The following is a 57,671-nucleotide window of genomic DNA, read 5'->3' as shown; positions in this document are numbered from 1 at the left end:
GCAGGCAAAAAGAAAGAAAGAGGTACTGAGATCATCTTGCATATCAATAAAGATTCAGAGGAATTTCTAGAAGAACATAGAGTCAATGAAATATTGACCAAGTACTGTAAGTTCCTACCTGTACCTATCATTTTTGGTGAAACTGAAGAGACCATTAAAGAAGGTGAAGGAGATGATGCCAAAGAGAAAAAAGTTAATGTCCCAAAGGTAATCAACAATACAACTCCACTCTGGACAAAAGCTCCTACTGACTTGACGGACCAAGAATATAAGGATTTCTACAAAGAGCTTTATCCATTCAGTGAAGATCCATTATTCTGGATTCACCTAAATGTGGATTATCCTTTTAATTTGACAGGGATTTTGTACTTTCCAAAAATCAAAAATGATTTTGACATTCAGAAGAACAAGATTCAGCTGTACTCTCGTCAGGTATTTATCACTGATGAGGTTAAAGATGTTGTGCCAGAATTCCTGATGTTAATGCATGGAGTAATCGACTCTCCAGATATTCCATTGAACGTTTCAAGAAGTTATTTGCAAGCTGACAGTAATGTGAAGAAAATTAACAATCACATCACCAAGAAAGTAGCAGATAAACTGGCGGAATTATATAAAAATGATAGAAAATCATTTGAAGAGAAATGGGAAAGCATAGGACTTTTCGTGAAGTATGGAATGATGAGTGATGATAAATTCTACGACAAGGCTAAGAAATTCTGTTTACTCCAAAGCATAGAGCAGAACAAATATTTCACTTTAGATGAGTATAAAGAAAGCGTTGCTGGAAATCAGACAGATAAAGATGGAAATGTAACCATTCTATATGCCACCAATCCAGATAAGCAAGATGCTTACATCACATCCGCACAGAAAAAAGGCTATGATGTGGTGTTACTGGACAGCCCTATAGACAGTCATTTTATCAATCAGCTTGAGCAAAAATTGGAAAAAACCAACATGAAGCGAGTGGATGCCGATATAGTCGATAAATTGATTGATAAAGACGAAAAAGCAGAAAGTGTACTTTCAGATGATGAAAAGGAAAAGCTGAAAAAAGTATTTGAAGAAGCTATTAACAATTCGTCTATGACAGTTGCGGTGGAAGCCTTATCTCCTGACGAATTGCCCGTATCTCTAACTATGCCCGAATTTATGCGCAGAATGAAAGATATGCAGCAAACAGGCGGGGGAATGCCGTTCATGGGCGGAATGCCGGATCAGTACAATCTGACGATCAATGCTAATCATAAAATGGCTTCAAAAATCTTGAAAGCAGAAAGCGAAGATGCTCAAAAGAATATTGCTAAGCAAAATTATGATTTAGCGCTACTTTCACAAAACATGCTGAACGGCAAAGATTTAACCAACTTCATCAGCAGAAGTGTGGAAATGATGGAAAAGTGATTAATTAATAATTAGTAATTGGTTAATTAGTAATTATTAATTGTTAATTATTAATTAAAAATTTAGAGACAGCCCGAAATTTTCAATAACTTCGGGCTGTTTTCGTTTAGCACCATATGAAGAGATTCTTACTCATATCAATTATATTCATCAGTTTGCCGTTGGCATTACTTGCGCAAGAAGAAGAAATTCCTCAAGATACAGTGCCTACGCCATCAGACACCATTAAAAAAACCTTTCAATTTTTGGATGGTGCACCTGTTACTATCGATTTGAACACAGAAGAAGAGGAAGAAGATGATGATAAGGAAAAAAAGAAGGAAAAGAAAAAACGAAATTTCTATTACGACAAAAAAGTCAGAAAAAACTACACATTATCAGGCTATGGAAACAATGTAACTCGAGAGCTATTCAATTACCTTAAAAAAGAATATGTTGAGCCAGATCCTTATGTAAGAGATTTTTACTGGTATGATTTTCAACGAAAGGAAATAAGAAGCACTAAAAATGCAGATCCGAAATTTGCTGGGATTTTGCACGGTCCATATGAAAAGATGAAGGACGAGCAAGTAATTGAAAAAGGCATGTTTTGGAACGGACTCAAACATGGCCGATGGATGCGATACGATAATAACGGAATCCTTTTAGATAAACTCACCTACTTTAAAGGATGGCCAATAGATTCAAAAATCACCTATTATAATGAAGAGAAAAGAGAACATGTAAAAGAAGTAATCCCGATTGAGCATGGAGAGAAAGAAGGCACATATCTCTATTTTCATAAAAACGGGCAAATAGCAGTTCAAGGGGAATATCGATTTGACCAAAAAGTAGGACTTTGGGCTGAATACTATGACCAAAGGCGAAGGAGAAAAAAGACTATTCAATATGGAAGAGATCCGTTTGACAAAAATTTTGAACCTTACATTAATCAAGAATGGAACGCAAAGGGTGAATTAGTATATGATCGAGAGCAGTGGAATCGTAAGTTTGCATCCAAATGATCAAAAATTTGCTTTTAATAGGCTTGGGTGGTGGAATTGGAAGCATAGCTAGATATGCCACTTCTCAATTTGCCCAAAAATATCTAACCAATTTCCTACCTTACGGCACATTCATAGCCAATATCTTAGGCTCTTTGCTTATTGGTGTTTTGTTAGGCTATTTGATTGAGAACCCTTCTCAAAATTTTAAATTGTTATTGGTCACAGGCTTTTGTGGTGGCTATACCACATTTTCCACTTTTACTTATGAGAATTTCAACTATTTGCAAAATGGACAAATTGGGATGTTTTTGCTGTATGCATCGGGAAGTATTATGCTAGGTTTGATAGCTGTACTTGTAGGCTTTAGTTTAGTTAAATTATTTTGATGATAGACTACTTTACGCAATGAAAAAATCTTTTCCAAAGTCATAAACTTTGGAAAAGACTAAGTCAGTATCAATTAGAACTAGCACCCTTTTCTTCTCCTTCTTTCTCAGGTACAAGTTTTTTCAAGCGTTCTAGTTCCGTCTTTATCTCTTCATTTTCAGAGTTTAAAGAAACCGCCTTTTCATATTCTTTTATTGCTTCTGAGTAATTCTCCATTTCAGTCAATAATTCTGCATAAGTTTTATGAGTCCACCAATTTCCAGGATTATAATAAGTGTTGAATTGAAAAACCAACAATGCCTCTTTTTTTCGATCTGAAGTAGAAAGCACCCTTCCCAGTGTATTTAACTCAACATAACGACCTACTTTGTAATAAGCTGTTTGGTAAATATTTTGAATATCCTGATATACTTCATCCATAGTCATGCTGTCAAAAACCTGCAGCATATAATTGGCTCCGGCATAATTGGGCGCTGATGGATATCCTAAGGCTATTTGGGCTACATCCGTTAACAAATCGGTACTTGGCGATTCGACTATTCTAGCATATTCTTTTCCATTTTCTTTAAATATAAAAGTAGGTACACGATGAATATTTAATCCTTGCTCCTCGCGCTTTGGACCTTGTTTATAGTCATCTCCAGACCCATGTAAAGCAGTAAACTTTAATTGATCTCTACTTAAACCAAGCTGATCCCACAGCTTTACGAACTGTGGTACCCATTCTTGACTATCACCACACCAGGTGCCTAGATAAATTTCAACTTGATCATCTTTTAGGTTTTGAGCCCAATCATAATTCTTTCTTTCGGTTGTAAAACCCTCATAGCTTTCATTATACCAGCTAGAAAAGGTAGTGTCCTCTTTTAAATATTCAATTGGGAATTCTCCCCAGATATGCTTATCGCCTTCCTCAGTATTATAAAACTGAATTTCTTGGGCTTGGGAAGTATTAAATGCAATTAGTAGGGTAATTATTAAGGTAGATAGATTCTTCACAATTTTTTTAAGCTTGTTTCAAAAAGAATTTAAAAATACTAAAGTAATTATAATTAACTCTAATCGTGAATAATTATTGTGAGGAAATGATTTGAGTATTAATAAATGTGAGAAATGATAATTTGGGAACAAGCTTAAAAAGCCAGACTAGAATTGCTTTATCTTTTACTGAAAATAGCTTTCTAATGGTCTTTTCCTCAGATAGAGTTTACATTATTGCAAAATCGAAAAGCTGACTACTTACATTACCCTTACGTCTATATCCTTTGATAATCTTCATTAAAACCCATCTAATTCAGCTTTTAAATTTTCTGTGGCTTGTTGTTCATAATTATTGAGGAATTCTTCAGTTTTAAATATGCTAGGCATGTTAAGAAAGTGCTGAATCACTTTCTTCCTCCCCATTTTGTATAGAAAATCAGGATACATTGCATATTCCTTTCTGATTTTCATTATATATGCCTTATAGATTTCAGGTGAATCTCCTAAAATGGCAAGGTCAAAGTCCAAAAGGAAATTGGTGTCTTGGCTTGCATTCCTTTTATGTTCTTTAGTGGCCATGATTTGGTCTTTGCATACTAGTATCTTATCGCTTGGCACTCCAAGTTTGTTCAATCGATCAGTAGCAATCTCAGCACTTTTTTTCTCATTATCCTGTCTTTTAATATTGTGGAAAATATCATGATAGAAAATGGAAAACAAAATGCTGTCAAAATCTTTAATTTTATGCTTGTATCTGACTGCTTTGTTGATCATGAATTCCAAATGAGACAGATTGTGGTAATGCCGATTGCTTTTGGTGTAAGCCCTTTCAATCTCCTGCCATACTTCTTCTATCATTTCGAGCTTGTCGGTGTATGTTGAGGTTAGGGCTTGCCATGTGGATTTTAGATTTTTTGGATTTCTCAATAAGATAGATTTTTGTAAAACCAAACGTTTTTGAAAGGGGTTTGTGATATTAAACACATTTCATTAAATTGATATGTGGCAGTAAACCCTAATAAACCTCCCTAGATATTCTATGCCCCATGAATTCGGTGGTTAGTATTTATATCTAAAAACATAATTTCCATAACAAATATCATATCCTGGGTCAATGCCAAAATAGTAAGTTCTTTTTTCAACTAATTTGTTACCCACATAATCATTTTCTTCAATAATATTATCTCCATCTTTGACTTGAATTAATCTATTTTGTGAATCATAGCTGTATGTTTTTAAATACAATAATCCTCCCGATTTATTCTCCTTCTTTTCTTCAATTAATAAATCTCCTGAATATTTATAATAGGTGAAATGGTGTTTTTGTCCATTTTTGGTATAATCAATTTTAGATACAATCTTACCATTATTGTACTCGTATGTGTTAAATCCACCCCAATATTCCCACTCTTTTACTAATTGGTTGTTTTCATATTCTCTTGGAGCTTCACTTTCACTTTGATTTGTTATTTGACCATCAATATCATAGTAAATGAATTTGTATAAAATATTGATCAATAGGTTATTCTCATTATAAAGAAAATTCTTTTCTGTTTTTCTCAAGTCTGACATATATATTTCGGATACCATCTGATTATCTGAATTATACTCAAAAGTAGTATTGCTATGAATTTCTCCATTTTGAAATAAAGTTTCTTTTATAAGATTATTTTTTTCATACTCGTACTCTACTAATCTTAAAGTATCACCTATTGAAGCTTGACAGGAGACTATCATAAAAATTGGATTATCCGTTTCGGCAGGAATTAATAAATCACCATCTTTTGAACAAGATAAAGAAATCAAGAAAAGTGATGCTTTCATTAAAAAATTTCTCATTTCAATCTTATGTTTATTTACTGATTTGGGATTGGGTTGTTTGAGAAGGCACATCGCCTACAAATTTTCTTTAATATAATCATTTTCAGCTTTAGTACTATCTAGCCGATAGCCTATCCTTTGCGATAGTACCGTTTATTGATATTTTAATCTATTACCTCGATTCTTAATAAACTCACCTGTTTCTGTGTCAATCCCCAACAATTGAGTCCAAGAATTGTCTGTGTCCGGGACGAAGCTAGAGACAACATAATATATTTTGTTATCTAATGAAATTGGCACTGGTTGCATCCCGCCAATATAGTATTCAAATAGTGTATCAGTCACAACCCCATTTTTAAGTAAAAATATTCTGTGTTTGTATTGCTCGTCTGAAAAAGAAATCAAATTGAGTATATCTCCTTCATAGTAGAGTTTGAATGTCTTACCAATGTTCAAAGTCTCTACATCTAATTTCAAGTCCCTAATCAGAGTATTTTCAGTTTCTATGAATGAAGGTGACTTTTTGAGGTCTTTCAAATCGTATGACTTACTGATAGCTATTTTCCCTGCTAATTTTATTGGATGACTGTAACTAGCTACATATTTAGATTCTATCATAGCGTCCAAATATTCGATATTTTGAAGAGCAATGCTGTCCATTAATTCCTGCCTCTCATCAAATACATATATTGAATCTAATAATTCTACTTCTAAATGTCTTTTAGCAATATCATAAGGTACATTCGTCCTAGTCATTTCTTGACCTTCGTAAATAATCTCACCATGATTTTCAGCTATTAAATATGGAGTGTTATCAGTGAAGCCTTCTGCATAAAATAGGTCAATATAATAGTCTTCTGATTCATAAAAACTATTGATAATACCAACGTAAAGGGCGTTTTCTGCGATGTCTGAATCCTTTTTAATTAAGATGCTATCTGAATTAGTTTCTTCTGCAATTATTGAATCTTTTTTAATACTTTCTAATTGTCCTTCAGTTCTATTAGAGCTATCCTTATTATCGCATGAAGCAAAAAAAAGAAAAACGATTAAAAGTATGTATATTGATTTATTCATGGCTCTGAAATTGGTGCTAACGTTGGGAATATGGAGCGTTGGGCACTTCAAGGCTCCAAACTACCAATTCCCTACATATTTTATTACATGGAAGCATTGTCAGTTTTAGCATTATATGCTCAGTGACCTATATTTAGTGTTACACACTTTATTATTCATTTGGCACCTTGTACAGCTTTGGTTCGGTAATCCCTTTTTTTAACATGTTCTCTTTGTTCATCTCAAAGTGGCTAACAGTCATTCGGTTAAGATATTCCTCAATTGATTCTAGACCAACTTCTGCTCTTCTCTCATTTACATTAGCACTATCCTCTAAAGGTCGAGAGATTGCTTGTCCATATTCGTTGTAGCTTACCTGGGTTCCGTAAATAATTTTCTTTCCTAAGTTTTTGTTAACTCGGTCAGTTAGGTAGGCATAGTTTCTTTTACTTGCATTCCCCTTCTCCATTTTAATTCTCATGTCAGCTAAAACTTTTCCCTGAAAATCAGGATTATGGTCTGAATGCTGAACCATTAACCAAAAATTAAACGAGCCCTCCTCTCCAGCTAAGTCGAAGCCAACAAAGCCGAGTTTGTCAAAAATTTCTTTTAGGCGAATTTGATGAGTCGTGAAGACACTATCTTTAAAAGAATTCCATTCTTCATTTGTCATTTCCTTGTACTTCCCTTGCGGTATGTATGCAGCTATTTGGTCTATTTCAGCCATTTTTCTTAGTTCATCCTGAAGCTTTTGATTAAACTCAACTGGAGATTCGTTCTTTGTCTCTTCTTGTTTTCTGTCACAAGATTGAAACATTAGCAAGGTAATAAAAGCGATTAAAGTGATTCTTTTTGTTCTAGGTAGCATATGGATTAAGGGTTGATTAAGTTTTTGAAAATTCATTTTCTGTAAATATCTCTTTTTATTCCATTCTATTACCAGTTCATGTTCTTCATCCAGCTAGCTAGATGATTTGGTTGGCTTTAGAACGATATGGCTAAAAACTGTGGCGGATGTAAACCACATTAATAGCTACTTCAAATAAAGGTAATAAAAAGCGACAAATTTTCAATTAACTGCAAGCCCGCCATTGGTTTTAGCTGATGTTAGCATTTTTATATATTTTACTTTGTTGCATTTATCAGATTCATAATGAATTAGGAGCAGTTTGTTCACTGAAAATTTTTAAGGGAGCCCAAAGCTTTAGATTAAAGAGGGATTACTAATTTGGGAATTCCGATGTGCTTTACTAAAATTATTATTGCTGTAATAAGAAACTAAAGAGTATAATTGAAACCAAAGCTAAAATTGCTCTGATGAAGAGGAGTGAGCTAAGAGTAGTTACTAATTACTTATAAGCTTAAACTTCAATCCATTTTCTGTATCATCAAAGCCAACAATTCCATTATCCATATCATAATAAACTTTATCTATTTTTGCATCCTTATAAGGAGTAAAGTAGTCATTCGGATTTACTACTTTTACTTTTGAATATTGTATATCGTTAATTACCATTTCAGCTAAATTTTGAAAGGGAGATTCTTCCTCAAAACCGCTTCCAAGGCACCCTATTTCATCATAAAAAGGTAATGACAAGTCTGCGACTAAGCTTCCTTCAGCAGTTTTATTTATGTTGATTGATATAAAATTACAATCTTCATTATTCCCATTATCTAAAATTTCAAGCGAAATCCATAATTCATCATAGTAGTAACTTTCCTTTTGAGAGGTATTCACAATTAAGTCCCAACTGCTATTAAACTTCTTTTCAAGGTCATACCACTTTGGTCTTATCTTAACTGTATCATTTTGATTATTTATAAAAGTGAAGACTTTTCCAATTTCTTCGTATTGCTGTGGAATATACTGATAGTCAGAGCTGTTAAAACTTTGATAGGGATAGTCATCATTTTCCTGGCACGAAAAAAATAAAATAGATATCCCTAATATTAAAAATATACACTTCATATTCTATTGCGTCTATGAAAAAGTAAAAATTTTATGCTTTAACTCAATTTAAAAATTTTAAAGATTAAGTCATAGCCTCACGGCTTTTATCTTGCACTCTTCTAAATGAATGCTAACGACAGTATAAAACCCGGTTGTTTTACTGGTCTATGAAATACTGAAAGTAGTAATTTATGCTTTCCCCTCAAACTGATGCTCTTCATTAATTGCAAAAGCTTAGATTAATTAAGCACTAGACTTGAACAAAGCACTATCTTTAGTTGCCAGCTATGAAAAGTAAGCATAAATTACGGGCTATTTAGTAGTTAACTCACTACAAGGTGGTGAGCAAATGGGTTTTATATGATGTTATAAGGATTTTTTTCAGTCGAACTTTTTTGCTTTAAGAATAACTCCTACTTCTTTGTCTTCCAACTCATATTGATTCTTTAATTCTGTGGAATCAATTATTTTTAGGCGCTTCAAATTTTTACTGTCAAGCATTGACAGTTTACCTTCATAATCTTCTTTAAGGATTTCATCATTTAAAATATATTGAATCTCGCCTCTGTCGGTTTTTGCTAACATTATTTCATAGTCAGAAGAAAATTCACTTAAAAATTCTTCCGCTTTCGTGAGTGCGAAACTTTTTGTCCGAACAACAATCGCTCCATCTTCAGCTATTTCACCATATTTACTTACCGCTTCTTTTCCGTAGAAAGTTGTCAAGGTTGCTATAATTGATGGGTCATATTTACCCAAATCACTTTTGTCAACAGGTTTACCATCAATGATGAAGTACGGATCAGGGCCTAATTTTTCTACCACTTCTTGAGGTGTTGGCTTTGAAGTCTTACAACTTGGAAGAGCAATAAGTACTGCAAGCGTAATAAATAAAATTCTTTTTAACATACATGTGAGATTTACGATTCCTTATAACGGGCGCGTATAAAAATCCGTGCGCCCCCGATTTTTCAAAGTGTTAAAGTAGCAATTTTTCACTTACTGCCAATTGCCTGGTTTCTTTTTCTACTTTGGTAGCTACAGAAATAGTATGCTGATTGCCAAAAATTGCGGTCGTAAGGCAGATTGCTTATTCTGGCTACTTAAGCGCATGGTTTTTATATTGTGTTAGCAAGCCGTATTTAAAAATGTCTCCACGCTAAGGTACACCGCTTGCAGATAAACTGGCGATCCTATGATTGATGAAATCACTAAAACGCTGTCCGGCAGGCGGGTGATGAACCTCCCGCAAATTGAAACTAAGCGCTGATAGCTAAAAGTAAATCAGTTGTGATCAACGACACTAGCCCATTTTCTTCCCTTCAGTTACGAGGAAATCGAGCATGATTTGCATAGAATTGTGCTCTGTATGACTCGGGAGATTATAGAAACTACAAAGAAAAGGGCGTTTTAGGTAAAAGTAAAGTTTGCTGGCTAGGTGTACGGGTCGAAATCGTTACATCTAATTTTAGGTACAGTGATTGACTGGAGAGGATGGCTATGAAAAACATTTCTTGGGTAAAGCAGACATAATGCTTGCTAACGCCAACCTAAAATGCGTTTGCCACACCTCGCTGACGAAGTACTAAAGTAGCAAAGCCAAACCATAACTACAATTGCAAAGCAGTAAAAGGAGAGAAACACTTTGACTGGATTCTCTTTAAATGAAACTAAATGTTTGGCTTTGTGGCGATGTACCTCTTCACTTTGCTAAAAGCAGTAAGCAAATGCATTTTGAGGTAATGTTAGTGATCTTTTTAATTTCCTTACCAATATTCAATTGTTGCATTATGAATTTTTTCTTCCTTCGCAATAAAGTCATATTCTATTATCTTGCGTAGATAACCATCTCTTCTGTAAAAATGCGTTTCATTTATTAGCATGTATGTTGGAGAATCTAAGCGCTTAGAATAGGAGGCGGTTCGAAAATGTCCAGTTTCATTATAATTAAACCTTAAACTATCCCTGGTCGAATTAGAATAGTTTGTTATTGTCTCGTAAATTTTACGTTTTGATTTATCATAGGAAATGTCTTTTCGATTTATCAACTTATTAGTGCTGTCAATTTTTATGTAAACTTTAGCAGATAGCAACAGAGAATCTTTAAATGTTCGTTTTTCATAACCTAAAAATTCACCTTTAGAATTAAGTGTTGAGATCTTTAAGGGTTTACCAAAATCATTCCTGCTGTCAATTACATAGCGTGAGATTAATGTATCACCGTCTGAATAGATTCTTGTCTTGATTAATACATTATCAGCGTATTCATGGAATTTTTCAGTTTTGATATTAGGCTGTATTTCAGAGTATTCATATGCAACTTGATTGTTATTATACTGCTTAATTCCGAATCCATAATCTTGGGCATATACTGAACTATCATAAGTCAATTCACCAGCCGAATCATATACTTCTAATTTTTCAAATTTTGCAATAGTGGAATCTCTATCCTTATAAGTGATTGTCCACACTCTTTGCTTGATAGTCTCATTATCCTTGTATGAGCAAGCAACAATTACTATAACAATGTAAGGTAAGATTTTCTTCAATGAGACTGCTTTATGATCACTAACGCCTACATAAAACCTGTTTGCCTATGTAAGCTATGAAAAGCTAAACTAAGCAATTTATGCGGTTTCCACCAAGGCACAATGTTGATTAAAGTGATGCTGTCCCAATACAGCGAGTCCAGTGGGTCGGTAAAAAATGGTCCGCCCGATGATGGCAAGTAGTTGAGTTAACTGAATTACTATAAAAGCTGGCGAGCCCTACAATGTCCAGGCCCCCGTTGATGAAGTAGCCACAAAGTGAAAGCATAAATTGCTGGCTACTTACTACAGACTTTGCTACAGGGTGCTGAGCAAATAGGTTTTATGTTATGTTGTGCACAGTGATTTACTATTCTGCTATCTGCTGTCTGACCCAGTCCATCATGGCTGACTGCTTGAATTTATACCAGTCGTCCAGATAATTTAAGTACTGAATTTGATGCTTAAAATTCTGAAATGGTTTTGGCTGAGCTAATGTATCTACCAGCTTTTCAGATATTGTTGTGTCCTGTATTGAGTGCGCAAAATTAGCCATGACCTTATAACTGTCACGACTGTCCATTAGCTCAAATCTCATGAAATTATTACTATCTTTCTTGATGTATGAGATTATATCTTTCCATTTGTCGGGGTCAAAAAATGGAGAGTCAGGGTCTGTATGATGTTCTATTTGCCCTGTCTGCTTATGGAAATAGCAAATTTGTCCTGCATCTAGGAGGTCAGCTATTTCTGCTATATGTTTGTTGGATATCTTCACTTGCTCAGAGTAAGTGTAAAGGATGTGACTTTAACTTTTGTAAAGCATATCCCTTTAACTTAGTACGACATTGTGCACAACGCCAAGCTATAATGAGTGGGGCTTAGAAAACACTAAGCTTGCCATTTGCACACAGCCACAGCAATTAATAAATTTACACATTGTGGCTGACTTTCCAAGTGCTGCCAAAACTTTCCTGACTGATGAAACCCCATTCATTCATAGGTGATGTTAGCTTCTTTCATTTTTCTAAATATTTTTCAAAAAGCGGATGTGTCCTTATTACCTTTTGCCATTTTTCTTGGTTGTTAAGTTCTAAATTTTCTTTAAATTCTGGGTTTCCAATTGCAAAAAGACTATAGTCTAAAACTTCTATTTTTTTGCCTAAAAATTTGATGGAAGCGTTGTCCTCATCCTTAATATTTAACGATTCGTACGCATTTCCTATAATTTCCTTTAACTCTTCTTTCGAATATTGTTCTTCTAGTACTACAGTAAGAGTTTCAATTATGGATTGATTACTTGTTAAGCCATTGTCAAACATATAGGGCAAAAGCTGATTAATTGCTTTCTTAGTTTTTCCTTGTCCATGATAAAGTTTGGCATAAGATTCGGCTGTATATAGACGGCTTGCCATCATTTCATTACCTCCAAAGTGCTTATATTCATACTTTTTGTCAAATAGTTTAATGTATTTTTCTGCCTTCTCGAAGTCTTTAGCATTTAGATAAATTTCTGCTAAATGAGAAGCACTACGATGTTTATATAAAGTATATTGCTCCATAAGTCCTCCAGCTTCGTCTTTTTCAGTGAAATCGGATGCTAAAATTTCTTCGAAAACTAAGATAGCTTCATCGTCTCTGTCAAGGTCTCGAAGAATGTAGCCGATATTATATTTTGCTCTTGGAAATAAAGGAGATTTAGGATACTTTTCTGCAAATTGTTTAAATTTCACCAAGGCAGAATCATACTCTTCGTCATAGTAGATATCTAAGGCTTCATCAAACAATATTTGGTCAGGGCGCATATCCGTCTCTTGTCCAAAAATTGGCAGATATATAAAAATGGCTAATAGTGTGAATATAATTTTCATTGCTGAATTGAAGCTAACGCCACTGTATAAATTCGTGGCTGATTAAAAGTATAAAAATTTGCTTTATCTACCGAGGCAATCCGCAGGATTGGCTTGTTAATTTAACTTTTACCAATAAGGCAATCCTGCGGATTGACGGGCTTTCTACAAAGAGCTGGATGAACAATAACCTACTAACAGCCATGATTTATACAGGATGTTAGAGTGCGTATTATTCGATTCCTGAGTATTTTATAGTTCTTATACTGTCTAAATGGGTAAGCTCAAAATGGCCACCATCTTTGATTTCAATTCTAGATGTAATCGAGTCAATCTCATAGGTCGTACTATCAGAATAATAGTCAATGATTTCAGTAGTGTAAATTTTGGTTCTAAGATATTCTGTAGGTGAAATCGTTTTGGTATACATGTTTGTACTTCCTACAATTTCAGTGTCTCCAGCAGCTTCAAGCAATTCTCCCCAGTCGTCAGCAATAATTACTTTATCAGCAATATGAGAATCTTCATTTATGGTAAGCAAATGGATTCTATTCCAATGATCAGCATTAGTTCTAATTGCGACTACTTGAAAATCATTCACTTTTGGTTGAATTGAGTAAAGAGAAGCCGAATATAGTCTATCACCATCATTAACGAAAGGAACGTAACTGTCTGTCCACTTAAGCATGACAGAATCAAGTTGATATTTTTCGTCCAGCTTATCCCTTAATGTTAAAATGGTCTTGTTTTTAAACTGAGCATCTAAAGATGATTCTTTTGTCTCATTAAATGCATTTTCAGTTTGCTTATCCTCAGTCGCTGAATTATTGCATCCTGAAAGAATGAGTACTGCTAAAATTATTATTCTGGAAATTCCCATTTTGATTGGTGGTTGATGCACTCTAACACCACTGTATAAATTCGTGGCTGATTAAAAGTATAAAAATTTCAATTAACTACCGAGGCAATCCGAAGGATTGGCTTATTAAATTAATTTTTCACAAATAAGGCAATCCTGCGGATTGCCGGGCTTTCTACAAAGAGCCAAAGGAACAATAACTTACTAACAGCCATGATTTATGACAGGATGTTATGCTTATTTTTTACCACCAATTTTCTTTTTCTAATTCTCGCGCTCTTTTGGTTTTAGCTTCGCTAGGGTCTCCGTATTGATCAAGATAAGTCTGCCAGCCCTTATTAAGATATTCCTTACTTGGGAAAAACTCGCCAGCTCCATTATCAAGATCACCGCTATTAGGAATTCTGTAATCACCCCAATTGCAGATATATTCTTTCCCCGAATTGTAACTTATCCAGACTCCTTCAAATTGATTATTTGAAAATCCATCTGCTGCTAGCATCATACCATCATATTCAACCTTTTCTTCCTCATTCTGTAACCAGCTAGAAGTAAATTGTCCTTCGAATTTTCCAGAACCATTGTTTTTTGTGTCTTCAAAAAAGATATATTTACCAGTAATCTCTCCACGATTGAATTCTGGAAATTCGTGTCTTTTAAATTCAATAATTTTGTCAATAGCAAGTTTGCCTTGAAATACTGAAACATTGTCTTTGAGTTTTGTTTTTCCATATACGAAATATTCTAATGGATTTTCTTGGTCCTGAATTACAGAAATGAAATGCACAAAGACTCTTTGATAATTGCCACCAAAATATCCTATTGGCTCAACCCGATTGTATTTTTCCCTTCGATTGTCCGAATAAAACTCATCGCCTATAAATACAGGACTAAAGTCTAATTTTTTATATTCCACTGTTTTATCAATTGAATTATTAGTCGTCTGGGCAAAAGAAGATAAAGCCAAAAATAATAAAGGAAATAGAGCTAAAATTTTATTCATTGTATGAGTAATTAAGCATAACAAGTGAATATAGTCACCCCCTGGTGACTATATATACCTTATGTCAGGCAATCTAATAAATTAATAGTTAATAAGAAACCTTTAAAATTGACCTAAGACCAATATTAAAAGCTGTAATCGTAGATCAATACGTTTAATAAACGTTTAATTCTACACTTAAAATGAAAAATATTTTTAGGAAGAAATAGGTTAATCTAAAGTCCTTTTGCTCCAGATGGATTCGCAAAAACGAAATTCGACTGGGGATCAATATTATAATATCATCACCTCAAGATATACAACTTCCCGTAGCCCTTTGTAAAAGCCTTGTCTCCCGCTGTTGCTCTTTGCTCCATAAAAGCCCCGTCTTTTCTCACTAAAACTCTGTAGAGGTAAACTCCATTGGCTAATCTGTCTCCAAACTCATCTTTACCATCCCAAGCATAATCGGTGATATTATTTCCAATATGGATAGGTCCTATTTCATCTTGCAATATCTCCCTAACTACCCTTCCTGTCACGGTTAATATTTGAATTTTAATTTCTTGCGGTAGCTCTGTTCCTGTTAAAGTAAAAACGAAGCGTGTACTAGTGGAAAATGGGTTAGGGTATGGATAAAAATTGGTGATGGTAGAGGCGTTAACTACTTCAAAACGCACTTTGTAGGGTTCTTCCCCGGCCAAATTTTCACTGGCGTCAGTAGCATTGACGCTCAATTGATAATTACCATCTTCCAACCCATCGGGTTGGAAATTAACTGTAAAAGGATTCTCTTCGCTAGCTGGTAGCCATTCGATATTTGGATTTGAAAAATTGAGCCTTTCATCTATACATTCTTCACAATCACTTCTCAGTTGAATTTCAACTCCGGTAGTATCTGTTTTATTGATCAATGTATTTTCATCCTTTAGCTTAATCTGTATAAATGGTCTTGGCGACACTATGTCTCCATCCAATATTGTAATCCCATCGAAAGTAACTTCTACCAACGGAGGAAGTGAATCCTTTTTTACGTTGAATAAGCGATTGTAATTGAGAAGGTTATTACTAAATCGCTTTTCAGAAAATGGTCTGTCAAAATTCACATTCATAGCCAGGTCGTTTTCTCCTACTTTTCCCCGAGTATTGACAGAAATTGTAAAACTGGTATCAGATTTCGCCTGTAGAGCTGGTATTTGCTTATCCTCATTATAGAAAGTTCTTGATTCTCGATTGAAAACCTGCCTTCTAAATTCAATCGGTTCTTCAAACGGATTTGGTGTCACATTAAATAATTGAAAAGTTTTAGTAAACTCTTCTCCTTCCGCTAATTCGTGAACTTGACGAGCATTTTCCGCAGCAGGTATCAAGACCGCGTCCGGAACTTCCTGAAAAATCGTCTGCCAAGCCGAGAGTTTCGCTGGACTCAAATTATCGGAATCGGAAAGTGTTACTCTCATGCGTAATTGGGGAAAGCGGTTTGCATCCACTGAGGAAATATCTAAGGGTAGAATTGCATCAGAAAATAATAAGCTTTGAGTATTAACAGTATCGATCCCAAAAACATCTAAGCGAATGTTATCAGATGCTTCCAAATCAGCAAAAACTGCAGTAATGGAATTCCATGATTTTGCGGGTCCAATAATTCTAGACAGGATGGTGCCAGATTCAAAACGGGCTTGAATGAGATCCTCCAATAATAAAGTCTGCTCTTTGCTAGCTATTGAAGAGGATTGATCTGCAATAACTTCAGTACCGTTTCCAGCGCCAGCCCCCTTTCTTCCGAGCAAGATATAAGGCTCTCCATTTTGTAGATTATCAATGGCTGAAGCAGTAGCGCCTAAATCCAATAACTCAGCTCTATTATTAGCTCTTAAGACATTCCAACCAACACTATCATAACTACTTAACAGCACAAAATCTCCGGCTGGTAATTCGTCATAGTACTTTCTGAAATACTGATCCGGCTGATTTAATTGACTATTCCTAATTTGATTAATCACCTGAGGTCGAATTCCACAAGACAGAGGGTCCAAAACATCAAACCCCCCATTCGAAAGTATTACATAGGGGACTCCAGAAGATTTATCAAAAGCAACCAGATTAAGTGTATTAACAGCGCAAGGTCCTAGCTGACTACCGGATGTTGCATATTCATTACCATCAATTTTTATACTAAGGTTATCATTACTACTATTTCCTGGCGCCCTCATTTCCAGCGTTAATGTATTTTCTTCAAAGCTCCAACTACTATTTTCTATTGTTAATCCTTCAATACTATTTTGCAGGATTTGAGCTTCACTGCTTTGCTTCCAGCCGCTTGGTAAAGAAGAGTTATAGACAAAATCAGTAGTCGTCCATTCATCTAATTCTCCTACCTGTGGATTAGCAAATTTTGTTCTCCAGAAATATACTTGATCTTCTTGGTCTAACAATTCAACATCCCACTTTGCTATTACCCTGGCTGTGAGTCTTTCCGATTGTAAAAATGAACTACTAAAGTTTGATGTTGTGTCAATCTCGAACAGAAAATCTCTTTCAGGTGATTTTAAATCAATTGATTGGGCCGTTAATGTGATATTCTGCGAACTGATAAGGCCATCGTCATATGGATATAAGTTTAAGGTAGTACCTAAGGAAATAAAAAATTCGACTTGAGCATTATTATTATTTTTACTAATCTCAGCTATTTTACCAGCGGGGTCAATTATTACTTCAAATATATTTTGCCCAAAACTTTGGGGCCTGTCATTAATTACATTAACCTGCACAGTATCTTGATAGGATACGGACGAAACGTATTGAGTATCTTGTACAATTACATCTCCATCTGGAAGAGTTCTTTTTACTAAAATAGCTATTGAATCTTCGTTAGTAATTCCGTAATTCTTTATAATCACATCGATACCAAATTCAGGTGTCAGTGCATCAATTTCGTTTCCGTCCAAGGACACAACTTCTAATGACGCATCTGTAATTTCATAATCAGGGTTTTCAGCTGGAAATAATTTGTATGCAGGATCGCACATTAAATTCATTTGCTGGGCCTGTGATAAATAGAGCGGAGCAGGATTACTACCAAAAATGGACAAATACTGGTTAGTAATTTCTCTATGTACAATTCCAATAGGCTGGTTAATCAGGCTTGAATCATTATATGCTTTGGCGTAAAAAACGTCACTATATCTTTTTAATTCATTTGAAAATCCTAAATATGCATGAGCTAAAACACCAGTTGCACCTTTATTTGCTGTATTCACCCAGTCTTCTCCAAATGTATTGGCGTTTTTGGCTATTTGATAAAATGCACCTGCATCACAACCATTGATCAAAATAAAAGGGTACTTACCTTGATTATTATATCCTAAATTTTGATCAGAAACCCTTCCGATGTCAATGTCCGCTGTATTAGGACTAGAATGACCAAAGAAAGTGATTAAATTCAGACCTTGATTGACTTGATCTGCAACATTAATAAATTCCACAACCTGAGTTGTTTCTTTAGTAAGGTTCGAATAGTCACCACCTATGTATGGACTAGTTTCATAATTTGCAAAATCATTAATATAGTTAATAAATCTGTTGACTTCCGAGAAAGAAACTCCACCACTTAAATTAAGAAAATGCTTCCTTCTCAAATCATCAAATGGCCTAGATTCCATCTCCTTAATTTTGTCCAAATAATTGGCTACGATTTGACTATTATGAGCATTTAATCTTCCAAAAGAAATGGATGCTCTGTTATTTTCCGTTAGGTTAAATCCAAACAGATTATCAGAACCGGGAGATCCTGCCGTTGGCACAAACTCGTTGTACAAATTATCAGTGATATCACTTCTTCTATGATAATTATGAAACCAATTCATCCCTTTGCCGACCAAGAAAATCATTTCCGCTTTCGTATTTTGTACCAAATATTCTGTAAACTGATAAATAGCATTAGGAGAAATTTCCCCATGATTAAATTGATTATAAAGCCTTAAAATATCCACTGTCAAGGTATCATATCCTCCACCCTCACTTGAAGCTCGATATGCCGAATAGGCTCTGACAGGATCATTGTAGTCTCCACTTGCTTTCATTAACTCAGGGTGGCTTATGACTACATAATCAGGATTTATTTCACTGAAATCCCTAAAAGTTACTTTCTCTATTTTTGGAGTTATAAAATTCTGGTTTTGAAGATATATTTTGGTTTCACTAAATGTATTTTCAACTACTGTATTAATCTCAGCTCCAACCCTATTAGTCCGCAATAATTCAGGCGCATTAAAATCGTCTATTCTATAGAGACGGGCACTGCTATTAGTGCTAAAAAATCTTAGATATGAAGAGCCGGAAGGATTCGCATTTAAAGTAAACTGATTCCCGGATTCATTCTCAACATTAGTAGTTCTTTGATAATCAAGTTTTATGTAAGAGGCAGAAATTCTGTCGGCCCCTTCGGCTTGTGGATTCAGCTGAACAAGCATACTTCCATTACTGTTAATATCTGACCATTCTAAATCTGCAGTGAAAACTTCATACTCATAATTCTCAAAATTGACTGTTCCAACTGATCTCAAATTACTCTCTGTTGGCCCCACCAGCACCTCCGTTTGATGTGGTCTCATATTCCGTCCTTGAATGAGTACTTCCAAATTAGGGATGGAAGCGGATGTATTTGCTTGCCTGATATTGCTTACTGTAAAATTTGTAGCAGTAGTAAAAGCCGTTCCTGTCCAGCCCTCCCCTAAATCAAATGCGGACTTATAAATATCACTTTGAGGATCATAGCGCTGTCCTCTATCCCCTTGGTTTGTATACAGCTGAAGCTTGGATTGCTGAATAGATTCAACATCAGGTAAATTCTCAGAATTGTTAATGATATTTCGCTCTATCATCCTTTTTCCTGAGCTCCCGTCCGAACGCCATGTAAGAAAATAAGCAGTAGTATCTGAAAAAAGATTGTAATACTGATGAGGTTGATGATCTGGATTTTGATATAAAGGAGTATCAGAAATACCATCATTAGCTTTTCCTAAAAATTGAATGGCATCTCCCTGGTCAATCCTGCCATCACTTTGGCCACTAACTCTTATTGCAATTTCTTCTCCCCTATGGTACATTCTGATAGCTCGAGCATCAATAGTAGATAACGGTATTCCAACTTCTAATAAGTCATTGTAGTCGAGTTCAAAAGCTGCATTAGTACCTACTGAAATTTTGTAGTATGATTGATTGAAATTAATCCATGCCTGGGGACTTTGTGCCCAAGATAAATGGGAGAAAACAAAAAACGATATGAATAATAAAATGCTATTTTTTCGCATTCCAATTAAAAATCATGGTGAAAACGTGAGAATAAAGTGACTCAGAGCTATTCCCTAAATCTGTGAATGCATAATCAATCTGTAAAACCTTATATTTGAATCCTACACCAATATTAGCCTGACCATTCCATCTTTCCGTGCCATTAAAATTCTTTATTTTTTGCAGATTATTGCCTCCAAACCTCAGGAAAGCCATATTATCGTAACCTAATTCAATCCCAGCTCTTGGGTCAACTGAAAACTTCTCTTCGCTTATATAAGCATTTCGTTCACCATCAAAAGTCGCGTCAAAGTTAACTTCTGCCATAATGGAAAATTTATAGGGTAACTTTTGAGTATAAGCTGATCCTAAAACCAATCTTGGAACCGCCATTTCCGTGGTATTTTCAGGTATCTCATTATTAGTTTGAGTGTATATATCTTCTATAAGCGTTATATTGTGATACCAAGTCGTAAAAGTTCCAGTTACATCTCGGGCAACTAAACCAACATCTAAATTCTTCCATTTATAATGAGCACCTAGATCAAAACCAAAGCCCCATGCTTTAGCAAATTCTCCCACTGTTCGATGGATTACTTTCGCATTGGCTCCAAATGAAAGCCCGTCCAAGAACTTTAAATTTCGCGCATAAGAAAACTGAAAGGCATAATCCGCGGCAGAGAAAAATCGAATATTATCATAATTCAAGGCTCCATTGGCATCATATATAAAACGGGTATCGGGAATATCATCCACTCCGAAACGAATCAAAGAAAAGCCCATTTTGCTATCGTCGTCTATGGAAGTGGCAAAACCAATATAATCATAGGCGGCAATTCCGGCAAAATATTCCGCATGCATTAAATCCAAAGAATGGTCAGACTGCAGGCTGTTTAATTTGGCTGGATTCCAGTATCCTGCAGATGCCCCTTCAACAGACGCAACTGTTGCACCACCCATTGCGAAAGACCTTGCACCCACTCCTATAGCCAAAAACTCATTGGCATATTTAGGCTTAGAAATCTGTGCGGAAACTTCAAACGAGAGCACTGATAAAAGAAATATGTAAAGCAGTTTTTGCATCAATTCATTTAAATCCAATCAATTATCAAAATTAACAAATATCCTTTGAAATTTATGTCATTCCCCTTCTATTATAGTTCAAAAAAACTAAAAGGCCGTCTTTGTTTAGCTTGTACATTTATAAAAATCCGTCCGGTTTTACCAAACTGCAAATGTAAAATGATAATTCCTTTCACGATTAAATCAAGTAAAAACCTAGTCGCTTTCATCTCCTCCTAAGGTGAGGTATTTTCACTTATGCAAATACTACCTTCACTTATTCACCGTACAGATTGTTATTGGTGGAAACACCTGAAAATGCGCTAATTTATCCTGCCTTTGTCTTTTCAATACCTGGCAGGTTTGATTTCTGTGAAAAATCACTCAAAAGTTCATACTAGCTATCCTTTGCCATTTTTACTTAAATATATCATCATGGCTTTCGGTCGGTTTGCCACCGACCGAGGTAGATTCCATGGTGGCTGGCAAACCAACCATTTTGGAAATCTTTTTTAATTCTCCAATACAAGGGACCAGGTAAAATTAACGCACTACAACCATCTAACGAGCTGTTCACAATCGTACACTTCTTAGAGTAAATTGACCTCTATTGAACAAATTGAGCAACTTTGATAAATATCTACTTTGATACAACAAATTATTAAAAACAAAGCTAAGTCGATCCAAACGCACATTTCAAGCATAAACCTTAGATTTTCATCAAGCTAGAAAAGAAACTGGTACATATCTTGGCATAGCAATATCATAAATGGAATAAAACCCATGATTATACACTAATTAAAGGATAATTTTATGATAGCAGAAAAGATAAAAGCACAATTACGCACCGGGGTTCTGGAGTATTGTGTAATGCAGATTTTAAGGAGAGGTGAAGTTTATGCCTCAGATATCATCGATGAACTATTAGAAGAAGACCTCATCAAGGTAGAAGGCATTATTTACCCCTTATTGATGCGTTTGAAACATGAAAACTTAGTTCAGTATGAATGGACAGAAGCGCAAAATGGGCTGCCAAAAAAACACTATCAATTAACTGATAGCGGGCAGAATACCATCAAGGCATTGGATGAAACTTGGAGTGAGATTAACAAATCAGCCAGAAGGATCAAAAAAAAGACCGAGGAGCAATTGAAATCATCTAAAGAAGAAAACTAATTGGTAATTAATTTCTCATTACAATTAATCTAAAAAAATCTTAATTTTAAAGCAATGAAAAAGAATATAAGTATAAATATAGGAGGCATAATATTCCATATAGAGGAAGATGGCTTTGACAAGCTTAAAAACTATTTGGATGCCATCAATCGATACTTTTCTGATTTCAAGGACAGTCAGGAAATCATCAATGACATAGAAAATCGAATTGCAGAAATATTTTTGGCTAAACTTAAGGATGACAAGCAAGTCATTGATCTCGAAGATGTAAATGCCTTAATGGTCACTTTAGGTAGCATCGAAGATTTCCAAAAAGCAGAAGAAACAGATGAAGCTTTTGAGGAAAAAACCGAGGAGCACTATCAAAGTCAAGAACCTACTGGGACAAAAAGATTATACCGCGATACAAAACGATATATTTTTGGTGGAGTAGCTGCAGGTATTGCACATTATTTCAATATAGATGTATTGTGGATTAGATTGCTGTTTATTATTGGCTTTTTGGGATTAATCCCATTTCAGCCAGTTTCAGTATTTATTCTGATTGCCTATATAGTAATGTGGATTTTCTTACCAGCAAATCCTGAATTACAAGAAGACGAAAAAGTAAAAAAGCTCTATAGAAGCCAGGAAAATAAAGTTATCGGTGGTGTAGCCCGTGGTTTAGCTGCTTATTTCGGAACCGATGTAGCGGTTATTAGGATTTTGTTTGTATTATCACTTATTCCTGGAGGAGCTGGTTTGATCATCTATTTGGTACTTTGGTTTATTACGCCTTCTGCCAAAACGGTAACCGAGAAAATGCAAATGGAAGGTACTCCCATTACATTGAGTAATATTGAAAAGAATATTAAAAGTAGCTTAAAAGTTGAAAATGGGGAGGAATCAACACTTGTGAAAATACTATTATTCCCATTCCGCTTGATAGCGATTATTATTAATGGATTAGCAAAAGCTTTGGGTCCTGTTGTAAATTTTATAGTTGAAGCGGCCAGAGTAGTTTTAGGAATAATTTTGAGTTTGTTCGGTTTAGGACTAGGTGTGATAATTATAGTACTACTATTCGCCTCTCAAGGAATATGGTTTGAATCTTCAAATATCAACTTCTTTGACATCCCCAACGAATTGATAGCCAACACTTTTTCCATAGAATTAGTCATCGTCAGTTTCCTATTCTTGCTTATTCCTGCATTATTCATCATGGTTTCTGGAATTAGTGTGATGGCTCGTAAGTGGTTAATGAACAGAACTGTGGCATTTTCGCTTTTAGCAGTATGGTTTTTAAGTACGATAGCAGCGGCCATCATCATACCTACAACAGCTATGAATTTTAGAAATGATGGAGAAGTTTTTGAAACCTACGAATACAATTTAGAGGATAAAGTAGCTATTTTGAATTTGAAAGAAGTCGGTTTTGAAGATTATGATGTGACCAATCTCAAAATAAGAGGCTACGAAGGTGATAAGATAAAACTGGAGAAAAGATACAGAGCACAAGGCACTAGCAGAATAGATGCCGAAAAGAACGCTAAAATGGCTTACCACAATGTGGAATTAAAAAATGATAGTATTTTATGGTTTGATTCCAACATTCAATTCTTAGAAGACGCGGCCTTTAGAGCACAAAGCTTAAATATGATTTTGTATGTTCCTTATGGGCAAGAGTTTGAAATGCACAGGAAAATGCGCCATATCCTTCGAAATACCATCTACATTAATGGTTATAATGTAAGTCAAATTCATAATAACCGTTGGGTTTTCGAAGAAAATGAAGGATTGAATTGCTTGACTTGTTCAGATACAAAAACCAGAAGCAGGGCTTATAGCAGTACAGATTCAGATCAATTTTTTGCCACGCCCTTCGACTTTTCAAGTGACGCCTATGTGCGAACTTATGACATTGTTGATTTTAGTAAAGTTTCGGCAGCCACCGGAATATTTGTTGAAATCAAGCAAGGAAACGGCTATGATTTCCAAGTAGTAGCAGAAGATGAAGAAGATTTAGAGGAATTCAGATTCGAATTAAAAAATGAAAGATTAAAGGTCTATTTCAATAAAAAGGATTGGGATTGGGATATTTTCTCCGGTGATTCTTGGAATTGGAAAGGCAATATTCCCGAGGTAAAGTGTATCATTACAATGCCTGAATTAAAGGAGTTAGAATCATCTTCGGCCGCAACAGTACATATCTTAGGGTTTAAAGGGGACAAACTAGATTTGGATGTTAGTTCAGCGGCAAGAGTCTATGCTGAAATCGACTATGATCTGTCAAATTTAGAGGTCTCTAGTGCTTCAAAAGCTTACTTAAAAGGAAGCTTAAATTCAATGAACCTAGACATCAGTAGTGCAGCGAAGGTGGAAGCATTCGACCTTATCGTAAAAAACGCAGAAGTAGATGCATCAAGCGCTTCAAAAGTAGATATCCATGTCACCGATTATTTGGACGCCAATGCAAGTAGTGCTGCCAAGGTAATATATCAAGGTCGCCCTCGATTAGAAAGCAATAGTAGTAGCGGTGCAAAAGTTTCAGCTGATTAAATTTTAAACATAATTCATGCCTTGGCCTAGGGTCATGGCATGAATTCAATTTCCATTTTACCTAAGTCGCTTTCTGTAAATGGCTCTTCCCTTTCCTTCTCCTAAGGATAATAGATTATAAATATAATTGTCATAGACTCTAGATTTACTTAACTTAAAATCCCCTTTTAAATCGATTTTCTCAAAATGAAAGTTGTTTTCCTCCGATTTGATCTGATAAGAATCATTTCTAAATACTAAATACATTTTACTATTTACTGGATCGCCCCTGAGTAATGCCCCTCCATAATACGTGGATTTATTTTCACTGAAATCTGATAAATCCTTCTCAGCAAGCTGATGCCCACTGAAATCAAACACCAAAAACTTACTTTTAAAATTATCAATTAAAAATATCTTATCTTCAAATATTTCCAACTCAACTCTCTCTGCATTATATGAATAGGTCAAATAATCACTTTTCACTTTTGTCTTATAAAGCGTAGAAAGATTTTTCTCATCTAACCCCAATTGAATCTCTACTTTCTGATAACCATTTTCTTTATCCAAGCTTGCAAAACTGTAAATAGTATAAAAACCATAATGCCAATACTTTTGAAAAAATTCACCGTTACTCCTTTTCCTGAAGTTTTTCCATCTGCTCTTTTTCTTTATTCTTTCCTTTTCTGGTATTATTCTACACTCAAATTTGGGCATTGGTGCAAAAACCACATTTTCTTCATCTAAATATAATTTCGGAGTCAGGGGCATGTTTTCATTCCCTGAAATATTTTTAGTCTTTTCAATCAACCTCTCCTTATTTAAGAAATAAATTTTATAATCATATTCTTCTGTTGAAGCTATAACAAGATTCTCATCTTGGATTATGTAATCAAAAAAATTGATATCCTGATTTGAGTAGTATAGTTCCCATCCATTATTTCTAAAAAATTCTTTCCTTTCATCATCAATAAATGATAAATAAGCTTCTTGTGCATTTACACTAAATGAGTTTACAAGGAATAGGATGGCAATTACAATAATTTTCTTCATTTACCGGAAGTTCTCGATTAAAATTGATAGTTTGCTACCATTCCACAAAACAATAGGAAAATTTTAAATATCTATGGATGTAAGAGTAAAGTTTTTAGGTGGAGCCCAATCCGTTACAGGGTCAAAGTATTTATTAGAAATTGATGATTTTAAAGTATTAATAGATTGCGGACTTTTTCAAGGCCTCAAAGCGCTAAGGTTAAGAAACTGGGAGGATTTCCCCATTGATGTAAAAGAAATTGATGCCATTGTACTTACACATGCTCATTTGGACCATTCTGGTCATGTTCCCCGAATGGTAAAACAAGGATACAAAAAGAATGTATATTGCACTGAAGCCACCGCTGCATTATTAGAAGTTATGTGGCTGGATTCAGCTAAATTACAAGAAGAAGAGGCTGAATTTGCCAAGAAAAAAGGATATTCTAAGCATAAAAACCCATTGGCTTTATATGACCAAAACGATGCAGAAGCTGCTTTAAAAACAATAATTTCCAAATTATTCAATAAAGAGTTTAAGCTAAATGAAAAAATCAGCATTATCTTTCACCCTGCTGGACATATTTTGGGTGCCGCCTCAGTTGAAGTGATCTTAAAGGGAGAAAATCAAAGCAAAAACATCATTTTCAGTGGTGATTTAGGCAGAGAGACAGATCCAGTACTTTTCCCACCCTCTTCATTCAAAACTGCAGATGTGCTATTTTTGGAATCCACCTATGGAGACCGTACAAATGAGGTAGCCAAAGTTCAAGATGAACTAAAAGAGTATATTCTAAAGCACATGAATGAAGGAGTAATTATGATTCCTGCCTTTACTGTGGGCAGAACACAAAATTTACTCTTTTACATCAATGAACTAATGAAAACTGGACAAATACCACATCTCCCTGTGTATATAGATAGTCCGATGGCCATTAGCGTCACGAAACTATATGAAAAATTCTCAGATCAACATCGGTTACATGAGCAAGATATCTTTGATAACAAGAATTTCCACTACGTTAGAGAGCATCAGCATTCTAAGGCATTGGACAGTTTGGAAAATCGAGCCATAATCATTTCAGCTAGCGGAATGTTAACCGGTGGTAGGATATTGAGCCATCTTTTCAAAAGGCTTGGCAATAAAAATGATTTATTGCTAATGGTAGGCTTTCAGGCAGTGGGCACCCGAGGCAGAGATATTTTAGAAGGTAAAGAAAGCGTCAAAATTTATGGGGAAGAAGTCCCTATAAAATGTCAGTTTGCCAAAATTGACGGTTTATCAGCCCATGCCGACCAAACAGAATTGCTAAACTGGTATGAGCATTTCCAAGATCCCTTGAAATTCACTTTCCTGGTTCACGGAGAACTTGAGGCGATGGAAACCTTAAAAAGCAAATTAGAGGAAAAAGGAGCTAATAATGTTTTCATTCCTGACTATATGGAGTCTTTTGAGCTATTTTCAGGTATTTAATAGGATATTTTCTTCCAATAGTAATTTAGATTAACTGAAAAATTCCCTGTATTCATACGAAAAGGATAAATAAACTCTCCTTTAAAATTAATAGGCTCTGCAATAGAATTAATGGAAGCATCATATTGGACTTCCAATCCTAAATACCAATACCGAGCTTCGGCCACTAAAACAAGATTATGATTAAAGGTTTTCATTGGATTTTGAATAATGGCTTCATTAGCAAAATCCAATAATTTCTGATTTGTAGGTCTTGACAACCATCTCTCACTAGCATCATAAGGGAATATGCCCTCTTTATTTTTATGATGCATATAATTTAATTCATAGCCTAAACTAAACCTATATTCAATTTTTCGTTTCACCACTAATGAGGGCATCACATTAAACAAATAAGACTGGTAAAGAGCAAAAAAAACTTTTTCATTTGGAATAAAAATAGCTCCTTTTTCAGGAGGTGGATCATAATCAACAACGGATAAAAAGAAAACCTGATTATGGGTTTTAGCATTAAATCTTAAGGATAGAAAATCATATTTTTCACTATTGATTTCCAAAAACAGACCCCCTTGATTATACAAACGACCATTATCACCATCTAAACGCAAATCAACACCTTGATAACGACCACTAATATTAGTATCTGAATAATAACTTTTGATACCAAAAGTAGCGCCAAAATTGATTTGAGCCGACAATCCAATGGGTAAAATACTTAAAGCAAGTAATACTAGCAATCTATGCATATTCAACTATCTGGATCTTGGATTACTATTCTTAAATGTATAAAACTTTATAAACACAGCCAATTCAAAAAGCGGAGTGGACTTCAATAGATTTAAATTAATAAACTAATTTTTTAAAACAAAAATATCCTGACAATAATCATCTAATATTCAGATATAGATCATAGTTAACAATAAATGTCATCAAAGTTACTAACCTATTGATTATCAGTGCGTAAATTTATTTAAAACTAAATTTCCCTAAAGCTATGAAAATCGAACAAATCTACACCGGATGCCTAGCACACGCAGCATATTATATTGAAAATAACGGAGAAGCTGCAATTTTCGATCCTTTAAGAGAAGTGCAGCCTTATATAGACAGAGCAACAAAAGACAAAGCAAAAGTTAAGTATGTTTTTGAAACGCACTTTCACGCAGACTTTGTGAGCGGTCATTTGGATTTAGCCAAAAAAACAGGAGCTAAAATTGTATATGGCCCAACAGCTAAACCACATTTTGAGGCTATAGTTGCGCAAGATAATGATATTTTTGAAGTTGGAAATTACAAAATTAAAGTGCTGCATACTCCAGGCCATACTATGGAAAGTACCACGTATCTTCTGATAGATGAGAATGGTGATGATCAAGGCATCATTACTGGAGATACTTTATTTATTGGGGATGTAGGCAGACCTGATTTGGCTCAACATGTAATTGAAGACCTTACTGAGGAAAAATTAGCAGGACATCTATACGACTCCTTACATGAAAAAATTCTTCCTTTAGCTGACCACTTGATTGTATATCCAAATCATGGTGCAGGAAGTGCCTGTGGTAAAATGATGAGCAAGGAAACCACCGATACTTTAGGTCATCAAAAAGGAACCAATTATGCGTTACAACCCATGGAAAAAGAAGAATTCATTAAGCAATTATTGACTGGTTTAACCCCTCCTCCAGGTTATTTTCCGAAAAACGTATTGATGAATATTCAAGGATATGAAAGCATTGACCACGTACTAGAGAAAGCCAAAGTACCGCTTAGTCCAGAAGCTTTTGAGGCTGCTGCCAATGAAACCGGTGCATTAGTTTTAGACACTCGCAATGCTGAAGAATTTTCCAAAGGTTTTATCCCCAACAGTATCAATATAGGATTGGATGGAAATTTTGCCATGTGGGTTGGTGAAATGGTTGCGGATATAAAACAAAAAATCTTGTTGGTTGCTGAAGAGGGCAAAGAAGAAGAAGCTATGATCAGACTATCACGTATTGGTTACGATCACACCATTGGATACTTGGACAGAGGATTTAACAATTGGAAATACGCCCATAAAGAAATTGACAAAGTAAGCCGGATTGATGCAAGAGAATTAGCCTGTGAAATGAAAGATGTGCCATTAATTTTTGATGTTAGGAAGAAAAGTGAATTTGATTCTGAGCACGTTATAGGAGCACAAAATATTCCACTAAACCAGATCAACTCTCATTTGGCTGAGTTACCGAAAGATAAGCCTTTCATCATTCATTGTGCCGGTGGTTATAGAAGTATGCTAGCTGCCTCCATTTTAAAAGCAAGAGGTTGGGAAAAATTTATAGATGTAAGAGATGGTTTTAAAGGCATCAAAGAAACCAATATTCCTATTAGTGAATATGTGTGCCCCACCACTTTGCTTTAAATCAATTCCAAAAGAAAATATACATGGCAGGTCACGACCTGCCATTTTTTCAATTCAGATCCGAAAACTACAAATTGTAGCTTGAATTTATTGTTGTCTCTTCCTCCTTGGTGGGTTCAGGGGGCGAGGACTGTGTTATATCCCTAAAGCACTTTTCAATTTGGGGTAACCCGTCTTACTCACTGGAATCTTTTCTCCACGTGTTAATATTACTAGGTGACTATCCTTCTTATAAGCCTCAATTTTTGTGATCTCGGCTATTTTCACAATGTAAGACCGATGGACCCGAACAAATGAATCTGCTTGCAAATGATTTTCAAAATAGCTTAAGGTTTTATTTTTTAAGAACTTTCCCTCCTTAGTATAAATATTTACATAATCATCATTGGCTTCTAAATATTGAATTTCCTTAGTGGGAATAATTTTGATATCATTCCGATCCCTTAGGACAATTCTGCTTAAAGAAGCTATAGTTTCTGTGGTTTCATTATCGAGTAGCTCTTGAATGTTTTGTCCTTTACCAGTCTGTTTAAATTTTTCAATCGCCTTATCAAATCTATCTTGAGAAAAAGGTTTCAACAAATAATCAACAGCATGAACCTCAAACGCTTTCATAGCATATTCATCAAAAGCAGTGGTGAAAATAACGGATGGAATTTCTTCCAGTAATTCCAACATTTCAAAACCATTTATTTTTGGCATTTGAACATCAAGAAAAATTAAATTGGGTTGATGTTGGTGAATGGCTTTAATACCTTCAAAACCATCATGACAAATGGCTACAATCTCAAAATCTGAAAATTTCGACAAGTATTCAGCAACTAAATTTGTTGCCAAGGGTTCATCATCAATTATTATAGTCTTTATCATGAGATTTGAGGAATTAATAGTTCAACTTTAAATTGCTGAGATAAGGCAGTAGTTTTAAGTAAATCATATCGTCCAAAAATTAGAAATAATCGTCTTCGGACAGCTTCCAAACCAAATCCAGCTCCTTTTGTCTGACCTGCTTTTGGATCAAATGGATTTTCAATGATGATTTCAAGACTCTTTTTCATTTTCTTAAACTGCACAGTAATGGCAACATCTCCTGTTAAACCATATAGACTATGCTTAATAGCATTTTCTAATAATGGTTGGACCATTAATTGAGGCAATTTCAATTGCTCAATGCCAGCCTCAATATCAAAATTGACTTGTAGTCTGTGTCCGAACCTTACTTTTTCAATATCAATAAATAAATTTAAAAACTGGATCTCATCTTCTACCTGAATCCACCTATCAGCTTCTTTCTGGATGGTACCTCTTAAAAAGTCTGATAATTGTAACACCATTTCTCTGGCCTTTTCGGGTTTCACTTTCACTAAAGAACTAATAGAATTCAAGCTGTTAAACAAAAAATGTGGTTGTAATTGTTGACGAAGCTGATGAAGTTCTGCCTCATTTGCCATTTTTTGCATTTTTACCTCCCGTTCTTCTACCTTAACTTGCTCTTCCAACTTAGCTTGAAAATTTAAAATTAAGGAATAGCCTGTAAAAATAAGAAGGATGATAAATCCTCTGATTACGAAAGCATTTTGCTGGAAATTGACATTTTTCAAATTTTCTGGAACAGCCCATTTCATAAGCAAATCTCCTGTGTACAAAAGAATCAAGGACAAAATGAAGGGGAAAACTACCACCAATATAATATTTCCTTTGGTAGGAGTATAGAACTTGAAGATATTATCAAGTAACATAAATCCTAAAATCAATAAGGAGCTATATAAAACGCTATCTATTATAGCGGAGGTTAAATCAAGATCATAGTGCATTAATAAAAAAATGGCTAAGCTCAGCCAAACCAAAAGAATGGCTGAAAGCTTAATCCATGCATTGCTTTGATGTCGAATGAGTTGCAAAAACATTGCTAAATTTAGTAGGATTTAAATTCTAAACCACCAAAATTAACTGAGCCCTTTATATACAGAATTTTTCTATCGGACTCATCTACAGATGGGAATGCTCTTTTGTCCTCAATTCCTGAAAATACATTACTTACATCCGCTTGAACTTCCCAATGTGGGGGGATAATAAGTTTTAATCCGCCAAAAGTAACTTCCACATCCAGAACAGCACTTTCTTGAATTTCTGCTTTGGATAAATCAATGTCCGCTCCACCGAAAGCAGTTGTAATTTTCCCACCTTTAAAATTCTTGGTAATCAACCGTCTTTGAACAGACGCAAATACCGCCTCGGCTCTTATAAAATCACTTTCCACTGTTTTAGAATCAGAAAGACCTAAGTCTTCATCAGAGCCGTGTTCGGAATCTCCTTTCTGGAAACCAAACTTGCGGCTGCGGCCAAGGATCAAATATAATCCTATTAAAATGATACCTCCAGGTAACAAGTAATCATAGTATTCAGCTGGAATAAACCCTTCTCGTCTGATTAAGAAAAAACTACCGACCAACAACATGATGAGGCCAAATCCATTTCTTAAACCATGTCGAACTAAAGAATAAATACCAATCCCGATAAAGATAAATGGCCAGCTAAATATCCAGCTGAACTCTATTACATCCATTCTATCTAATAATAAAATACCTCCAATGATCAAAAGTATAACCCCAAATGATGCATTGTTTCTTCCTGTGTTTTCTTGTTTGTTTTTCATGACAGTTTGATTTTTAGTAATGAAACAAACTTAGAAAGGTTTTATAAATAATACCTTTGTAAATAGGCCAAAAAATGGCAAAACTAGGTGAGTGTCGGAATTGAGTCGGTGAAATATATATAAAAATGTCGGACATCCTCCATGCTCCCATATTTCATAAAGCAAAAAAATGTCCGACATGGATGATAAGCTAACTTTAATTATAGCAAACATGTCAGACATTGGTAATATTAAAAACACCTTTACTTAAAAAGATAATATCTGACATGAATTAGTAATTCTCAAATTACTAATTATTAATTATCATCCCACCCCTCCGGTCGCTTCCATTTCACTGGAGCTTCAGGTTCAGGTTGCATTTCAAACTCCTCAGTTTCCAGTAGCTTTAAAGCTTGTTCTACTGCTTTTTCTAATTGTGCATCTCGCCCTTGCATGGCCAATTTAGGATCATCAATTACTTCAACATCTGGCGCTATACCTTTTCCTTCTACTGCCCATTCGCCATCAGTATCATAAAAACCACCTCTAGGAGCTACCATTCTTCCTCCATCTATAAATTGAGGTGTATCCCAGGTGCCCACTAAGCCACCCCAGGTTCTAGTTCCTACTAATGGTCCAATATCCTTCTTCTTGAACATATAAGGCAATAAATCGCCTCCAGAACCGGCTCTTTCATTTATAATCATCACTTTTGGCCCCCAAAGCCCCGCTATCGGGGAAGTCCAAGGACGATTCTCTCCTGCCTTACTGTTGAAATAACCAATCGGCTCACGGGTCATAATATCTATCATATAATCAGCTGCAGATCCACCTCCGTTATTCCTCTCATCTAAAATCACTCCTTTCTTATCTTGTTGAGAAAAATAATAGCGATTGAAGCTTGTGAAACCAGGCCCGCTGGTATTGGGAATGTAAACATACGCCAACTTTCCATTGGACATATCATCTACCTTCCGTCTGTTGCCTTCCACCCAATCAACATATCGCAGCCAATATTCACTACTTAATGGTTCAACATATATCCTTTCAGCTCCCGATTTTGAAGGGCTACTATTAACCAATAGTGCAACAGTTCTTCCAGCTGTTTGTGCAAAATGGTCATAAATATTATCAGCTTCAGTTATTGGGGTTCCATTAACTTCTAATATATAGTCACCCACCTTCACTTTTTGACCAGTTAAGCCAAGTGGAGCTTCTAAGCCTGGGTTTGATTGTTCACCATCGTATATTTTAGATATTCTGTAGAAGCCGTTCCTGATTTCATAATCGGCCCCTAACAAACCGACTGGGACACTTTCCACATCTGGCATATCTCCACCTGAAACATAGGAATGCCCGATCGCAACTTCACCACTTAAAATATCAACCAAATAATTTAAATCAGTTCTATGATGGACATGTTTCACCCACGGCTGATACCAACTATATACTTTATCCCAAGGTGCTCCATGCACATTATCGACATACAGGAAATCACGCATAAATCGCCAGCCCTCCTTAAATATTTGCGCATATTCTGATGTCGGATTCACTTTCATTTGTGCCGATATAGAAATATTATCCTCTCCCTTCGGTTTTCCTGAGCTAGCAGTAACGCTCCAGCTACCCCCTTTTTGAAACAATGTGAATTCACCATCTTTTGACAGCACCATTTGACTAATACCGTCATCCCAATCTTCTGCTTTCTCTTTTTTTACATCATAGTCGTGTACTTTCAATCCCTGTTGATTAGGAACAGATTCCGCAATAAACACTTTATGGGGTTGACCACTTTTGATAAATTGATAATTTCTTGCAGGTAGTTTTAAAGACACAACACGATTTTGAATATTACTAAAATCAATTTCAACTTTCTTATTTTCAGTAGTGGCTTCTTCTTTGCTTTTCTTATCCTTTTTATCTTTGGTGCTTTCCTCCTCTTTTTTGGCTTCTTCTTCATCACTTTGAGGCAAATTAGGAGCCTTTCCATCAGCACTTAGAACTACCGCATAGAGGCTTCTACTTACTGAAGGATCATAAGAACTCATATCCAGCCAGCCCGAATTTAAGCCATAATCTGTACTTGCCAAGAAGTACAAGTACTCTCCGGATTGATCCCATTGAGGCGAAGTTGCATCTGCTAAAGGATCTGAAACTTGATATGTCTGTCCAGATTGGGTATCATAGATGAAAATAGCTTTGAAATGACTATTTTGCTGTTTTTCATAGGTAATATAACGGCTGTCGGGAGACCAATTTGGATTCAATGTTCTGTTTGGATGTGCATAACCATCCGTATCTACTTTTTTGACCTGTCCATTTTCTAGATTAATATACCAAATATTGTAGTCCGTATCAGTGTAGGTAATCATTTTACCATTTGGCGACCAATCCGGAGTAAAGTAGAAAGTTGGATTTTCTAAAGCATAAGCTTTTTGATTTTCTCCGAATTGATTCGCTACCACCAATTGATATTCCCCACTAGCATCAGAAAACCAAGCAATTTGATCACCTTTTGGGGACCAAATAGGATAGCGATCAGCTACTCCACTGCTTTGGGTGATGTTTCTCCAGCTCCCCTCCTCCTTCGGAAAAGTAAAAATATCTCCTCTATGCTCAAATATTGCCCTTTTTCCGTTTGGAGATAGGTTTGGATTATCAACGTTTCCTGCTTTTACATCTTCCCATCTTTCACGACTAAAGTTCAAATCACCTTTTACATAGATTTCCAATTGTCTGGAAGTATTGTTACTTGCATTTAATAAATGAAGATATCCTCCTTGCTCGTACACAATTTGATCGCCAAAGGCATCTAAGCTTTTTACGTCATATTTTTTATGAAAGGTAATTTGTTCTTCCTCAGCTGAGACCATATCGTAGCTCCAGATATTGCTTACATAATCTCTTTCGGATAAATAGTAGACTTTTTGGCCTACCCAAACTGGATCAAGATGTCTCTCTTTATCCAATTGCGGTGTTCTGGTTAGCTGTTGATTATCAAGATTTAAAATCCAGATGGGCATAGCTTGACCACCTCTGTAATTTCTCCACTCAGGATCCCAAGAGGTTATGGGTGTATAAGCTAAATGTTTACCATCAGAGGAAAGCTCACCATATGCAGCTCTGATATCTACCAAAGGCTGAGGAAAGCTTCCTTTTGCTGCAACGGTATATAGTTGAGAGGTTTTGGTAGGGTGAGCCTTTCTGCCAGTTCTAAATAGTATTTCCCCTGTGGGTGTCCAGCCCTGAACATAATCGCTACCCGGATGGTAGGTCAATCGTTTAGGTGTTCCCCCTTCAACAGGCATTACAAATACATCAGTATTACCATCATATTCGGCACTGAAAGCAATCCAGTTTCCATCGTTTGAAAAGTGCGGGGAAGACTCATATCCTTCATAAGTAGTCAGCCGAACAGCATCACCACCAGAAAGTGGGGCTTTCCATAAATCATTTGCATACACAAATACGACATTCTCGGCCGAAAGACTAGGCTGACGCAACAGCATTGTGCCTTGGGAAAAAGCTTCGGCAGATACAAAAGCTATTAGTAAGAACAAAAATATTTTCTTCATAAGAATTGGTTTTTTTGATTTGATAAGTAAGCTAAGAATTTTGGATGAAATTTGGTAGAAGAATTTTATGAGTGTTGATTTTATAATCTGCTGGATTGAACTGAGATATTTAAGAGAAGTCTAGACTAGACCCCGTATGATTGATTTTAAATTATAGTATACTATATTGATAAATATTTCACATTGGATTGTACGAAACTAAGCCCTTAAATAATTGAAAACTTTAATATTGGGTGCCAGCGGTGCCACGGGAAAACTTTTGGTCGAACAATTATTGTTAGCTGAACAGAATATAAAGGTAGTCATTCGCCCGACCGCCCAAATCCCTACATTTTGGCAAAATCATGCGAACTTGGAAATTATATCTGCTGAAATCTCTAAAATGAAAACAGTTCTAATGAAGGAAATTGTTTCTGATTGTAATTCCGTGGCGGTTTGTCTTGGTCACAATCTTAATTTTAAAGGCTTGTTTGGGAAGCCTAGGAGGCTTGTAACTGATGCAGTACGATTGCTAACCTCATCCATTCTAAAAGTCCAAAATCAAAAACCCATCAAGTTAGTTTTGATGAACACTGCAGGAAACCGAAATAGGGATTTAAAAGAATCCATCTCTGTTAGTGAAAGCTTAATCATTACTTTGCTTCGATTGCTGTTACCTCCACACCTTGATAACGAGCTAGCAGCAGAATATCTTAGAAAAAAAATCGGAAAGCAAAACAATACAATCGAGTGGGTAGTGGTAAGACCAGATTCTTTAATTGACGAATCTCAGGTAAGTCAATACTCCCTACTTCCCTCTCCAAATACAAGTGCCATTTTTAGGCCTGGTAAAACGAGTAGAATAAATGTAGCTCATTTTATGGCAGACTTAATTCAAAAGGCTGATTTATGGAATAAATGGAAAGGACAGATGCCTGTAATTTACAATCAAATCTGATTCAATTACTTGTATTAAAATCATTTATGCTATATATTGAAAGTTAATGTATCAACCGCTAATAAGTAATGAAAAAGAACCTAATCATTTTTATCCTTACAATTATCACAGCAGTTTCAGTAGTTTTTGCATTTAATCAAAAGCAACAAGTAGAGGAGCAAAAAGCTTTGGTTAAAGAGTACACTGACTCTTTAAAGCAAAAAGGTAGAGAACAAGAAATTTCAAGAGATCTTGTAGAAAAATATTCTAGAATAGCAAAAGTAGAAGCTGAGAAACTTCGAAAAAAGGTAGAAATGGATCAAAATGAGAACTGACTTGATGGCTTGTGGGAAAAACATCAAGTTAAGAGCAATTTTTTTACTCGTTTAAAGCTTTTAAATAAAACCCTACAGTTTTCCACTCATATAAATTACCGCATCAGCAAAGTAAGTATTTAATATCTTGTATGTATAATTAAGCAAACAAATACTTATGAGAAAATTAAAACTACTTTTTACCATCTATTGCTTATTTGCAATATCGAATGCATTTGGTCAAACTTCAACAGAGATGGTTGACGCCATTGTGAAAGAAGCTAATGATAATTCACAATTGGAACCTTTGGCACATGAATTAATGGACGTAATTGGTCCTCGTTTGGTAGGGACCCCACAAATGAAAAAAGCTAATGACTGGGCAGTAGCGAAGTTTCAAAGCTGGGGAATTGAAGCCGAAAACCAAGAATGGGGCAAGTGGAGAGGTTGGGAAAGAGGAATAACACATGTAGATCTCGTGGAGCCTAGAGTTGTTAGCCTAAGTGGAATGCAACTAGCTTGGAGTCCAAGTACCTCCAAAAAAGGAGTAACTGCTGAACTCATGATTATTCCTGAAGTGGAAGACTCTATTGCTTTTCAAAAGTGGCTACCAACGGTAAAAGGAAAAATTGTGTTAGTTTCAATGAATCAACCTACCGGACGTCCAGATTACAATTGGGAAGAATTTGCAACAGAGGAATCATTTGAAAAAATGAAAACTGAAAGAGATGCCCAAACTGAAGCTTGGAGAGCAAGAATGAATGCCACAGGATATAACTCAAGAAACATAAATGAAGTACTGGAAAATGCAGGAGCCCTTGCTATTGTTCAATCCAGATGGTCAAATGGATTTGGAGCAAATAAGATATTCAGTGCAAATACTAAAAATATCCCTGTTGTTGATTTGTCTTTAGAGGATTACGGAATGATCTATCGCTTGACTGAAAATGGAGCAAAACCAAAAATAAAGATCTTGGCGCAGTCTTCCGAACTAGGAACAGTTCCTACCTTCAATACTATTGCCACTATAAAAGGGACTGAAAAACCAGAAGAATACGTTATTCTTTCTGCGCACTTCGACTCTTGGGACGGAGCTACAGGAGCAACTGATAATGGCACTGGAACAATAACTATGATGGAAGCTGCAAGAATTCTTAAAAAGCTGTACCCAAATCCTAAGAGGACAATTATTGTAGGACTGTGGGGAAGTGAAGAACAAGGTTTAAATGGATCTCGTGCTTTTGTGGAAGATCATCCTGAAATAGTAGAAAACGTACAAGCAGTGTTTAATCAGGATAATGGAACTGGTAGAGTAGTCAATATTTCTGGTCAGGGATTTCTACATTCCTATGATTATATCGGAAGTTGGTTAGAGGCTGTACCAAGAGAGTACAAAAATGAATTGGAGACAAATTTTCCGGGAACACCTTCACGAGGAGGATCTGATTATGCTTCTTTTGTAGCTGCAGGCGCACCTGCATTTTCTTTAAGCTCGCTTAGTTGGAGCTACTGGAATTACACATGGCATACTAATTTAGATACTTATGACAAAATTGTATTTGATGATGTGCGTAACAATGCTATTCTAACTGCAATATTGACTTATATGGCAAGTGAGGATGATGACACCACTGCAAGAGAAAGAGCAGTACTACCTACAAATCGTAGAACAAATGAACAGTATGAATGGCCAGAGCCACGAAAAGCTAATAGAGATGGTGGGAAATAATCATTGCATCTAACATTTAAAATGTTTGATAATTACAAAAGGATAGAATCATTTAGCTTCTATCCTTTTTTATTTAGAAAAAATAATACCCTCTAATTCTCCATAATTGAAGATTTCGGCATCTTTTCAATAAGAATTTCACTAAATTTCAAAAAACTTTATCAACCCACGCAACTGATCGTAACCCAATTGCATCTTGAAGATGTAACCAGCAATAATGAAAGTGTTTATCAACAAATCTAAAACGGAAGAAGACTTAATAGCAGGATGCATTAAGCAAAAAGCAAGTGCACAACGTGCCTTGTTTGACAAATACTCCGGCAGGATGTTAGGCCTTTGCAGAAGATACGTAAAAGATGTGTTGGAAGCAGAAGGCGTGATGATCACAGCTTTCACCAAGATATTTGAACGAATAGAACAATATACAGGTGAAGGGAATTTCGAAGGCTGGATGAAGCGCATCATGGTAAATGAATCTTTGCAATATCTACGGAAGCATAAAAATATGCAACTGAATATGGATATAGAGGAAGCACACCATTTACCAAATTATGATGCTATGGAGGATCATTTGCAAACAGAAGATTTAATGCAAATGATAGGCGAATTGCCAGTAGGGTATAGAACGGTTTTCAACCTCTATGCCATAGAAGGTTATTCTCATAAGGAGATAGCTGAACAGTTAAGTATTAATGAAAACACTTCCAAATCGCAGTTGAGTAGAGCACGGGTCTACTTGCAAAAACGACTAGCAGAAATGGAACAAGAAATATCAATAAGTCATGGAAACTCATAAAATAGACCAATTATTCAAGCAAAAACTGGATCGTCACAGCGAGGTAGTATCTGCGGATGCTTTCGCAAAGATGCAAGCCCAAATGAAAGGCAAAAAGCAAAAAAAGGGCTTCCCTTGGATGATAGCAGCTAGCATTAGTATCCTATTGATTGTGTCATTCGGAATAGCTTATAACTATAATCAAAATACGGAGCAAAATTTTGCCCAATTGGATCTCAATCAATCAAGTATAAGTCTTAATGAGACTGGAGAAATAAGATTTCCTGAGTTACAGCAAGAGACTCAAACTCAAGTGGACATCCTACAAAAACAAATTTCTGCTCCAATTCAAAAATCTACTCCAATAAAGGTTGAATCGCAAGACTTAAGCCGAATGGCTACATTGGATAAAGTAAATGCTTTTAAAGCAGATATTAGATTGAACATGGTTCCTGAATTAAGACTTGCTCCAAAAGTGGATGCAAACAAAGTAATTGTAGAAATACATTACACTTACGCAGAAAGTAAAGAAGATCAGAACATAATAGAAAAGAGTAATAAAAAACTTAAATCGCTGGCCAGTGAATTTAGTTTAGCTGAACTAAGAAGTGCGAAAAACGAGCTATTTGCTTCAGCCTTACAGTTCAATAAAAAAGGAAATAATTAAAAAAAAAGACACAGACATGCAAAATATAATGAAAATATCGATGGTAGTTTGTTTAGGCTTTTTGAGCACATTAGGCCTAGCACAAAGTTACAACTCAGAAAATGCAGATACTAAATTAGTAATCGGAGCAGCAGAGGATAATCAGTTAGTAAACAAGGGAGTATTCATTGTAAGAATATATAAATCAACAAAAAGGGCTGAGTTAGAAAAATTTAAAGAAGAGGCCGAAGAACTAAATATAGATATAGAATACGAAAGCCTTGAAATAATAGATGGTAAAATTGAAGCCATTACACTTAAAGTCGATTGTAATGATGGCTTTTCTGGTACCGCTTCCACCACAAATATACCTGAATCAGGAATAGGTTTCATTAGAGATTACCGTGACGAAGCTGACATCCCTTTTGTAATTGGTAGAGTATTCGATAAAGGGAAAAATTACACCTCTGATGAGTCAAAAGAAGACAATAATTGGAAAGAGGAGTTGAAAAAAGAGTTTGATACTGCATTCAATGAAGAAAAAACTATTGAAAAAAGAAAAACATCTTTTATAAATTATGATCATGAAATTGATTTCTCTATGGGACTAAATAATTACCTGAATAATGACAATCAATTCCCTGATAGTGACAATAAAGATTTTAGTTTAGACCCATTGACCTCATGGACTTACGGTCTACACTCTAACCACATCATCTCAGTTAGTCCTTATGTAAAATTCAATTTTCAAATGGGGTTATTGTGGAATAACTTTGCGTTGGCTGATACTAAATATCAAGTAACAAAAGGACCTGAACAGTTACTCTTAAATGATACTGAGTTATCAAGACCAGACATCAGCCCAACGAGAAGTAAATTGAATATCACATACTTAAATTTCAACTTAGTGCCAATGTTTCACTTGGGTAAAAGCAGCAATGCTTTCAGATTTGGTGCAGGGCCTTATGGAAGTTATCGAATTGCCAGTAAATCAAAATTCAAGTATAACGATAATGGCAAAGATGTAGTAAAAAACAATTTCCATATCAATAACTGGAAATATGGAATTAAAGCACAAGTAGGATGGAAAGGAGTAGATTTGTTTGCCACCTACGATTTGAGCCCAATTTTCATTGAAGACAGAGGACCAGAAGCTGAATATCCATTAAGAGCCATATCGTTTGGAGTGATTTTTTAAACCTCTCCTTCTTATTTGACTCTAAATTAATAAGGAGTACAGTAAAGAGACCTGTTAGGTTTAGCATACCTGACAGGTCTCTTTTATTTACCGGGATATAATCCATGCGCCCAATCTCCAATATTTCAATTGCAAGCTGGATCATTTTTAAATGTTGCTACATCTAACTTTTAAAACTATCTATCGAATATTTTTATATATTTATGACTAGGATTGTATATTGAGTTTTTTAAAATAAAACTAAGATAAAATTCATGTCAACAGAAATCATCAACATCAGCAAACAAGAAGGGAACAATCACCTCTACTTAACCGATAATGAAGGTCATGCCGGAAAAGATAGTATTACAACTCAAGTACACCCTGGGGATACGGTAACCTGGAAATTAGTCCCCAATGGAGGAATAGATCAAATTACTGGGATTACAGCAAAACCAGATAGCCAAGATATTTTTTCAGTGGATCCTGCACCAGTAAATCCTAATGATCCTAAAACTGATTGGACAGGTACTATAAGCGAAAATGCCACAGGTACAGAATCTTATAGCATTGGATATAAGATTGGTGATAACAATTATACTGATGACCCAGATCTAGAAATGAAACATGGCGGCTAATCACCCCCACAAAAAAGTCCTATCTTGGAAGACTTATACCTTAGTCTTCCTTTTATACAGTTCACTCAGCCTGTCTCAATCTTTTAAAGATGCAGATAGTCTGATAAATATTGTAGAAACTCAATTCAGTAATACAAGTGACAGTATGCAACTTGTCACATTAGAAGAAATATATAAAAACAATAAATTAAAACCCGACCTACGGTTAAAATATGCCCTGAAATCATTAAAATTATCAAATCAACTACATAACGAATTATGGCTATTTAAGACTAATTACGAGTTAGGTAACATTTACAAGAAAAAAGGTGATCTAGACACTTCATTAAAGTACTACTACGCAGCGCTAAAACAAAACGAGCTACTTGATGATATTAGAAACGAAGCATTAGTAAATGCCTCAATATCAAACATCTACAAAGTAAATGAGGATTTTAAAAATGCAGTTAAATATGCCAATATAGGAATTAAAATATATAGAGAAATTCAAGATTCAGTGAACTTAGCAATCAATCTAATGAATACTGGGGAAATCTACAGAGTAAATCAGCGGTTTGACTCTGCTCTAACGTATTTCAAGGAATCAGGGGATATATTTGAAATTGTCGGTCATAGAGTAGGCCTAGCTTATAATATCGGAAACATCGGTTTGACTCATGCCGATTTAGGAAGTGATTCCTTAGCAGAGACCAATCTACAAGAAGCAATTCATATTCTGGAAGAGGAAGGCGATTTTTATCCAATAGCCGTCTATAATACCTACATGTCAGATATATATCAAAATAGGGATAATTATGAAAAAGCACTTACTTATGCTGTTCAGAGTCTGAACATTTCTTTAGAACATTCCTTAAAAGAGCAGATTCGCGATGCCAACCTCAAATTATCAGAATTGTATGTTGCTCAAAACAACTATCAAAAAGCGTATTATCATCAGAGTCAGTATTTAGCATACAGAGATAGCATCAATAGTGAAGGTAAAATTCGGGAAATAGCGGAGTTGAGAACTGAATACGAAGTAAATAAACGAGAAGCAGAAATTACAATCTTAAAAAATGAAAAAAGGACTCAATACATCATTTTTGCTTCCATGGCAGTCATTATTATCCTATTGGGGCTTGCCAGTTTTCTTTACTACCGCAATAGTAGAAGAAAACAAACGCTCAATTTAATATTGAAGGAAAGAAAGGAAGAAGCTGAAGCGCAAAGAGACCAATTAGAAGCCATCAATGAAACAAGGGAAAAATTCTTGTCCATTATTGCACATGATTTAATGGGGCCAGTTAATTCTTTTAAAGGCTTATCCACAATCATGAAGATGAGTATTGATAGTCAAGACATTAAAGACCTAAATGACATCCATAGAGTATTTGATAAATCTGTCAACAATCTTTCAAGTCTGTTAACCAATTTATTGGATTGGTCGGTTACTCAACAAGGCGACATCCCTTATCATCCGGAAAAGATTGATTTCAATCACTTAATCAATGAATTAATCGATCTGTTTTTTAATATGGCTGAGTCTAAAAAGATCAGTTTGAGGACAAATATATCTGATAATCTATATTTGTGGGCAGACGTAAATAGCACCAAAACCATATTAAGAAATTTAGTGAGCAATGCTTTAAAATTTACTGACGCAGGAGGAGAAATCAGTATTGCAGCTGAAAAATCAAACTCTTTTGTAGTAATAAAAGTAAATGACACTGGTATTGGTATGCCACAGTCTAAAATCGATCAACTCCTAGCAGAAGATAATTTTGAGATCAGCCAGGGAACCCAGGGAGAAAAAGGTGTCGGCTTAGGTCTTCAGTTGGTTAAAGAATTTGTAAGTATGAATAAAGGAGAAATGGATATTGAAAGCGAAATTGACAAAGGCACTACTTTCAGAATATATTTACCTCAGTATAATCAGTAGCCAAGACTCTATTAAATCATTTAAATGAGGGAAATGCTAAGCTTTCACTTGAAAGATAAAATACCTGCTTCTATAGGATAATCTCATATAAAACCGCAGTTCATATTCAGGCTCTTTGAAAATTACTGTCGAAATCCTACAAGTATCAGTCAGACACCAAATGCGTCAGTCCGACAAGAAAACTTATTCTAACTCCAAGGCTAAATTTTCCCACTCTTCTGTCAATTGTTCTAACTCCTTGCTAAGCTTTTCGAATTCTTGATTTACTTCAAAAAGCTTATCAGGATTACCGTAAACAGAAGGTTTAGCAAGTTCTTCTTCCAACACTTTCTTATCTGCCTCTAGCTTTTCAATAGTTGTTTCTAGCTTTGATAGCTCCTTTTGTTTAGCTTTAAATTCAGCATCTTCCGGATTATGTCTCGGCTTGGACTGCTTTTCCTTTTTCTGCTCCTTTTTCAGCTCCTCATCAAAGCTCTTATCTTCTACTTTTGCCGCTTCCCGCTTCGCAAACCAATCTTGGAATTCATCATAGGTCCCCGGGTACTCTTTAATTTGGTAATCTTCAATCCACCAAATTTTATTGGCTACATTAGAAACAAAGTATCTGTTGTGTGACACTGTTATAAAAGAGCCTTCATATTGTTGCAAAGCCTGAATTAGTATATTTTCCGATTGCATATCCAAGTGGTTGGTCGGCTCATCTAATAGCAAGAAATTCGCATTAGAAATCATGGTTTTAGATAAAGCTACTCGAGACTTCTCTCCTCCTGATAATACTTTAATTTTCTTAAATACTTCCTCATCTCTAAAAAGAAAACATCCCAGTAGATTTCTTAACTCCATTTCAGTTCGGTCACTGCCTGCTTGTTTCAGCTCATCCAAAATTTCGTTATTAATATGGAGAGATTCTAGTTGATGTTGAGCAAAAAAACCAAATTCTACATTATAACCTTCCTCTCTTTTGCCCTTAATCTTTTCTTCTCCTGCAATAATTCTTAGTAAAGTAGATTTACCTTTACCATTGGCTCCAATTAAGGCAATCTTATCCCCTCTTTCGATATGAGCCTCCGTATTTTCCAATATTTTTATATCTCCATACGACTTTGATACCTCATTCAGTCGAACAATATGCCTTCCCGATTTATTATTAATTTTAAAGCTGAAATTGATAGTGGCATTATTATCCACCACTGCATCGACCTTATCCATTCTGTCCAATGCCTTTACTCTAGATTGCACCTGCTTGGCTTTGGTTGCTTTCGACCGAAAGCGATTAATAAATTGTTCAGTCTGTTTTATTTTTTGTTGTTGATTTTCATAAGCATTTTGTTGCAATTCGGCTCTAAGTGCTTTCTCTTCATTATAGAAGCTCCAATTACCGGCATATACATTTAATTGTTGTTGATCTACCTCAACAGTAATATCTATTGTTCTATCCAAAAACTCTCTATCATGAGAAACAATGATATAAGCTCCCTCATAGGATTTTAGATAATTTTCAATCCATTGTATCGATGGCAAATCCAAGTGGTTTGTCGGCTCATCTAGCATCAAAAGAGAAGGCTTTTCTAATAGCAACTTTGCCAACATCACTCTCATTCTCCAGCCTCCGGAAAAAGTCCTCAATGGTCTACTTAAATCCTCTGTTTTGAAACCTATACCTTCCAGAATTTCTTCCGCTTTAGCTTGAAGGCTATAACCTTCCATCATTTCATATTGCTCTTGAGCTTTGGTGAGCTTATCTACTAGATCATCCGAATAATCTTCCTCCATTTTCTTAAGAATAGATTCTATTTTCTCCTGTAGCTTTAATGCTTCCTTAAAAGCCTGCATAGCAACATGCAGAATACTATCATCAGATTGAAATGACAGCAAATCTTGATTTAGGAAACCTATGGTACAGTCTTTACTCATTTGCACCTCTCCTTTATCTGGAGTGATATCACCATTAATGATTTTAAGCAAAGTAGATTTTCCTTGTCCATTCAATCCAATCAAGCCAATTTTATCTTTGGGTTTGATGTGTAAAGAAGCGGTATCAAATAGAGGCCGATCCCCTATGTAGTAGTCTAAATTATTAATAGAAAGCATGATGCAAAATTAAGTGGGATTTCGTCAGGATAAAATGCTTTGACCGAATAGTTGAAAAATATATTTTTAACCTATACTACATTTTGTTTAACCTTTTTTATTTTTAATTAAACAATATGCTTTACAAGGCGTTTCCTTTTTAAATAAAATATAAAAACTATGAGCAAAACAGAAGAAACACAGAGCTGGCCAGATTTAGCCATTGGGTTATACGATAAATTAACTGGCCGAAATGCAAAAATCAACTATGATTTTACTGATTTCAAAATCGGAGTGCCAAAAAAGGTCGGTTCAGAGGAAAAGACTGAATGGACCATGAACGGAAAATTAAGTATTACAACTGAATCGAAATGAAAAAAATGCAAATAACAGCTGATGTGGAGCTGCAAAGTGTAAAAGGCAAAATTAATATTCATGGTACTACAAATGACTTGAATATTAATATCTCTTCTGCATCAGTTGTTATTTTTCCTCTGAAAACTTATCTTCTTTTTCGCAAATATATTATCCTGAGCAAATTTATTGATCAAAATATTGCTGTGATGATTGCTAACAAAAAAATTGTGTCTTTTGATAACGGAAAAATGGTATATTCTAGAAGGTGGTGGCTGTTTAAATTTCTGCTAACTGCACTTATTAAAAAAGGGATATAAAAAAAGCTGCATCAACTCAAGGAAAATGCAGCTTTCTTTTTTGTTAGCATTATAAGTTATTTAACCATCAATCTAACCTTCTTTCTTATATTACCTTGTCGCACATCTACAATGTAAATACCTGAATTTAGTTCTGTATCTATCGGTAATGCATTATTGAAATCCGATGGACTATGAACTGCCTCATAGTGTCTTCTTCCTTGCATATCAAATATGGAGACCTGTACTTTTTGCTCTGCATGGAACCCAGATAATCTCAATTTAATATTTTGTGCTTGAGTTGGGTTTGGTACTGCAACTAAATCAGAATTCTGAACTCTGTTCACTTTTACCACCTCTGAATATTCAAAAGCTCCATCATAATCTACTTGTCTTAATCGATAGAATCCATCACCAGCCAGAGGGGAATAGTCCTTGAAACTGTAATCAAGAACTTCTTTAGAATCACCACTTCCTTCAACAATACCTAGAACTTCAAAATCTTTACCATCAAATGAGCGCTGAATCTCAAAGAAATCATTATTCTTCTCAGAAGCAGTTTGCCATTTCAAATCAACCCTGTTTCCGTTATTCTCAGCTGTAAAGAAGGTTAATTCAACAGGTAATGAATTGTTATTTGCATCTCCTGCCCCAAAGGTCACAAAGTTTGTAGAAAAATCAAATCTTGTATTTGATGTTAGTTGCCCATTCGTTGCATTTCCTGATACACTGGATTGCCCCTGATTCTCCCACTGAGAAGAAACACCATCTTTAAATCGAACTACTCTTAGTTCACTTAAAGATTGTGCAACGCTTGCCGAACCATCTGCAATATTACTGCTTGGGTCCCAATATATTTTTACATTTGCCATATTAGCACCGGCACTTGTTAATTCCCAATACTGATTAGCACTTACCACTGGATTAGCTCCAACAAGATTATTAGACAAAGTGGCAATTGCGGGGTTATCCTCTGGGCTTTCACTGAAGAAAGTTGCTGTCCAATCGTCTGTATTTTGAATATAACTTACTTCAATTAATCCGTATCTTCCACTTTGCCCTACAGGAAAAGGATCAAATTCAGAAGCTGTGGAAGCATTTAAGTTTCTGATGAGAGGACCATTAACGTGACTAGAAGATTTAAAACCCGATAATACAGCAGTGTTTTGAATAATCAATGAATTATCGATATCAGTATCAATTAATCCATTTGTAAATTTAAGTTCACCGCTTACTTCTATATCATTATTGCTACCATCAATTACTGACAGTCTTCCATTCGACTTATTGACTTCTAAAACATTGAATGCTTCAAGACCAGTAAACTGACCTGATATTGTTTGATTGCTAGTTCCATCCATCACGATAGTAGCATCAGTAAACTCTGCATTGAAACTACTGCCGCCATTCTTAATGACATTACCTTTTACTCTCAGCTCTGAGAAATTAGCCATTTCAAAGTCACCGCCAGTCAATTCTAAGTTCTCACATATGTTAACGCTTGTAGCATTAGACATCACCTTTTTACCATTACCGCTTAATATTAACCTTTTCAAATTGGTAAATCCTTCAGCTAAAACTGTAACATCATTTCCCACATCATTATTTTCGTATTCTAAGCCTCCGCCTATAGAACAATTTGCGTCTGGAAAGAAATCCTCGTAGTCACCAGCTGGAAACGAAGCATCATCAACTAGTTTCAAAGTACCACTACCCTCAATTGTTCCTAAATTATGTCCAAAAGTGCTATTGATTTCTAGAGTTGCATTTTCTTCGATTGTCACTTTTCTAAAACGTCTAAAATTATCATTCAAGACCAAGGTATAATTGCCTCTAACAACTAAATCTGGCGATTGACCTACAGAAGGGGCCGAACCTCCGTCAAAAGAAGCACCCGCATTTACATTTCCATCCGCAAAACCCGTCAGAGTTTCAAAAAGAGGCACAACATTTGGTATTGCACTGCCGCACAACAACGCATCACTATTATCTCTAGTGATACCTGCTGTATATCGTCCCTCCAAAGTCTCACTCATTAATCCGCTGTACTCGTTGGATACGTCTGACTGAAAAGTAATTGAATTACCTACCTCATCAAATAGTTGTTCTGAATAAATCTTGTCCCAAGTATCGTCAACATTCAACAATCTTGCAGGTGCATAATTCATTAAACCCAATCCCTCTGCATTATTTACAGACTCTAATGCATCGTTATGATACATAGTCAAGGAACCATCAAAATTTGTGATGTTTTGCGATTTTACCAACCAGTAATACTGTAATACATTTTGTGTATCATCATAATCTGCACCTCCAGTACAAAGTTCATCGTCATCATCGGTTATACCATCTGAGAAATTATCAATAGGCTTAATTGTAATAAAACCATTTCCATCTACGTCAGATGCCGTAACTACTGCAGGGGTATAATTCAATAATCCTACAGGGTAAACAAAACTTCCATTGAAGTTATCGGGATAGATTTTCCTTACCCCTTTGTCAATCAAACTAGTATTGACTGTAATCATATTATTGACATTGAAATCAGATACGGATGCGCCTCCAGCACCATTTTCAAAAATTGCATCCTCATCCATGATCAATAAGTTGGAACCAATATCGAACACGCCAGAAGCTAATACGACTTTATGATTGATTTCAAAATCATTTTGCCCGGCTGTTACTTCAACTCCATTACTATTGTCAATTGTAATGGTTCCAAATGTACTCTGCCCACTAGAGGAACGAGCAATATTCTGAGTAGCTGAACCTTTGAAAACAATACCAGGCCCTGCAACAGCTGATTGGTGCTCTCCATCATGGATCAAATCACCTTCTAAATTCAACGCGCTAGTATTTGTATTCAAGATTCCATTTAAGATTCTAAGATTATTTTCAACCGTCAACTCCTGCTCTATGGAAAGGTCCCCTGCTCCCGCTTTTTCAATATTCCATAAATCAATTATCCCACTTCCCAAAATACTTTGAGTTGTAGGAGTGTTGAAGAATGTAGTTTGTTGATTCGTACCATTTCCTTGATTATTGAAAGTTCCATTTACTTCCATGTTGTTAACAATGGTTAAATCTAGACCATTAGCGGAATAAGTACCGTTACTCTCAACTTCTAAATTATTAAGAATCAAAGGATTAATAAATGTTCTTGCATTCAAATTATTATTACCTGTGATCAATAGATTATTCAAAGGAACAGTTGCATTAATGCCAATTTGATTTTGACCAGCTGGGGTTGAGACTCCACCAATGGTAATAGTTGAACCCGTAAAATCATAACTATCAGGATCTAACCTTAATGAAGCATTTGTAGCTGAACCATTTTGTCTCTCAATTATGAAATCCCCTGCAGTATGATTGAATTCACTTCCAGCATTTAAAACCTCAAAAACACCTCTATTTTGTTCAGGAGCAGTATTTATTCCAAATCGTGCAACTCCTCCACTTTGGGTATACTTTAGAACTCCGGAAGTAGAGAGTAAACCTCTTCTGACCTGAGAACCTACGTCTAAAGTTCCATCTGTAATGTCGATTTCTGCATTGCCCGAAACAGAGTACTCAATAAAGTTATTTCCATTACCTGTACCAGAAGCCATGTCTAAAGTACCACCAGTAATCCGAAGTAATCCATCTAGAATTAAGCCCGTATCATCTCCTTCAATCCGTACTATCCCCTGTCTTAATTCTAAGCCACCTGAACCCGATGATGATTCTGGATTAGATAAATTAGGAAGACTGAAATTTCCTCTGGCTTCGTCAGTTAAAGTAATATCAACATTAGGTTCATCTAAGATTAATAAGCCATTTACTATTTCAATAGGCTGTTGATTAATATCAGCAGGCAAAGGCAAATTGAAATCTGACCGGAAAATAAAGCTAGAACTTAGATCACTGCCTTTATTTAATTCTATACTGTGGAAATTTGGAATTGCTCCTGATTGGTAATCGAAAGTGTTATTTCCCACTCCTCTCAAAGTAAGTTTTACAAAATCTTGATTTCCATTTGTATAAAGCTGCAATCCACCTCCACCATTATTATCTTGGTAAATATCGCCATGCACAATTAGGTTACTTTGATTAATTGTGGCATCTGGATTTTCCACTCTAATCAATGCATTATCGTTCTCTAGCCTCAAATCACCCAGAACTTCTACGGTTCTAGATGCATTATTTGGAAAATCAATTCTACCATTTCCACCGCTGTCGTTACCGCTTACATTACTTCTGAAAATTCTTAGATTATTTTCTACAGTTATATCGCCCGTAGCGCCAGAGCTCAATCTCAAATTAACATCACCTAATAGCTCAAAATCTTGCTTGACAGTCACATTTGTAGATATCTCAAAATCTCTATCTGCAGCACCCCATCCATTGCCTGCAATAAGAAGATTCGGTACTTCAGGAGGTATATTATTGTAAACAAATCCATCTTGAGTACTTTCATAAACAAAATATGAAGAGTCTTGATTTACAAAATCACCCAAATCAACTCCTGAAAAATCTGGATCTGCCTGACTACCACCAGCTGAACGGATCCAAAACATTCCTTCTCCTTTTACAGGACCTCCATTGATACCTCCTCCTGCTATATTGATGTTCAAAGTGGGCCGGAATTGGAAATTACGAGCATACACACGTCCTGTTGGATTTCCGTCATTTGCATCCAGCATTTGATTAAATACCAATTCTGCAAAATTTACTACTATATTGTCTGCCGTGATTCCATGCGGCTCACCGTCATTACCTGGCGACCCAAATGGAACCCAACCGATTACTGCGACATCGCCAGCTTGCGGAAAATCACCAGCTGCCGGCTGTCTTGAGTCATGGAACTCATAGCTGTCTACTGTAGAATTACCATCAATATCATTTGGAGCAAAGGTCCAATTATTTCCATTATTCCACTTAATTGGAAAACCGTTTCCAGATATTCTTGTGTAGAAAATATCGGGAGCGCCAACAAACCTCCCTGAAACACCTGCTGTGTAGTTCGCTCCTACTAATTCAAAGCCAGAAAAGTCATTTTGATCAAATTCAGCTGTTGTGCTTGATCCATTAAAATGAATGATCCTAGTTCTATTATCTTCATTGGCACTTTGATTACCACCATAAGTAGAAGTAATGATATCGTTTAAGTCCTCCGCTGGGTCTGATTCAAAAACCCGAGTATATGGGTTTCCATCCAGAACATAGCCAGGGACATAATTGTCCTCATCAGATGAAGCGTAATTTGATGGTCTATCTAGACCAGGAACAACAGCACCAGAGCCTCTGTAATAAAATCTAAAGGCAACTGTTGGTAAATCAGTGAATCCATCATGTCGAACTCTCCAATAATGTTGCAATATTTCACCGCCACCTAAATCAGATGTTTCCAACTCACCACTTACCACATTAATTCGAACATAACCATCATCTGAAAAGTCCTTTACTTTCATTTGAGCCGGTCTAGTGTAAACAGTAGTTCCACCGTCTGTTGTAAAACCAACTGGAAAAGATATAGGTGAGATATTATTTAATCTGCTTTCTTCTGTTTCTGGAATGGTATTGCCATTCACTTTCAATCTTAAACCACCGTCACTTGCATTACCATCAGTAAACACCAATATATTTGCAACAACACCACTGTTGTTTATATTGATTAAACTGTTAGTAGATACATTTCCGTTAAAAAAGTTTCCTCCTCCATTGTTTATATTCCAAATTTCATCAATTGTAAGGGTATGGTTTTTAATATAAATTCGACCGTTCCAATACTCCATTCTTTCGATTGTAACATCACTATTGAGCTCAGCAATAGTCGCTGCTCCCACATTAAACCTAATATTGCCAAAAACTGCACCGTCTTCGGTTTCTATAACTAGCGGTGGATCTTCCCTAAATCTAATTTGAGCAACGTCTGGTGTACCACCTGCTTCGGGATAACTTCCAGAAGCAAAATAGGTACCCATTCTATCGTAATTAAGGATATTACCCCAAATCCTAATGGTGAAAATATTCTGATCCAAGGTTCCCGATCTAACCTCTCCGTTTCCATTAATGTCGAATCTAATAGCACCATTTCCTCCTGCTCTGGCAATACCTCTTAATTCATTTCCAGAATTCCTGTCTAAGACCAAATTCCCCAATTCTAAGCGGGGAGATGTTGATCCACCCCAATATATAGTGTCAATTGATGAGGTTCCAATCGTTTGGTTAAAATAAGTACTATTTACTTCTGTTGGTTGGTCTCCCAAATTATCATAAGGGTCCACGCCTCCAAAAACCGAATTATATGCTGACCATCGGCCCACATAAAAACTTCCACCAACATAAACATCATTCACGTTTGCAGAAGAAGTAACTGCTGCAAAAGTAGTAGGGAAATTGCCGAATGGATTATTATAGAATTGATCGTTGTAACCTCTGACAATCAAATCTTCTAGAACTCTAAGTGGTTCACCTGATAGGGTTCTGGCATTTCCTCCATCTCCACTGGTGCCTTCATTAAGCGTGATTTCTGACACACCCGCTCCAGAACTAGCCATAATTACTCTATAGAATGGCGCTCTAGTAGAGATTTTAGCCTCATTACCGTTGGTAGATATCAAATTAACTGTTCCACCAGTCACATTAATATTTCCCGGATCACTATTGATAAATACTAACCCTCTATTAGTGGCGTCACTGATATTAAGTTCGCCTCCTGTCATTATAAAAGCATTGTCTGTATATGTCAAGGATAATGTATAGTAGTTATTGGAAGGGTTCACTCCTGCTGTCGTACCGATATTGACAGTCCCACCATTTATCTCCATACCTCCTACGTTATCAGAACCGTTTACCGAAGTCCTAAACTGCGGAATATTTACAATACCTCCATTAACCTTTAATGTCCCTGCTTCTCTAGAAGTAATACCGCTTGAACTTTCTACTTGAAAAGTACCTGCATTAACTTCTATTGTCCCATAAGGGGTAACCGCATTGCCTCCGGTTTTCCTAGCAAAGCCACCATCTAATAGAAGTTTTGCATTGGTACCGACTGAGTAATTTCCTGTGTTATTTAATGGATCAACATTTATATTTGTTCCTAAAACGGCTGTGCCCGTTATTAATCCAAATGCATTTTGATTATCATTTGGAGCATTGACATCACCACCAATATTTTGATTTGCCCTACCTGTCAATACGAAGTTGGAAGCTTGACTTGCAGTGAAAGTAGCTGAATATGCAGGATCTCCTTTATCGATAATTACTCTTAAGAAGTAGGTGGGACCATTAGCTCTTATCGTCTGATTCCTATTTTCAGATATCAAAAATACATCTGTAATTCCGTCTGGAGGATCGATTCCAACAGTTTGAGTGGTTCGCTGTGAGAATCGCACATCCCCTTCATTAGTAAAGTCGCCATACAAATTGAAATTATGACGCACATTTTGAGTAGATGTTCGAATTCTACCGTTTTGGGTACTTCCATTATTTTGAACCAAGACATCACCAAAAACTGTGAAGTCCCTGGCAGTAGCAGTATTATCTCCAAACTGCCAACTTCCCTTTCTGATAGTAAAATCTCCATTTAATGTTAAGTCAGCACCTAATATTGCGAGGTCTGTAGGATTTGTTAGATCAACTCTCAAATCTTTCAATGTTAAATCTTGATCAAATTCGAGTCCTGTACCACTTACCAATAATAGTCCACCATTCAATTCATTAGCAAAACCATTTGAACCTGTGGTACTTCCTAAAGGGAAATTTGAAACTCCAGAATTACCTTGAATACTTATCGTTCCTTTCCCGTTGATGACATTAAAATTATGTCCAGTCGTATTATTTAGGTTGATTCTACCATCAACTCTTAAGCTTGCAATCTCAATGTCATTAGTTCCAGTTTGTATATTTACAGTTCTACCATTTCTGATCACAACATTATCCTCATCAGCAGGGATGTCACCCCCAGGATTATTAGGGGCGGGAGCAATACCAGCGTCTAAAGTCCATGTATTAGGATCATTCCAGTTTCCGTTCCGAAGGACATACCATGTTCTGCTGATCAACTGATCACCTTGACCTACGGTATAATATCCAGATTTAATTCTGTTTCCTGGTACAGATATGACTAGTTGATCACCATTCTCTACTCCGTAGCTGTTAGCAAAAACTCTTTCATAATTTCCGCTGATTCCTGACCTATACAGTAACACATAATTGGAAGGGCTCCCCAATGTAAACCCTGCATCTCCAAAATCAAAAATTAAGTCCATATCGGACTCACCGTTGTCGATTACATTATTTTGGCTGTTTTCTAGATAAAAATCCTTACCCCAACGTGATGTGATATTAGCTCCCAAATCTGTAACAACGCCTTCTGAATGCGCCACTGCATCATTATGTCCTACAGCGAAAAACTCTAAGTTAGTATCTAGTCCTCCATTTATTTCTCTTATCTGAAAGGCATCTGAAAAGCCAGATTCAGATCTTTTAGACGTACCATCTGTAGTACCTATTGCTCTAAAATCGTTGAAGTAATTCGAAGTAAAATTCGCGAACTCCCCAAAAATATCGTTGGTAACATTTAAAGAATACTTTTCGGCTAAGTAGTTTTCGACAATTAATCTTTCAGCACCATTTAAGGCATCTCTGAAAATAATGATTTCTGCAATGTCCCCAGTAAAGTTTCTAGTATCGCTTGTATTGAAATTCCCTAGGAACAAATCAGAGTTTTCATTATTTAATAGATTAGAAGCTCCCGTTTGAACTCCACCATCTGCAGTATTCACAAAATTACTAATTGACTGCACTGACCCATTAAAAACTGAGCTGATAACAAGGTTATCATCAGCTGATATAGTGGAATTTTCACTATCAACTCCCCCATCGCCATCAAATCTAGCCTCAAAACCACCGCTGGTAGTAAAGAACACATATGACTGTTCATTTCCATTGGAAACCCTTTTACTTAATATACCTTCTGTCCCTATTGAAGAAGGTGTTCTGAATACAAAAAATGCTGTCAGACCATCTGTGTCATCAAGGAGATCATCATCTCCAATTGTTAGATAGCCACCTGATGCACCAAAATTGATTGAAGGAAAACCATTTAGATTAGCATTAGATGCCGTATAATCAGCTTGCAGTCCTGGTGTTGATTGGCTTGCATGCAGGTTATTTCCAGATTGATCTGCCCAAGCTGATACTTTGCCTGCTGATTGACTTATTCCAATGTCAGATCTTAGCCACAGAACATTTTGAGGACCTGATGATCCATCGCCAGTTCCAACTCCAGCAGGTCCTACTACCTGGCTTTTTACTGAGTGAAGGGACGCAACGATTGAAATAAATGTTAATAGTAAGTAGAATCTGTTCATAATGGTTCAAATTTCATGTAAGCTAATTGCAAATATACTATCCAAATATCAAAATAAAGTAATTTTATGGACATTAGTTGCGTTTAATCGTCAAGATTTACAAAAAAAACGACCAAGCTATATTTTTTGCGGTTGTATACGAAACTGAAAAAATTTAAAAATTTTGTAAATCTTTATAAAACAAAACCTTATACTTACCATTTTTTAGGAATGCACTGCTGCACTTGATGATGAAAATAGTGATATTTATTTTCGTTTATACACACTATTTAAGAAATTTAATAATTGCTCAGCAAGCTTAAAAAACATTCAAATGAATGTACTTTTAACAAAGAATTAATAAATAGACCAATCGAATCCTAAGAAAAAATTCCTTCCCATCAAATTTCCATAATTATATGCAGTATCAAAATATTCCCCAAAGCCAAGTGCCACTGTCTCATCTTGTGTACCGCCCAAAGGCGATATCTCTTGTACATTGTCAAACAAGTTTCGAACTCCTACAAAGACTTCAACTCTTTTGAATTCCTTCCTAAATTTAAGATTATGCTGTGCAAAACTAGGGGAGAGATTAGCTCTAGTGCTTACAATTTCACCCAAGGCGTTCACCTCATAGATGTCAGGCATGGCTGTTGGTCCATTCCAATTAAGACTGTAATTCAATTTAATATCTAACGGAAAGTTATACTCTAATGACCCTACTGCAGACCAATCTCGTGAATAAATTATGGGCATTTCTTCCAACTTGCCATCTACATTTGTTTCAGCTTGACGAGCATTTTGCCATTGTGCACCTAAATTCAGATAAAGATTTGCTCCTACCTGATGATTAATGTTTGCGCTTAACCCTCTCGTGTAGGCATAGGCTTCGGAATTCTGATAAATAATAAAACCGGGAGTCTCATAATCAGGGATTATTTTATTAGTGAAATAGGTGTAAAAACCGTCAATTTCAATACTCCCTTGTTGATTCCCAAATGTATAGACATGTTGAAAACCAAGCCCAACATTAAAAGATCGTTCCGGATTCAAATCCTCTTCAATTAACAATTCTCGCTGACCAGAAACAAATGCATGATCTTCGGTGAAAAGGTTCACAATTCTAAATCCTGTCCCACTGTTGAATCGAAAGTTAGTCCATTCACTTAATTGGTACTGAATATTTAAGCGCGGAGAAAATATTAATCCATGGCGATTATAATAGTCTAATCGAGCACCCGATAAGGCTTTCCAATCTTTATTGATTTTCCATTCATCCTGAATAAAAACACCAGGAATAATCTGAACATCTGCTTGATTGTCGGACACGTTTTCCGTTGCAGCCGAATTATCATCATAATAGGTAACTCTCTGACTAAAGCCTGATAAAAGATTATGATTACCTAATTCATGTTCATAAATAAAATTAGCAAAAGCCTGATGCTGTTCGGCCTCATAGAAAGTATCGCCATAATAACTATCCTGCCAATGTTGGCTAGCCGAGAATTGTAATCTAAAAGGACTA

Annotated in this window: 40 protein-coding genes (2 of these 40 cut by a window edge); 17 read left to right on the top strand and 23 right to left on the bottom strand. The window is 35.7% G+C overall.

The features are described from left to right. From htpG to crcB, 3 genes are all read left to right on the top strand, one after another. On the top strand, positions 1-1,407 hold the 3' portion of the coding sequence (htpG, locus tag AAC601_RS10400; protein WP_340153208.1) for a molecular chaperone HtpG. It extends 480 nt beyond the left edge of the window; the window shows 1,407 of its 1,887 coding nt (coding positions 481-1,887); its start codon lies beyond the left edge, outside the window; its stop codon occupies positions 1,405-1,407. A 116-nt stretch (positions 1,408-1,523) separates the two neighbouring features. Continuing rightward, positions 1,524-2,411, top strand: a complete 888-nt coding sequence (locus tag AAC601_RS10395) for a hypothetical protein (RefSeq protein WP_340153207.1) — start codon at positions 1,524-1,526, stop codon at positions 2,409-2,411. Continuing rightward, positions 2,408-2,779, top strand: coding sequence for a fluoride efflux transporter CrcB (gene crcB, locus AAC601_RS10390; RefSeq protein ID WP_340153206.1), 372 nt, complete (start codon positions 2,408-2,410; stop codon positions 2,777-2,779). Before AAC601_RS10395 ends, crcB begins: the two co-directional genes overlap by 4 nt. A gap of 70 nt (positions 2,780-2,849) precedes the next feature. Here the strand turns inward: crcB and AAC601_RS10385 are convergent, their stop codons facing one another. The 14 genes from AAC601_RS10385 to AAC601_RS10320 form a co-directional block, all read right to left on the bottom strand. Beyond that, positions 2,850-3,779, bottom strand: a complete 930-nt coding sequence (locus AAC601_RS10385; RefSeq protein WP_340153205.1) for a hypothetical protein — start codon at positions 3,777-3,779, stop codon at positions 2,850-2,852. Positions 3,780-4,058: 279 nt separating this feature from the next. Next, a complete protein-coding gene (locus AAC601_RS10380) occupies positions 4,059-4,688 on the bottom strand; it encodes a hypothetical protein (RefSeq protein WP_340153204.1) in 630 nt (209 codons plus the stop codon). Positions 4,689-4,820: 132 nt separating this feature from the next. Further along, positions 4,821-5,600: a hypothetical protein gene (locus AAC601_RS10375; RefSeq protein WP_340153203.1), complete on the bottom strand. Its 780-nt coding sequence runs from the start codon at positions 5,598-5,600 to the stop codon at positions 4,821-4,823. 135 nt (positions 5,601-5,735) lie between these two features. Continuing rightward, positions 5,736-6,659, bottom strand: a complete 924-nt coding sequence (locus AAC601_RS10370; RefSeq protein WP_340153202.1) for a hypothetical protein — start codon at positions 6,657-6,659, stop codon at positions 5,736-5,738. A gap of 151 nt (positions 6,660-6,810) precedes the next feature. Further along, the gene (locus AAC601_RS10365; RefSeq protein WP_303270061.1) at positions 6,811-7,542 is read right to left on the bottom strand and encodes a DUF6624 domain-containing protein; all 732 of its coding nucleotides are present in this window, start codon (positions 7,540-7,542) and stop codon (positions 6,811-6,813) included. Positions 7,543-7,983: 441 nt separating this feature from the next. After that, positions 7,984-8,607, bottom strand: coding sequence for a hypothetical protein (locus AAC601_RS10360; protein WP_303270062.1), 624 nt, complete (start codon positions 8,605-8,607; stop codon positions 7,984-7,986). 363 nt (positions 8,608-8,970) lie between these two features. Continuing rightward, entirely contained in the window at positions 8,971-9,498 is a 528-nt protein-coding gene (locus tag AAC601_RS10355; protein WP_303270064.1) for a hypothetical protein, read from the bottom strand. An 857-nt stretch (positions 9,499-10,355) separates the two neighbouring features. Further along, the gene (locus AAC601_RS10350; protein ID WP_303270065.1) at positions 10,356-11,138 is read right to left on the bottom strand and encodes a hypothetical protein; all 783 of its coding nucleotides are present in this window, start codon (positions 11,136-11,138) and stop codon (positions 10,356-10,358) included. 349 nt (positions 11,139-11,487) lie between these two features. Further along, positions 11,488-11,895: a UPF0158 family protein gene (locus AAC601_RS10345; RefSeq protein ID WP_303270066.1), complete on the bottom strand. Its 408-nt coding sequence runs from the start codon at positions 11,893-11,895 to the stop codon at positions 11,488-11,490. Between the two features lie 241 nt (positions 11,896-12,136). Beyond that, positions 12,137-12,988, bottom strand: a complete 852-nt coding sequence (locus tag AAC601_RS10340; RefSeq protein ID WP_303270067.1) for a tetratricopeptide repeat protein — start codon at positions 12,986-12,988, stop codon at positions 12,137-12,139. Between the two features lie 211 nt (positions 12,989-13,199). Beyond that, positions 13,200-13,847 (bottom strand): hypothetical protein, encoded by a 648-nt coding sequence (locus AAC601_RS10335; protein WP_303270068.1) that lies wholly within the window; start codon positions 13,845-13,847, stop codon positions 13,200-13,202. Positions 13,848-14,070: 223 nt separating this feature from the next. Continuing rightward, complete coding sequence (locus AAC601_RS10330) at positions 14,071-14,829, bottom strand: hypothetical protein (RefSeq protein WP_340153201.1); 759 nt, start codon at positions 14,827-14,829, stop codon at positions 14,071-14,073. A gap of 284 nt (positions 14,830-15,113) precedes the next feature. After that, entirely contained in the window at positions 15,114-20,120 is a 5,007-nt protein-coding gene (locus AAC601_RS10325) for a C25 family cysteine peptidase (RefSeq protein WP_340153200.1), read from the bottom strand. Continuing rightward, on the bottom strand, positions 20,107-21,183 hold the full coding sequence (locus tag AAC601_RS10320; protein ID WP_340153199.1) for a PorV/PorQ family protein: 1,077 nt from the start codon (positions 21,181-21,183) through the stop codon (positions 20,107-20,109). The genes AAC601_RS10325 and AAC601_RS10320 overlap by 14 nt, the downstream gene beginning before the upstream one ends. Positions 21,184-21,975: 792 nt before the next feature. Here AAC601_RS10320 and AAC601_RS10315 point away from each other — a divergent pair. Next, positions 21,976-22,338 (top strand): helix-turn-helix transcriptional regulator, encoded by a 363-nt coding sequence (locus AAC601_RS10315; protein ID WP_303270072.1) that lies wholly within the window; start codon positions 21,976-21,978, stop codon positions 22,336-22,338. Between the two features lie 54 nt (positions 22,339-22,392). Next, positions 22,393-24,876 (top strand): PspC domain-containing protein, encoded by a 2,484-nt coding sequence (locus tag AAC601_RS10310; RefSeq protein ID WP_340153198.1) that lies wholly within the window; start codon positions 22,393-22,395, stop codon positions 24,874-24,876. 57 nt (positions 24,877-24,933) lie between these two features. Here AAC601_RS10310 and AAC601_RS10305 read toward each other — a convergent pair whose 3' ends face one another. Next, entirely contained in the window at positions 24,934-25,908 is a 975-nt protein-coding gene (locus AAC601_RS10305) for a hypothetical protein (RefSeq protein WP_340153197.1), read from the bottom strand. A 73-nt stretch (positions 25,909-25,981) separates the two neighbouring features. Between AAC601_RS10305 and AAC601_RS10300 the strand changes: the two genes are divergently transcribed. Continuing rightward, positions 25,982-27,361 carry an MBL fold metallo-hydrolase gene (locus AAC601_RS10300; protein WP_340153196.1) on the top strand — a complete coding sequence of 460 codons (1,380 nt, stop codon included), beginning with the start codon at positions 25,982-25,984 and terminating at the stop codon, positions 27,359-27,361. On the opposite strand, the gene AAC601_RS10295 is transcribed toward AAC601_RS10300, so the two are convergent. After that, positions 27,358-28,107 carry a hypothetical protein gene (locus AAC601_RS10295; RefSeq protein WP_340153195.1) on the bottom strand — a complete coding sequence of 250 codons (750 nt, stop codon included), beginning with the start codon at positions 28,105-28,107 and terminating at the stop codon, positions 27,358-27,360. The two genes, AAC601_RS10300 and AAC601_RS10295, sit on opposite strands and share 4 nt — an antisense overlap. A 248-nt stretch (positions 28,108-28,355) precedes the next feature. Here AAC601_RS10295 and AAC601_RS10290 point away from each other — a divergent pair, with 248 nt between their 5' ends. After that, positions 28,356-29,765 carry an MBL fold metallo-hydrolase gene (locus AAC601_RS10290; RefSeq protein ID WP_340153194.1) on the top strand — a complete coding sequence of 470 codons (1,410 nt, stop codon included), beginning with the start codon at positions 28,356-28,358 and terminating at the stop codon, positions 29,763-29,765. Between the two features lie 135 nt (positions 29,766-29,900). On the opposite strand, the gene AAC601_RS10285 is transcribed toward AAC601_RS10290, so the two are convergent. The 4 genes from AAC601_RS10285 to AAC601_RS10270 all read right to left on the bottom strand — a co-directional run bounded on the left by AAC601_RS10285 (position 29,901) and on the right by AAC601_RS10270 (position 35,975). Then, positions 29,901-30,635 (bottom strand): LytTR family transcriptional regulator DNA-binding domain-containing protein, encoded by a 735-nt coding sequence (locus tag AAC601_RS10285; RefSeq protein ID WP_340153193.1) that lies wholly within the window; start codon positions 30,633-30,635, stop codon positions 29,901-29,903. After that, positions 30,632-31,672: a histidine kinase gene (locus AAC601_RS10280; protein ID WP_340153192.1), complete on the bottom strand. Its 1,041-nt coding sequence runs from the start codon at positions 31,670-31,672 to the stop codon at positions 30,632-30,634. Before AAC601_RS10280 ends, AAC601_RS10285 begins: the two co-directional genes overlap by 4 nt. A gap of 8 nt (positions 31,673-31,680) precedes the next feature. Then, positions 31,681-32,421, bottom strand: a complete 741-nt coding sequence (locus AAC601_RS10275; protein ID WP_340153191.1) for a DUF5668 domain-containing protein — start codon at positions 32,419-32,421, stop codon at positions 31,681-31,683. A 296-nt stretch (positions 32,422-32,717) separates the two neighbouring features. Beyond that, on the bottom strand, positions 32,718-35,975 hold the full coding sequence (locus AAC601_RS10270) for a PDZ domain-containing protein (RefSeq protein ID WP_340153190.1): 3,258 nt from the start codon (positions 35,973-35,975) through the stop codon (positions 32,718-32,720). Between the two features lie 214 nt (positions 35,976-36,189). On the opposite strand from AAC601_RS10270, the gene AAC601_RS10265 reads away from it, so the two are divergent. The 8 genes from AAC601_RS10265 (at position 36,190) to AAC601_RS10230 (ending at position 44,088) form a co-directional block, all read left to right on the top strand. Next, positions 36,190-36,912: an NAD(P)H-binding protein gene (locus tag AAC601_RS10265; protein WP_340153189.1), complete on the top strand. Its 723-nt coding sequence runs from the start codon at positions 36,190-36,192 to the stop codon at positions 36,910-36,912. 68 nt (positions 36,913-36,980) lie between these two features. Next, entirely contained in the window at positions 36,981-37,226 is a 246-nt protein-coding gene (locus tag AAC601_RS10260; protein ID WP_340153188.1) for a cell division protein FtsL, read from the top strand. Positions 37,227-37,383: 157 nt separating this feature from the next. Beyond that, positions 37,384-38,934, top strand: coding sequence for a M20/M25/M40 family metallo-hydrolase (locus tag AAC601_RS10255; protein ID WP_340153187.1), 1,551 nt, complete (start codon positions 37,384-37,386; stop codon positions 38,932-38,934). Between the two features lie 217 nt (positions 38,935-39,151). Next, complete coding sequence (locus AAC601_RS10250) at positions 39,152-39,730, top strand: sigma-70 family RNA polymerase sigma factor (RefSeq protein WP_303270084.1); 579 nt, start codon at positions 39,152-39,154, stop codon at positions 39,728-39,730. After that, complete coding sequence (locus AAC601_RS10245) at positions 39,717-40,376, top strand: hypothetical protein (protein ID WP_340153186.1); 660 nt, start codon at positions 39,717-39,719, stop codon at positions 40,374-40,376. The genes AAC601_RS10250 and AAC601_RS10245 overlap by 14 nt, the downstream gene beginning before the upstream one ends. A gap of 16 nt (positions 40,377-40,392) precedes the next feature. After that, positions 40,393-41,553 carry an outer membrane beta-barrel protein gene (locus AAC601_RS10240; protein ID WP_303270086.1) on the top strand — a complete coding sequence of 387 codons (1,161 nt, stop codon included), beginning with the start codon at positions 40,393-40,395 and terminating at the stop codon, positions 41,551-41,553. A 254-nt stretch (positions 41,554-41,807) separates the two neighbouring features. Next, positions 41,808-42,170, top strand: coding sequence for a hypothetical protein (locus tag AAC601_RS10235; protein ID WP_303270087.1), 363 nt, complete (start codon positions 41,808-41,810; stop codon positions 42,168-42,170). After that, positions 42,160-44,088: an ATP-binding protein gene (locus tag AAC601_RS10230; protein ID WP_340153185.1), complete on the top strand. Its 1,929-nt coding sequence runs from the start codon at positions 42,160-42,162 to the stop codon at positions 44,086-44,088. The genes AAC601_RS10235 and AAC601_RS10230 overlap by 11 nt, the downstream gene beginning before the upstream one ends. A gap of 183 nt (positions 44,089-44,271) precedes the next feature. Here AAC601_RS10230 and AAC601_RS10225 read toward each other — a convergent pair whose 3' ends face one another. Next, positions 44,272-46,179 carry an ABC-F family ATP-binding cassette domain-containing protein gene (locus tag AAC601_RS10225; RefSeq protein WP_303270089.1) on the bottom strand — a complete coding sequence of 636 codons (1,908 nt, stop codon included), beginning with the start codon at positions 46,177-46,179 and terminating at the stop codon, positions 44,272-44,274. A gap of 159 nt (positions 46,180-46,338) precedes the next feature. Between AAC601_RS10225 and AAC601_RS10220 the strand changes: the two genes are divergently transcribed. Further along, positions 46,339-46,533, top strand: a complete 195-nt coding sequence (locus AAC601_RS10220; RefSeq protein WP_303270090.1) for a hypothetical protein — start codon at positions 46,339-46,341, stop codon at positions 46,531-46,533. Then, positions 46,530-46,832: a hypothetical protein gene (locus AAC601_RS10215; RefSeq protein ID WP_303270091.1), complete on the top strand. Its 303-nt coding sequence runs from the start codon at positions 46,530-46,532 to the stop codon at positions 46,830-46,832. Before AAC601_RS10220 ends, AAC601_RS10215 begins: the two co-directional genes overlap by 4 nt. A 56-nt stretch (positions 46,833-46,888) precedes the next feature. Here the strand turns inward: AAC601_RS10215 and AAC601_RS10210 are convergent, their stop codons facing one another. Both AAC601_RS10210 and AAC601_RS10205 read right to left on the bottom strand, forming a co-directional pair. Continuing rightward, a complete protein-coding gene (locus tag AAC601_RS10210) occupies positions 46,889-56,167 on the bottom strand; it encodes a T9SS type A sorting domain-containing protein (protein ID WP_340153184.1) in 9,279 nt (3,092 codons plus the stop codon). Positions 56,168-56,503: 336 nt separating this feature from the next. Beyond that, positions 56,504-57,671 carry the 3' portion of a TonB-dependent receptor gene (locus tag AAC601_RS10205; protein WP_340153183.1) on the bottom strand. It continues 1,085 nt past the right edge of the window, so the window shows 1,168 of its 2,253 coding nt (coding positions 1,086-2,253); its start codon lies off the right edge, out of view; the stop codon is at positions 56,504-56,506.

Origin of the sequence: uncultured Marivirga sp., assembly GCF_963974845.1 — a bacterium.
Taxonomy (GTDB): Bacteria; Bacteroidota; Bacteroidia; order Cytophagales; family Cyclobacteriaceae; genus Marivirga; species Marivirga harenae.
This window is presented reverse-complemented; position numbering and strand designations above follow the sequence as displayed.

Excerpts from the sequence above, each read along its gene's own strand:
- AAC601_RS10315 (WP_303270072.1), top strand. The coding sequence starts at position 21,976 with ATGATAGCAGAAAAGATAAAAGCACAATTACGCACCGGGGTTCTGGAG.
- AAC601_RS10335 (WP_303270068.1), bottom strand. The coding sequence starts at position 13,847 with ATGGGAATTTCCAGAATAATAATTTTAGCAGTACTCATTCTTTCAGGA.
- AAC601_RS10255 (WP_340153187.1), top strand. The coding sequence starts at position 37,384 with ATGAGAAAATTAAAACTACTTTTTACCATCTATTGCTTATTTGCAATA.
- AAC601_RS10250 (WP_303270084.1), top strand. The coding sequence starts at position 39,152 with ATGAAAGTGTTTATCAACAAATCTAAAACGGAAGAAGACTTAATAGCA.
- AAC601_RS10340 (WP_303270067.1), bottom strand. The coding sequence starts at position 12,988 with ATGAAAATTATATTCACACTATTAGCCATTTTTATATATCTGCCAATT.
- AAC601_RS10375 (WP_340153203.1), bottom strand. The coding sequence starts at position 5,600 with ATGAGAAATTTTTTAATGAAAGCATCACTTTTCTTGATTTCTTTATCT.
- AAC601_RS10210 (WP_340153184.1), bottom strand. The coding sequence starts at position 56,167 with ATGAACAGATTCTACTTACTATTAACATTTATTTCAATCGTTGCGTCC.
- AAC601_RS10365 (WP_303270061.1), bottom strand. The coding sequence starts at position 7,542 with ATGAATTTTCAAAAACTTAATCAACCCTTAATCCATATGCTACCTAGA.
- AAC601_RS10230 (WP_340153185.1), top strand. The coding sequence starts at position 42,160 with ATGGCGGCTAATCACCCCCACAAAAAAGTCCTATCTTGGAAGACTTAT.
- AAC601_RS10395 (WP_340153207.1), top strand. The coding sequence starts at position 1,524 with ATGAAGAGATTCTTACTCATATCAATTATATTCATCAGTTTGCCGTTG.
- AAC601_RS10290 (WP_340153194.1), top strand. The coding sequence starts at position 28,356 with ATGAAAATCGAACAAATCTACACCGGATGCCTAGCACACGCAGCATAT.
- AAC601_RS10280 (WP_340153192.1), bottom strand. The coding sequence starts at position 31,672 with ATGTTTTTGCAACTCATTCGACATCAAAGCAATGCATGGATTAAGCTT.
- AAC601_RS10260 (WP_340153188.1), top strand. The coding sequence starts at position 36,981 with ATGAAAAAGAACCTAATCATTTTTATCCTTACAATTATCACAGCAGTT.
- AAC601_RS10240 (WP_303270086.1), top strand. The coding sequence starts at position 40,393 with ATGCAAAATATAATGAAAATATCGATGGTAGTTTGTTTAGGCTTTTTG.
- AAC601_RS10325 (WP_340153200.1), bottom strand. The coding sequence starts at position 20,120 with ATGCGAAAAAATAGCATTTTATTATTCATATCGTTTTTTGTTTTCTCC.
- AAC601_RS10275 (WP_340153191.1), bottom strand. The coding sequence starts at position 32,421 with ATGAAAAACAAACAAGAAAACACAGGAAGAAACAATGCATCATTTGGG.
- AAC601_RS10220 (WP_303270090.1), top strand. The coding sequence starts at position 46,339 with ATGAGCAAAACAGAAGAAACACAGAGCTGGCCAGATTTAGCCATTGGG.
- AAC601_RS10370 (WP_340153202.1), bottom strand. The coding sequence starts at position 6,659 with ATGAATAAATCAATATACATACTTTTAATCGTTTTTCTTTTTTTTGCT.
- AAC601_RS10320 (WP_340153199.1), bottom strand. The coding sequence starts at position 21,183 with ATGCAAAAACTGCTTTACATATTTCTTTTATCAGTGCTCTCGTTTGAA.
- AAC601_RS10360 (WP_303270062.1), bottom strand. The coding sequence starts at position 8,607 with ATGAAGTGTATATTTTTAATATTAGGGATATCTATTTTATTTTTTTCG.
- AAC601_RS10270 (WP_340153190.1), bottom strand. The coding sequence starts at position 35,975 with ATGAAGAAAATATTTTTGTTCTTACTAATAGCTTTTGTATCTGCCGAA.
- AAC601_RS10355 (WP_303270064.1), bottom strand. The coding sequence starts at position 9,498 with ATGTTAAAAAGAATTTTATTTATTACGCTTGCAGTACTTATTGCTCTT.
- AAC601_RS10225 (WP_303270089.1), bottom strand. The coding sequence starts at position 46,179 with ATGCTTTCTATTAATAATTTAGACTACTACATAGGGGATCGGCCTCTA.
- AAC601_RS10295 (WP_340153195.1), bottom strand. The coding sequence starts at position 28,107 with ATGCATAGATTGCTAGTATTACTTGCTTTAAGTATTTTACCCATTGGA.
- crcB (WP_340153206.1), top strand. The coding sequence starts at position 2,408 with ATGATCAAAAATTTGCTTTTAATAGGCTTGGGTGGTGGAATTGGAAGC.
- AAC601_RS10330 (WP_340153201.1), bottom strand. The coding sequence starts at position 14,829 with ATGAATAAAATTTTAGCTCTATTTCCTTTATTATTTTTGGCTTTATCT.
- AAC601_RS10310 (WP_340153198.1), top strand. The coding sequence starts at position 22,393 with ATGAAAAAGAATATAAGTATAAATATAGGAGGCATAATATTCCATATA.
- AAC601_RS10245 (WP_340153186.1), top strand. The coding sequence starts at position 39,717 with ATGGAAACTCATAAAATAGACCAATTATTCAAGCAAAAACTGGATCGT.
- AAC601_RS10300 (WP_340153196.1), top strand. The coding sequence starts at position 25,982 with ATGGATGTAAGAGTAAAGTTTTTAGGTGGAGCCCAATCCGTTACAGGG.
- AAC601_RS10285 (WP_340153193.1), bottom strand. The coding sequence starts at position 30,635 with ATGATAAAGACTATAATAATTGATGATGAACCCTTGGCAACAAATTTA.
- AAC601_RS10305 (WP_340153197.1), bottom strand. The coding sequence starts at position 25,908 with ATGAAGAAAATTATTGTAATTGCCATCCTATTCCTTGTAAACTCATTT.
- AAC601_RS10235 (WP_303270087.1), top strand. The coding sequence starts at position 41,808 with ATGTCAACAGAAATCATCAACATCAGCAAACAAGAAGGGAACAATCAC.
- AAC601_RS10215 (WP_303270091.1), top strand. The coding sequence starts at position 46,530 with ATGAAAAAAATGCAAATAACAGCTGATGTGGAGCTGCAAAGTGTAAAA.